At 66.5% G+C, this 55924-nt stretch carries 58 protein-coding genes and 2 pseudogenes (1 of these 60 cut by a window edge); 27 read left to right on the top strand and 33 right to left on the bottom strand.

The genetic code is table 11. The features are described 5' to 3' along the window. The 11 genes and pseudogenes from RI03_RS13045 to RI03_RS12995 all read right to left on the bottom strand — a co-directional run. Positions 1–1021: the 5' portion of a M16 family metallopeptidase gene (locus tag RI03_RS13045; RefSeq protein ID WP_010217875.1), read on the bottom strand. 1805 nt of this gene lie to the left of the window's left edge; only the first 1021 of its 2826 coding nucleotides appear in the window; the start codon lies at positions 1019–1021; its stop codon lies off the left edge, out of view. 233 nt (positions 1022–1254) lie between these two features. Further along, positions 1255–1443: a hypothetical protein gene (locus RI03_RS13040; RefSeq protein ID WP_010217874.1), complete on the bottom strand. Its 189-nt coding sequence runs from the start codon at positions 1441–1443 to the stop codon at positions 1255–1257. A gap of 9 nt (positions 1444–1452) precedes the next feature. Continuing rightward, positions 1453–2604, bottom strand: a complete 1152-nt coding sequence (tgt, locus tag RI03_RS13035) for a tRNA guanosine(34) transglycosylase Tgt (RefSeq protein ID WP_010217873.1) — start codon at positions 2602–2604, stop codon at positions 1453–1455. Between the two features lie 202 nt (positions 2605–2806). Then, entirely contained in the window at positions 2807–3487 is a 681-nt protein-coding gene (locus RI03_RS13030; RefSeq protein ID WP_010217872.1) for a DUF1013 domain-containing protein, read from the bottom strand. 114 nt (positions 3488–3601) lie between these two features. After that, positions 3602–3919, bottom strand: coding sequence for a type II toxin-antitoxin system RelE/ParE family toxin (locus tag RI03_RS22710; RefSeq protein WP_010217871.1), 318 nt, complete (start codon positions 3917–3919; stop codon positions 3602–3604). 1 nt (position 3920) lies between these two features. Continuing rightward, positions 3921–4169, bottom strand: coding sequence for a type II toxin-antitoxin system ParD family antitoxin (locus tag RI03_RS13020; protein ID WP_010217870.1), 249 nt, complete (start codon positions 4167–4169; stop codon positions 3921–3923). A gap of 60 nt (positions 4170–4229) precedes the next feature. Next, entirely contained in the window at positions 4230–5267 is a 1038-nt protein-coding gene (locus RI03_RS13015) for a glycosyltransferase family 4 protein (RefSeq protein ID WP_010217869.1), read from the bottom strand. 5 nt (positions 5268–5272) lie between these two features. After that, positions 5273–6175, bottom strand: a complete 903-nt coding sequence (locus tag RI03_RS13010; protein WP_010217868.1) for a UDP-2,3-diacylglucosamine diphosphatase — start codon at positions 6173–6175, stop codon at positions 5273–5275. A gap of 248 nt (positions 6176–6423) precedes the next feature. Beyond that, a pseudogene (locus tag RI03_RS13005) lies at positions 6424–8111 on the bottom strand (AMP-binding protein). Between the two features lie 66 nt (positions 8112–8177). Continuing rightward, positions 8178–8375: a hypothetical protein gene (locus RI03_RS13000; protein ID WP_010217867.1), complete on the bottom strand. Its 198-nt coding sequence runs from the start codon at positions 8373–8375 to the stop codon at positions 8178–8180. Positions 8376–8405: 30 nt separating this feature from the next. Next, a complete protein-coding gene (locus tag RI03_RS12995) occupies positions 8406–10115 on the bottom strand; it encodes a GGDEF domain-containing protein (RefSeq protein WP_010217866.1) in 1710 nt (569 codons plus the stop codon). A 262-nt stretch (positions 10116–10377) separates the two neighbouring features. Here RI03_RS12995 and RI03_RS12990 point away from each other — a divergent pair, with 262 nt between their 5' ends. After that, positions 10378–10731 (top strand): UrcA family protein, encoded by a 354-nt coding sequence (locus tag RI03_RS12990; protein ID WP_338009635.1) that lies wholly within the window; start codon positions 10378–10380, stop codon positions 10729–10731. A gap of 78 nt (positions 10732–10809) precedes the next feature. Here the strand turns inward: RI03_RS12990 and clpA are convergent, their stop codons facing one another. Together clpA and RI03_RS12980 are read right to left on the bottom strand one after the other, a co-directional pair. After that, positions 10810–13125: an ATP-dependent Clp protease ATP-binding subunit ClpA gene (gene clpA / locus RI03_RS12985; RefSeq protein WP_010164690.1), complete on the bottom strand. Its 2316-nt coding sequence runs from the start codon at positions 13123–13125 to the stop codon at positions 10810–10812. A gap of 126 nt (positions 13126–13251) precedes the next feature. Next, positions 13252–13449 carry a DUF1192 domain-containing protein gene (locus RI03_RS12980; RefSeq protein WP_010217864.1) on the bottom strand — a complete coding sequence of 66 codons (198 nt, stop codon included), beginning with the start codon at positions 13447–13449 and terminating at the stop codon, positions 13252–13254. Between the two features lie 96 nt (positions 13450–13545). Between RI03_RS12980 and RI03_RS12975 the strand changes: the two genes are divergently transcribed. Both RI03_RS12975 and RI03_RS12970 read left to right on the top strand, forming a co-directional pair. Continuing rightward, complete coding sequence (locus RI03_RS12975; protein ID WP_026046709.1) at positions 13546–14547, top strand: NAD(P)H-quinone oxidoreductase; 1002 nt, start codon at positions 13546–13548, stop codon at positions 14545–14547. Positions 14548–14702: 155 nt separating this feature from the next. Beyond that, entirely contained in the window at positions 14703–14972 is a 270-nt protein-coding gene (locus RI03_RS12970) for a hypothetical protein (protein WP_010164687.1), read from the top strand. A 440-nt stretch (positions 14973–15412) separates the two neighbouring features. Here RI03_RS12970 and RI03_RS12965 read toward each other — a convergent pair whose 3' ends face one another. After that, the gene (locus RI03_RS12965) at positions 15413–16732 is read right to left on the bottom strand and encodes a phospholipid carrier-dependent glycosyltransferase (protein WP_010217862.1); all 1320 of its coding nucleotides are present in this window, start codon (positions 16730–16732) and stop codon (positions 15413–15415) included. Between the two features lie 68 nt (positions 16733–16800). On the opposite strand from RI03_RS12965, the gene metZ reads away from it, so the two are divergent. Genes metZ through RI03_RS12940 form a run of 5 tightly spaced genes read left to right on the top strand, consistent with a single transcriptional unit; the run spans position 16801 to position 20022 of the window. Next, the gene (metZ, locus tag RI03_RS12960) at positions 16801–18006 is read left to right on the top strand and encodes an O-succinylhomoserine sulfhydrylase (RefSeq protein ID WP_010217861.1); all 1206 of its coding nucleotides are present in this window, start codon (positions 16801–16803) and stop codon (positions 18004–18006) included. A 13-nt stretch (positions 18007–18019) separates the two neighbouring features. Further along, complete coding sequence (gene apaG / locus RI03_RS12955; protein ID WP_010164683.1) at positions 18020–18418, top strand: Co2+/Mg2+ efflux protein ApaG; 399 nt, start codon at positions 18020–18022, stop codon at positions 18416–18418. Between the two features lie 10 nt (positions 18419–18428). Next, the gene (locus tag RI03_RS12950; protein ID WP_010164682.1) at positions 18429–19235 is read left to right on the top strand and encodes a LysR family transcriptional regulator; all 807 of its coding nucleotides are present in this window, start codon (positions 18429–18431) and stop codon (positions 19233–19235) included. After that, entirely contained in the window at positions 19232–19762 is a 531-nt protein-coding gene (locus RI03_RS12945) for a GNAT family N-acetyltransferase (RefSeq protein WP_010217860.1), read from the top strand. Before RI03_RS12950 ends, RI03_RS12945 begins: the two co-directional genes overlap by 4 nt. Next, positions 19759–20022: a hypothetical protein gene (locus tag RI03_RS12940; protein ID WP_010217859.1), complete on the top strand. Its 264-nt coding sequence runs from the start codon at positions 19759–19761 to the stop codon at positions 20020–20022. Before RI03_RS12945 ends, RI03_RS12940 begins: the two co-directional genes overlap by 4 nt. A 3-nt stretch (positions 20023–20025) precedes the next feature. Here the strand turns inward: RI03_RS12940 and RI03_RS12935 are convergent, their stop codons facing one another. Next, the gene (locus tag RI03_RS12935) at positions 20026–21237 is read right to left on the bottom strand and encodes a hypothetical protein (protein WP_010217858.1); all 1212 of its coding nucleotides are present in this window, start codon (positions 21235–21237) and stop codon (positions 20026–20028) included. A gap of 28 nt (positions 21238–21265) precedes the next feature. Then, positions 21266–23247 (bottom strand): annotated as a pseudogene (gene parE / locus RI03_RS12930) (DNA topoisomerase IV subunit B). Positions 23248–23409: 162 nt separating this feature from the next. Here parE and RI03_RS12925 point away from each other — a divergent pair. Beyond that, on the top strand, positions 23410–24243 hold the full coding sequence (locus tag RI03_RS12925) for an outer membrane protein (RefSeq protein WP_010217857.1): 834 nt from the start codon (positions 23410–23412) through the stop codon (positions 24241–24243). A gap of 175 nt (positions 24244–24418) precedes the next feature. On the opposite strand, the gene RI03_RS12920 is transcribed toward RI03_RS12925, so the two are convergent. Then, positions 24419–25162 (bottom strand): GcrA family cell cycle regulator, encoded by a 744-nt coding sequence (locus RI03_RS12920; protein WP_010217856.1) that lies wholly within the window; start codon positions 25160–25162, stop codon positions 24419–24421. Between the two features lie 83 nt (positions 25163–25245). Between RI03_RS12920 and RI03_RS12915 the strand changes: the two genes are divergently transcribed. From RI03_RS12915 to queE, 7 genes are all read left to right on the top strand, one after another. Beyond that, positions 25246–26100 (top strand): ABC transporter permease, encoded by an 855-nt coding sequence (locus RI03_RS12915; protein WP_037478966.1) that lies wholly within the window; start codon positions 25246–25248, stop codon positions 26098–26100. A 288-nt stretch (positions 26101–26388) separates the two neighbouring features. After that, positions 26389–27588 (top strand): aspartate aminotransferase family protein, encoded by a 1200-nt coding sequence (locus RI03_RS12910; RefSeq protein WP_010217855.1) that lies wholly within the window; start codon positions 26389–26391, stop codon positions 27586–27588. Between the two features lie 159 nt (positions 27589–27747). Next, positions 27748–28665: an ornithine carbamoyltransferase gene (gene argF, locus RI03_RS12905; protein ID WP_010217854.1), complete on the top strand. Its 918-nt coding sequence runs from the start codon at positions 27748–27750 to the stop codon at positions 28663–28665. Between the two features lie 260 nt (positions 28666–28925). Beyond that, entirely contained in the window at positions 28926–29876 is a 951-nt protein-coding gene (gene hslO / locus RI03_RS12900) for an Hsp33 family molecular chaperone HslO (protein ID WP_010217853.1), read from the top strand. An 84-nt stretch (positions 29877–29960) separates the two neighbouring features. After that, complete coding sequence (locus RI03_RS12895; protein WP_010217852.1) at positions 29961–30383, top strand: DUF3617 domain-containing protein; 423 nt, start codon at positions 29961–29963, stop codon at positions 30381–30383. Positions 30384–30558: 175 nt separating this feature from the next. Then, positions 30559–31257, top strand: coding sequence for a 7-cyano-7-deazaguanine synthase QueC (queC, locus tag RI03_RS12890; RefSeq protein WP_010217851.1), 699 nt, complete (start codon positions 30559–30561; stop codon positions 31255–31257). Positions 31258–31261: 4 nt separating this feature from the next. Further along, positions 31262–31894: a 7-carboxy-7-deazaguanine synthase gene (gene queE, locus RI03_RS12885; RefSeq protein WP_010217850.1), complete on the top strand. Its 633-nt coding sequence runs from the start codon at positions 31262–31264 to the stop codon at positions 31892–31894. Positions 31895–31967: 73 nt separating this feature from the next. Here the strand turns inward: queE and RI03_RS12880 are convergent, their stop codons facing one another. The 3 genes from RI03_RS12880 to lipB form a co-directional block, all read right to left on the bottom strand. Beyond that, on the bottom strand, positions 31968–32642 hold the full coding sequence (locus RI03_RS12880) for a hypothetical protein (RefSeq protein WP_010164663.1): 675 nt from the start codon (positions 32640–32642) through the stop codon (positions 31968–31970). 214 nt (positions 32643–32856) lie between these two features. After that, positions 32857–33123, bottom strand: a complete 267-nt coding sequence (locus tag RI03_RS12875) for a hypothetical protein (protein WP_010164661.1) — start codon at positions 33121–33123, stop codon at positions 32857–32859. Positions 33124–33211: 88 nt separating this feature from the next. Continuing rightward, positions 33212–33898, bottom strand: coding sequence for a lipoyl(octanoyl) transferase LipB (gene lipB, locus RI03_RS12870; protein WP_010217849.1), 687 nt, complete (start codon positions 33896–33898; stop codon positions 33212–33214). A gap of 157 nt (positions 33899–34055) precedes the next feature. Here lipB and RI03_RS12865 point away from each other — a divergent pair, with 157 nt between their 5' ends. Further along, complete coding sequence (locus RI03_RS12865) at positions 34056–34889, top strand: hypothetical protein (RefSeq protein ID WP_010217848.1); 834 nt, start codon at positions 34056–34058, stop codon at positions 34887–34889. After that, on the top strand, positions 34886–35635 hold the full coding sequence (locus tag RI03_RS12860; RefSeq protein ID WP_010164656.1) for a hypothetical protein: 750 nt from the start codon (positions 34886–34888) through the stop codon (positions 35633–35635). Before RI03_RS12865 ends, RI03_RS12860 begins: the two co-directional genes overlap by 4 nt. On the opposite strand, the gene RI03_RS12855 is transcribed toward RI03_RS12860, so the two are convergent. From RI03_RS12855 to RI03_RS12845, 3 genes are all read right to left on the bottom strand, one after another. Then, positions 35608–36198 (bottom strand): GNAT family N-acetyltransferase, encoded by a 591-nt coding sequence (locus tag RI03_RS12855; RefSeq protein WP_010217847.1) that lies wholly within the window; start codon positions 36196–36198, stop codon positions 35608–35610. The two genes, RI03_RS12860 and RI03_RS12855, sit on opposite strands and share 28 nt — an antisense overlap. Before the next feature lie 13 nt (positions 36199–36211). Next, complete coding sequence (gene hemF / locus RI03_RS12850; RefSeq protein ID WP_010217846.1) at positions 36212–37057, bottom strand: oxygen-dependent coproporphyrinogen oxidase; 846 nt, start codon at positions 37055–37057, stop codon at positions 36212–36214. 237 nt (positions 37058–37294) lie between these two features. After that, a complete protein-coding gene (locus RI03_RS12845) occupies positions 37295–37750 on the bottom strand; it encodes a tRNA (cytidine(34)-2'-O)-methyltransferase (RefSeq protein ID WP_010217845.1) in 456 nt (151 codons plus the stop codon). 186 nt (positions 37751–37936) lie between these two features. On the opposite strand from RI03_RS12845, the gene petA reads away from it, so the two are divergent. From petA to RI03_RS12820, 5 genes are all read left to right on the top strand, one after another. Next, positions 37937–38512 carry a ubiquinol-cytochrome c reductase iron-sulfur subunit gene (gene petA, locus RI03_RS12840; RefSeq protein ID WP_026046706.1) on the top strand — a complete coding sequence of 192 codons (576 nt, stop codon included), beginning with the start codon at positions 37937–37939 and terminating at the stop codon, positions 38510–38512. 10 nt (positions 38513–38522) lie between these two features. After that, the gene (locus RI03_RS12835; RefSeq protein WP_010217844.1) at positions 38523–39827 is read left to right on the top strand and encodes a cytochrome b; all 1305 of its coding nucleotides are present in this window, start codon (positions 38523–38525) and stop codon (positions 39825–39827) included. 14 nt (positions 39828–39841) lie between these two features. Continuing rightward, on the top strand, positions 39842–40660 hold the full coding sequence (locus RI03_RS12830) for a cytochrome c1 (protein ID WP_010164649.1): 819 nt from the start codon (positions 39842–39844) through the stop codon (positions 40658–40660). Positions 40661–40814: 154 nt separating this feature from the next. Continuing rightward, a complete protein-coding gene (locus RI03_RS12825) occupies positions 40815–41345 on the top strand; it encodes an adenine phosphoribosyltransferase (protein WP_010217843.1) in 531 nt (176 codons plus the stop codon). An 84-nt stretch (positions 41346–41429) separates the two neighbouring features. Continuing rightward, positions 41430–41900 carry a hypothetical protein gene (locus RI03_RS12820; protein WP_010217842.1) on the top strand — a complete coding sequence of 157 codons (471 nt, stop codon included), beginning with the start codon at positions 41430–41432 and terminating at the stop codon, positions 41898–41900. Between the two features lie 84 nt (positions 41901–41984). Here the strand turns inward: RI03_RS12820 and RI03_RS12815 are convergent, their stop codons facing one another. From RI03_RS12815 to ychF, 5 genes are all read right to left on the bottom strand, one after another. Then, positions 41985–42437 (bottom strand): MaoC family dehydratase, encoded by a 453-nt coding sequence (locus RI03_RS12815; RefSeq protein ID WP_010217841.1) that lies wholly within the window; start codon positions 42435–42437, stop codon positions 41985–41987. 96 nt (positions 42438–42533) lie between these two features. Then, positions 42534–43793, bottom strand: coding sequence for an alkaline phosphatase family protein (locus RI03_RS12810; protein WP_010217840.1), 1260 nt, complete (start codon positions 43791–43793; stop codon positions 42534–42536). Between the two features lie 42 nt (positions 43794–43835). Then, positions 43836–45083 (bottom strand): hypothetical protein, encoded by a 1248-nt coding sequence (locus RI03_RS12805; protein WP_443208555.1) that lies wholly within the window; start codon positions 45081–45083, stop codon positions 43836–43838. A gap of 455 nt (positions 45084–45538) precedes the next feature. Further along, positions 45539–45856 carry a hypothetical protein gene (locus RI03_RS12800; protein WP_238542358.1) on the bottom strand — a complete coding sequence of 106 codons (318 nt, stop codon included), beginning with the start codon at positions 45854–45856 and terminating at the stop codon, positions 45539–45541. A 38-nt stretch (positions 45857–45894) separates the two neighbouring features. Further along, positions 45895–46995 carry a redox-regulated ATPase YchF gene (ychF, locus tag RI03_RS12795; protein ID WP_010217837.1) on the bottom strand — a complete coding sequence of 367 codons (1101 nt, stop codon included), beginning with the start codon at positions 46993–46995 and terminating at the stop codon, positions 45895–45897. A 186-nt stretch (positions 46996–47181) separates the two neighbouring features. On the opposite strand from ychF, the gene RI03_RS12790 reads away from it, so the two are divergent. Continuing rightward, positions 47182–47850 (top strand): hypothetical protein, encoded by a 669-nt coding sequence (locus tag RI03_RS12790; RefSeq protein WP_010217836.1) that lies wholly within the window; start codon positions 47182–47184, stop codon positions 47848–47850. Between the two features lie 165 nt (positions 47851–48015). Here RI03_RS12790 and RI03_RS12785 read toward each other — a convergent pair whose 3' ends face one another. Beyond that, positions 48016–48630: a TIGR02466 family protein gene (locus tag RI03_RS12785; RefSeq protein ID WP_010217835.1), complete on the bottom strand. Its 615-nt coding sequence runs from the start codon at positions 48628–48630 to the stop codon at positions 48016–48018. 65 nt (positions 48631–48695) lie between these two features. Between RI03_RS12785 and RI03_RS12780 the strand changes: the two genes are divergently transcribed. Next, positions 48696–49898, top strand: coding sequence for a JmjC domain-containing protein (locus RI03_RS12780; protein ID WP_010217834.1), 1203 nt, complete (start codon positions 48696–48698; stop codon positions 49896–49898). 159 nt (positions 49899–50057) lie between these two features. Here RI03_RS12780 and pth read toward each other — a convergent pair whose 3' ends face one another. From pth to RI03_RS12760, 4 genes are all read right to left on the bottom strand, one after another. Beyond that, positions 50058–50627: an aminoacyl-tRNA hydrolase gene (pth, locus tag RI03_RS12775; protein WP_010217833.1), complete on the bottom strand. Its 570-nt coding sequence runs from the start codon at positions 50625–50627 to the stop codon at positions 50058–50060. Positions 50628–50847: 220 nt separating this feature from the next. After that, positions 50848–51543, bottom strand: a complete 696-nt coding sequence (locus RI03_RS12770) for a 50S ribosomal protein L25/general stress protein Ctc (RefSeq protein WP_010217832.1) — start codon at positions 51541–51543, stop codon at positions 50848–50850. Positions 51544–51676: 133 nt separating this feature from the next. Further along, positions 51677–52531 carry a TraB/GumN family protein gene (locus RI03_RS12765; RefSeq protein ID WP_010217831.1) on the bottom strand — a complete coding sequence of 285 codons (855 nt, stop codon included), beginning with the start codon at positions 52529–52531 and terminating at the stop codon, positions 51677–51679. After that, complete coding sequence (locus tag RI03_RS12760) at positions 52531–53466, bottom strand: TraB/GumN family protein (protein WP_010217830.1); 936 nt, start codon at positions 53464–53466, stop codon at positions 52531–52533. Before RI03_RS12760 ends, RI03_RS12765 begins: the two co-directional genes overlap by 1 nt. A 120-nt stretch (positions 53467–53586) precedes the next feature. Here RI03_RS12760 and RI03_RS12755 point away from each other — a divergent pair, with 120 nt between their 5' ends. Both RI03_RS12755 and glyS read left to right on the top strand, forming a co-directional pair. Beyond that, positions 53587–54483, top strand: a complete 897-nt coding sequence (locus RI03_RS12755) for a glycine--tRNA ligase subunit alpha (protein WP_010217829.1) — start codon at positions 53587–53589, stop codon at positions 54481–54483. A 262-nt stretch (positions 54484–54745) separates the two neighbouring features. After that, positions 54746–55924 (top strand): glycine--tRNA ligase subunit beta (gene glyS / locus RI03_RS12750; protein ID WP_010217828.1); only part of this gene is annotated, 1179 nt, incomplete at its 3' end.

Below are 55924 nucleotides of genomic sequence, written 5' to 3'. Positions count from 1 at the left end.
TCACGGCGAGATTGCCCGGGCCTTGCTTGACGTCGAGATAGGTCTCGGCCGACTGCGCGAGCTGATCGCGATAGACGAGGCTCTCATACAGCCGCGAGCTTTCGCCCTGCGACAGGATCGTGTTGAGCACCGCGAGCGGGGCGCTGTCGGGGTCGCGGTCGGCCGGGATGGGGTAGCTGATCAGCACCGCGGGGAGCGGGGTGTTCGCCTCATAGACCGTGCGGCTGACGGCTTGCGTGCGCGGCGGCTCGGTCGTGATGAGGCGCGGGATCGCGCGGGTCGGGCGTTTGATCTTGGCGAAATACTGGTCGACCCACTGGTTGAGCTGCGCCGGGTCGAAATTGCCCGACACCACCAGTACTGCATTGTCGGGGCGGTAGAAGGTCGCGTGGAACGCGCGAACGTCATCGATCTGCGCGCTGTCGAGATTGTCGATGCTGCCGATCGTCCCGCGCGCATAGGGGTGGCGGGTGTAGCTGATCGCGGGGAAATACAGCGAGAACAGCTTCCCGTACGGCCGCGCGTTGGTGTTCTGGCGGAGCTCCTCCTTCACCACGTCGCGTTCGGAAGCGAAGCTCTTGGGTTCGACCACCAGGCTCGCCATGCGGTCGGCTTCGGCGAACAGCAGGCGCTGCAGGTGGTTGGCGGGGATCGTCTCGTGATATTCGGTGTAATCGTCGTTGGTCGAGGCGTTGTTGTTGCCGCCGACGTCCTCGGTCAGCCGGTCCATCTGTTCCGACACGAGGTTGCGCGTCGCCTTGAACATGAGATGTTCGAACATGTGCGCGAAACCCGAGCGGCCGGCGGGGTCGTCCTTCGAGCCGACGTCATACCACATCTGGACCGACACGTTGGGGGTGCTGGTGTCGCGGATCGCATAGACGCGCAGGCCATTGGCGAGCGTGCGCTCGGTGAAGGCGATCGGCTTGACCGCGGGGGCAGGGGCGGTTGATTGCGCCTGCGCGAGCGTTGCGGGGAGCAGGGCGGCGCCCAGCAGGAGGGCGGCACGGGACAGACGCATGGGGGAAACTCCGGCGGGCAGATCAATGCGCTACTGTGTTGCCGGGGGGTGTGGTGTGTCAATCGTACGGGCGTGCGTCGCTTCTCCCTCTCCCGCTTCCCCGGCGAAGGCCGGGGCCCAGTAGCGGAGGTTTTTGTAACCGGGCACAGCGCCCGATACCTCAGGTCTCCCTACTGGGCCCCGGCCTTCGCCGGGGACGCGGTGTGTCGGAAAGCGATCGTTACGCCATCGTGTCAGGGCTTGCTGCGATCCCGGTTGGTATACATCAGCACCGCCGCCAGCGCGGCCGAGCCCACGCCCACGCCGATCGCGATCGGCACCAGCGGCCAGCTGTCCTTGACTGCGCCCTTGGCCGCTTCGGCGGCATCGCGGACTCGCTTGTGGTCGCGAGCTGCCGCTTCGATTTCGTTGATTTCAGCCATGATTCCCTCTCACTCCGACGTCGGTCCCTGCGAAGACCGGTATGCCTCCCGAAACGCGTCGGCAAAGCCATTGAGCCGTCCGTCCGTTATCGCCGCGCGAAGGTCCGCCATCAACCCCTGATAGAACCACAGATTATGTTCGGTCATCAGCATCGCACCGAGGATCTCCTGCGACCGCACGAGATGATGGATGTACGCGCGCGACCATGTGCCGCAGACCGGACAGCCACAGGCCGGATCGAGCGGACCCTGGTCCTCGGCGAACTTCGCGTTGCGCAGGTTGATCGGGCCCTGACGCGTGAACGCCTGGCCGGTGCGGCCCGAGCGGGTCGGCATGACGCAATCGAACATGTCGATCCCGCGCTCGACCGCGCCGACGATGTCGTCGGGCTTGCCGACGCCCATTAGGTAGCGCGGCTTGTCGACCGGGAGCTGATCAGGGGCAAAGTCAAGGCAGCCGAACATCGCTTCCTGTCCTTCGCCGACCGCGAGCCCGCCGACCGCATAGCCATCGAACCCAATGTCGATCAGCGCGCCCGCGCTGTCGGCGCGGAGCGTCTGGTCGAGCGCGCCCTGCTGGATACCGAAGATCGCCGCGCCCTCGGCATGTACGCCGCCGCCGTCGAACGCATCGCGCGACCGCTTCGCCCAGCGCATCGAGCGCGCCATCGCGGCGGCCTGGACTTCGGGGGTGGAGGTGGTGGGGACGAGTTCGTCGAACGCCATGACGATGTCCGAGCCGAGCAGCCGCTGGATCTCGATCGAGCGTTCGGGGCTGAGGGTGTGGCGCGTGCCGTCGAGGTGCGACTTGAAGGTCACGCCATTCTCGTCGCGCTTGGTCAGGTCGCTGAGGCTCATCACCTGATAGCCGCCGCTGTCGGTGAGGATCGGGCGGTCCCAGCCCATGAAATCGTGCAAGCCCCCGAGCCGCGCGACGCGTTCCGCGCCGGGGCGGAGCATGAGGTGATAGGTATTGCCGAGGATGATGTCGGCGCCCGCCGCGCGAACGTCGGCGGGCTTGACCGCCTTGACGGTGGCGGCGGTGCCGACCGGCATGAAGGCTGGCGTGCGGATCGTGCCGCGGCGCATCGCGATCTTGCCGGTGCGCGCCTTGCCGTCGGTTGCGGCGATGGTGAAGGCGAAACGGGGGGAAGTGGTCATTCGAGTTCCTGCCGGGTGGCGGCGGTGGCGGGCCAAAATCCCCCGCGCCGCGCCTTCCCCATTCCGTCATTCCCGCGAATGCGGGAATCCATACTGGCTACCGTCTGTCGTCACGGGTGAGGCCAGCCAGTATGGATCCCCGCCTACGCGGGGATGACGGCCTATTGTGTGGCGGGCCCGCCCAACAGCCGTTGTCCGGTCCTTACCGCTTGAACAGCGTCTCGGCGGTCGGCTCGGCGCGGGTCGGGACTTCGCCGTGCTCGGCGGCTTCCGCATCGCGCGCGAGCTGGTCGCGGTTGGCGCGCAGCTCGGAGATGAGCGCCTCGCGATCCCCCTCCAGACGCGTGTCGACCGGCGCCTCGATCCCGGCGGCCTTGGCGGCCTTGCCGACTGCCGCGTCGAGCTCGCGCTGCGTCGTCAGGCCGAGCGTCACCGGATCCTTCGGGGTGATGTTGGCGATGTTCCAGTGGCTGCGGTCGCGGATTGCCGCGATCGTCGTGCGGGTCGTGCCGATCAGGGTGCTGATCGCGCCGTCGGTGATTTCCGGGTGGTTGCGGATGATCCACGAAATGCCGTCGGGCTTGTCCGACCGCTTCGACACCGGCGTGTAGCGCGGACCCTTGGTGCGGCGGACCTGCTCGGGGCCCTTGAGGATCTGCAGGCGATAGTCGGCGTTCGCCTGGCCCTTGTCGATCTCGACCTGGGTCAGCTCGTGCGCGCGGATCGGGTCGCGGCCGGTCAGCTTGGTGGCGGCGGTATCGTCCGCGATCGCCTGGATCTCGAGGATGTGGAGACCGCAGAAGTCCGCGATCTGCTCGAAACTGAGCGCGGTATTGTCGACGAGCCACGATGCGGTGGCATGGGGCATGAGCGGCTGGGCCATGCGGCGAACTCCTTCAGAAACGGAAAGGGCCGCCCCTTTCGGAGCGGCCACTTGTGCTGACGTTGCATGTACGCCGGTTGCGCGGGAGTGGCAAGCGCGGTTGCGGGCCTGGGCTCAATGCATCGGAGGGGTTTCAACGAAGTATCGCTCGACGTCGCGTTCAGCCTTGAGGACGGTCACGACATACAGCGTTGTTGGGTCATACCGGAAGAAGATGATATATCCGCGATGGGCAACGCTGCGGACGTCCCTGTGTAATTCGGGGCGTGCGCTTCCCAGAAGGCCAGGTAGCGCCGCAAGTTTGCGGCATCGTTCCCGGATCGTCTGGGCGAACCGGCGCGCCACCGCGCGATCACCGCTTTCCTGTGCAATATAGACGGCAATGTCTCGGATCGCGGTCCGTGCGCCCGCCAGGTAAACCAGGCGCCGCACGTCAGGCGCGCCGTCTTGCTTCCCAGTCGTCGAGCGCTTCGTCTACTGCATCGCGAACGTCATCGGACGAATAGGATCCGCCGCGCTCGATCGCATTCTCGATCGTCTCGCGCAGCGCCTTCATCTTCTGTTCGCGTTCTTCGACCAGCCGCAGGCCTTCGCGCATCACCGCGTCGGCCGAGGCATAGCGGCCTTCCGCGACGATCGATTCGATGAAGGATTCCCAGCGTGGGCCGATCGATACGTTCACGTGTCTTCCTTCCCGTCGGTGTCGGCGCTGCAGCATTTTTACGCTATTGGCGGAACCGCCTCAAGCCGCGATCGCCTCCGGGTGGTTGACCGGCACCAGCGCGTTCAGGAATTGCCGCGCGCTTGCCGCCCAGGTGAAGCTCTGCCCGTAGGCGGCGCAATCGGCCCGGCTCAGGGTCAGCGCCCTGGCGATCGCGACGTCGAGATCGTCGTCCATCGCGCCGACCGTGGGCTTGAGCACGTCGATCGGCCCGGTCACCGGATAGGCGGCGATCGGCACGCCGCACGCCATCGCCTCGATCATCACGAGGCCGAAGGTGTCGGTCTTGCTCGGAAAGACGAACACGTCGGCGGCCGCATAAGCGGCGGCGAGGTCGTGCCCGAAGCGCGGTCCCAGGAAATGCGCGTCCGGGTATTTCGCGGCAAGCGTCGCACGCGCGGGGCCGTCGCCGACGATCACCTTCACGCCTGGATGCGCGGCGGTGAGGAACGCCTCAATGTTCTTCTCGACCGCGACGCGACCGACATACAGCTGGACCGGACCCTTGCCGCCCTCCGCCAGCGCGCGGATCGCGGGATCGGGCACGACGTCGCTGCCGAAGGTCGACAGATCGACCCCGCGACCCCAGTGCCGCACGCGCGTCAGGTCATGCGCCTTGAGCGTCGCGGCGATCGACGGGGTGGAGGCGAGGATCGACTGCGCGGGCCAGTGGAACCAGCGGATGTAGCGCCACACCCATTCGGGGTTCACCCCCGTGCGCGCAGAGACATAGTCCGGGAATTGCGTGTGATAGGCGGTGGTGAACGGAAACCCGCGCGACAGGCACCAGCGCCGCGCCGCAAGGCATACTGGCCCCTCGGTCGCGAGATGGATCGCATTCGGCGCGAAATCGGCGAGCATCTTGCCGACCGCGGCGGTGCGCGCGAAGGCGAGGCGGATCTCGGGGTAGGTCGGGCAGGGCATCGAATAGAACAGGTCGGGCGAGACGATCAGGACGTCATGCCCCTGCTTGACGAGTTCGGCGCGGACCGCCTGCAGCGTGCGCACCACGCCATTGACCTGCGGGCTCCACGCATCGGTGACGATCGCGATGCGCACCGGCGTCAGGCTGCCAGCTGCGCGATCTTCGCGCTTGGGCGGGCCGTTTCCCGTGCAGCAATCTCGTCCGCCCAATGCAGCAGCTCCATACGACCGTCGAAATGTTCGACCAGGGCGGTGCAGCCTTCCACCCAGTCGCCATCGTTATAATAAGCGATTCCGTTGATATCGCGAAATTCGGCGGTGTGAATATGGCCGCAGACGACTCCATCGACCCCGCGCGACCCCGCAGCCTGCGCGATCACCTCCTCGTAATTCGAAATGAACTCGACTGCGTTTTTCACTTTCGCCTTCGCATGCTTGGAGAGTGACCAATAGGGCATGTTGAAATAGCGTCGATACGCATTGACCCATCGATTGAGCGCCATCAGCATATTGTACGCTACGTCGCCGACGTGCGCCAGCCAGCGGTGCGCGAGCGTGATCGCGTCGAATTCGTCGCCGTGCAGGACGAGCAGGCGGCGTCCGTCCGCGGTCTGGTGGATCGCATTGCGGCGGATCGCGACACCGCCGAAGTCGAGTCCGGTGAACTGGCGCATCACTTCGTCATGGTTGCCAGGGATATAGATCACCTCGGTCCCGCGCTTGGCGCGCTTGAGCAGCCGCCACACCACGTCGTTGTGCGCGGCGGGCCAGTAGAACTTCTTTTTCAGCCGCCAGCCGTCGATGATGTCGCCGACGAGATACATCCGCTCGCTGTCGACGTGGTCGAGGAAGTCGATCAGCATCTCGGCATTGCAGCCGCGCGTGCCGAGATGAATGTCCGAAATCCAGATCGTGCGATACTTGCGGCGGGCGTCGATCGGCCGCTCGGGAATGACCGGGTGCGAATTGGCGAAATCGGCGAAGTCGGCGATCGTGCCCTGGCCGGCCAGACCCTCGAGCGCGATTTTCGTTACTGCGTCCATCGTCTGGCATCCCGGAAAGCCTCTGGATGACCTCGGTCTATGACAAGCTATTGTTACAATCGGAGGGATGGGGGTTCATGCAACTGTCACATGGGTGGGGTGGGTTGCTCCTTTAAAGCCCCTCCCCTTCAGGGGAGGGGTTGGGGTGGGGCAGTGCCTCGCAGAGAGCTGGGTTCTGCTGAACTGCCCCACCCCAAACCCCTCCCTGAAGGGGAGGGGCTTAAGAAGAAGCCTTTCGCGCACACACTTTACGCTTCTTCCGCCATCACTTCGGCGATCAGGTCCTTGCGGCTGAGCTTGCCAATCATCGTCTTGGGCATGGTGAGCCGCACCACAACGGTGTCGACGCGCTCGTGTCGGCCGATCTGCGGGTTGAGCCAGTCGCGCAAAGCCTCGCCCGAGACGTCGGCATCTTCGTTGAGCGTGACATAGGCGCGCGGGTGCTCGCCACGGTACGGATCGGGCAGGCCGACGACGAGCGCTTCCTTGATCGCGGGGTGATGATAGAGAACCGCCTCAATCTGGCTCGGGAAGACCTTGAACCCCGAGACCGAGATCATGTCCTTGAGCCGGTCGACGATCTTGACGAAGCCGTCCGCGTCGATCGTGCCGACATCGCCGGTGCGCAGCCATTTGCCGTCGGCGTTGATGAGGAAGACCTCGTCATCGGCATCGGGGCGGTTCCAATAGCCCTTCATGATCTGCGGGCCGCGCGCGACGATCTCGCCGGGCTCGCCCTCGGCGACGTCCTGCGTCGGGTCGGCCTTGTCGACGAGGCGGAGGCAGGTCGCGGGAAGCGGCTGGCCGATCGTCCCGGTCTTGCCCTCCGCCTCATAGGGGTTGGCGGAGAGCACGCCCGAACTCTCCGACAGGCCGTATCCCTCGACCACGGTCGCGCCGGTGATCTTCTCGAACTTCGCCTTCAGTTCGGGCGCAAGCGGTGCGCCGCCCGAGATGCAGATGCGGAGCGACGCGAAATCGGTCGCGCCGATCCTGCGATGGTCGAGCAGCGCCTGATACATCGTGGGGACGCCGGGGAGCGCGGTCGCCTTGGTCCGCGTGATCGCGGCGAGCACCGCGCCTGCCTCGAACCGCGGGAGCATCACGATACAGCCGCCGTTGAGCACGGTCGGTTGAGCACGCAGGTGTTGGCGAAGACATGGAACATCGGCAGCACGCCGAGAATGCGGTCGGGGGCCTCCGGGTTGGGATCGATCGCCATCACCTGCCGCGCGTTGGCGGAGAGGTTGTGGTGGGTCAGCATCGCGCCCTTGGGGGTGCCGGTGGTGCCACCGGTATATTGGATCAGCGCGACGTCGCTCTCGGGGGCGATCGTCGGGCGGGGGTAGCTGCCGTCGTTGGCGATCAGCTTCGAGAAGGCGAGGATGCGCGGATCGTCCGGCCGCCTGGTCACTTCGCCGCCCTTGAACATGCGGTACAGCAGCGACTTGGCGGTCGGCAACGCGCCCGCGATCGACCCGACGACGAGCCGCTCGAGCGTGCTCGTCTCGAGCACTTCGAGCGCGGTCGGAAGCAACTGGCTTGCGGACAACGTGAACAACAGCCTGGTGCCCGAATCCGCGACCTGATGCGCGAGTTCGGCGGCGGTGTAGAGCGGCGAGAAATTGACGACCGTCGCGCCGAGTTTCAGGATCCCGTAATAGGCCGCGACATAATGCGGCACGTTGGGGAGGAACAAACCGATCCGGTCGCCCGGGCCATAGCCGAGCGCCGCGAGCCCCGCCGCGACGCGGTTCGCGCCATCGTGCGTTTCGGTGAAGCTGTAATGCCGGCCGAGGAAATCGATCAACGGTGCATCGCCCGCGCGCGCGACCGCGGCATCGAAGAAATCCGCCATCGAGGAGGGCGGGAACGCGCTGTCCCACGGGGCAGGATGACGATAGGATTCGTGCCAGATGGCTTCGGGCGTGTTCATTGACACAGGTGTAAGCAAGCCGACGACCGGTCGCAAGGCATTGCGCGTGCGCGCCGCAGGTGCGGCTTACCCGATCGGGCGTGCGGTCCAGGTATAGAGCACCGAGATGCCGACGAGTCCCAGGTCGACCGCCGCCTTGACCTGATGCGGCATCCGGTCCGTGGCGTCATGCGTCAGGATCTGGACATCCGCGGTCGGATGGCGCGCGACGGCGAGCAGCGCGACGCAGGCGCACAGCCCGATGATGATCCGACGATTGCGCAAAGCCCATCTCCTTACGCTTGCGTTATATCCTTAACGGCTGCGCACGGCAAGCGTGGGGGCGGGGCGCCCATGCGCACTGTCGGGGAGGTCACGGCTGCGTGCCCGGTCGCGTCCGGCGGACTTGGCCTCGAACAGCGCCCGGTCCGCACAGGCGTAGAGCGCCTTCCAGTCGGTTTCGCGTTCGAGCGGGCCACTGCACATGCCGATGCTCGCCGTGACGGTCACGTCATACGGCATCCGCCCGGCGCGAAGACCGGTGAGGATATCGTCGGGGTCGACCACCGATTCAGCCGGCACGACGATTGCGAATTCCTCCCCGCCGATCCGCGCGACCAGCGCTTCCGGCGGGACCGCCTGGCGCAATGTCCGCGCGAAGACCCGCAGGACCTCGTCGCCACCGTCATGGCCGATCGTCTCGTTGACCTGTTTGAAATGGTCTAGATCCGCGATCATCAGGATCTGTTCGCCGCTCCGCCCGATCGCGTTGTGGAGGAAGGCGCGGCGGTTGAGCAGCCCGGTCAGCGGGTCGGTATCCGCGAGCAGCCGTGCCGCGATCTCGCGTTCGCGCGCCTCGTCGCGCTCGTTGCTCAGCAGGCGCATGCGATAGGCGATCGCGATGCTCGACAGCAGCGCTTCGATCGTCATCGTCATGATCGTCGAATTGTCGAGCCAGAAGTTCCAGCCGATCATCCCGAGCGAACTCGCGATCCGGAACGACGCCATCACGATCGGCGACGCCCAGGCCAGCGCGAACACCCACAGGTAATTGCTGCGCAACACCCAGGCGCGCCACAGCAACGGCACGACCATCGCCATCTGCAGCGCGAAGGCGAGCGAATAGAAACGGTCGAACAGCCACACGTTCAACGGCGCGAACAGGCAGAAGCCGAGCGATGCCGCCGCGGTGATCGCGCAGGTGAGCGTCACGAGCCGCCCGATCGTCCCCGCGAACACGCGCGCTTCGAAAAAGGTGCGCGCGAACTGGAAGGCGGCGATCGTCGACAGGCCGAGCAGCAGGTAATTCGCGCGGATCCGGTCGTTATTGGCGATCAGCGGATAGAGCCACGCGATCCAGCCGGACGAGGTGACCGTGTAGGCCAGCAATCCGGTCACCATCGCGCAATAGGCGAGCTGGAAGGGGTGCCGCAGCGCCACCCACAAGGCGAAATTATAGCATAGCAGCGCGATGCACAGCCCGGCGAAGGCGGCATACATTCCGCCCATCAGCAGGTTGGAGTCGATGCTCTGCGTTGGCGTCGCCAGCGTCGGATCGCGGACGATCCCGCGAAGGTTGGCGGCGTGGTCGACATGCCACAGCAGGCGGACGAGCGGGGCGGGGCGTTGCGGCAGCGCAATCTCGAGAATCGCGCCGAGCTGGACGTGCCGGGATGCCGCCTGCTGGTCGATCACGGTCGGGACGATCCGTCCGTCGGCATAAAGCGCATACAGCGTGACGACGCCTTGCCACAGGCTGGCGCTGCGCACCGCCACCGGAGCGGATCGACGCAGCGGGGCCGACCGGATCCAATAGCTTCCCGGTCCCAGCCGGCGCTGGTCCGCCGGGCAAACGAAGCCCCGCGACGCGGCAAACACCTGGCGTGGCGAAAGCCCCGGCCGATCGCGCAGCGCGCAGGTCGTCAGCGCACTACCGGTTAAGCCAGCCTGCGCCGCAGCCGGCGTCGGCACCATGCCGAGCACCGCGAGAATCGCTACAACATAGGACAGAAGCGCCAGACGCATCGTCTTTTCCTAGGCCGATGACGGCAAACGGGAAGTAAAGAACGGACTTTCCCCATGTTTTCAACAGGGAAAAATTTAGCGGTGGTTCTGGACAGTTCGGGCGGGTGCGACACAGGCCTGTAATCGATCCGCGCTATAGGCTCGCGCGTCGGAAGAGTCCGCAGCACCCATGCGGCAAGCCGGCTCAAAGCAAAATGCCGAAAAGGCATGACCAGCAGCAGCGTGTCCCTAATCAATTCATACAGTCTTCAGGAGGCTATTCATGTCGCGTGCAATCCTAGCTTCGTGCCTTATGGTTCTTGGCACTCTATCCTTGCAATATCCTGCGGCGGCGACGGCGCAGGACATGACCGTCCGTACGGTCAAGGTCAGCGCCGCTGATCTCGACCTTGCCTCCCCGCTCGGCAAGCGGACGTTCGACCAGCGCGTCACCCGGGCGATCGGGATCGCCTGCGGGGGGTATGGTGAGTCCGATTTCGCAATCCGGGCAACGCAGGCGGCGTGCCGGGCCAAGGCGCGCCGCGACGTCGCGCCGCAGGTCCTAGCCGCGCTCGATGCCCCGCAGCGGCGCGGCGCTACCGTGCTCGCCTCGGCACAGATCACCCCGGCGCGCTGACCCCGTTCACCAAAAATGCGGGCCCGGCAGTGCCGGACCCGCATTTCTGGTTTCTTCGCATGCCCCGGGGGGCAGCGATTACTTCGCGGTCGTGTCGACCTTGCCCGCGGCCTTGCGGCGCGGCTTCTTCGGCGGGGCCGAGGTGATTTCGAACGACAACGCGTTGTCCTTCATCTTCACCGTCACCTCGCCGCCGTGGACCAGCTTGCCGAACAGCAGTTCCTCGGCGAGCGGCTGCTTGATCTTTTCCTGGATCAAACGGCCCATCGGGCGCGCACCGTACAGCTTGTCATAGCCCTTGGTGGTGAGCCACGTCTTCGCCTCGTCGTCGAGGTTGATGTGGACGTTCCGGTCCGCCAGCTGCAGTTCGAGCTGGAGGATGAACTTGTCCACCACCCGTGCCACGACCTCGGTCGGCAGGTAGCCGAACGGCACGATCGCATCGAGACGGTTGCGGAACTCCGGCGTGAACATCTTCTGGACCGCCTGCTCGTCCTCGCCCTCGCGGGTGAGGTTGCCGAAGCCCAGAGTCTCGCGCGCCATGTCGCTCGCACCCGCATTGGTCGTCATGATCAGGATGACGTTGCGGAAGTCGACCGTCTTGCCGTGCTGGTCGGTCAGGCGCCCGTTGTCCATCACCTGCAGCAGGATGTTGAACAGATCGGGGTGCGCCTTTTCGATCTCGTCGAGCAGCAGCACGCTATGCGGCTGCTGGTCGATCGCATCGGTGAGCAGACCGCCCTGGTCGAACCCGACATAGCCCGGAGGCGCACCGATCAGCCGCGAGACCGAGTGGCGTTCCATATATTCGGACATGTCGAACCGCTGGAGCGGAATCCCCATGATCGTCGCGAGCTGCTTGGCGACTTCGGTCTTGCCGACGCCCGTGGGGCCGGTGAACAGATAGTTGCCGATCGGCTTCTCGGGATCGCGCAGACCGGCACGCGACAGCTTAATCGCGGAGGCGAGCTTCTCGATCGCGGCATTCTGGCCGAACACCACGCGCTTGAGATCGGTCTCGAGCGATTCGAGTGCCTTGGTGTCGTCGGTCGAGACCGATTTCGGCGGGATGCGCGCCATCGTTGCGATGACCTGCTCGATCTCGCGGCTGGTGATCGTCTTCTTGCGCTTGGCGAGCGGCACCAGCATCTGCATCGCGCCGACTTCGTCGATCACGTCGATCGCCTTGTCCGGCAGCTTGCGGTCGTTGATGTAACGCGCCGACAGTTCCACCGCCGACTTGATCGCGTCGGGGGTGTATTTGACGTTGTGATGGTCCTCGAACGCGGTCCGCAGACCCGCCAGAATCTTGATCGTATCCTCGATCGTCGGCTCGTTGACGTCGATCTTCTGGAAGCGCCGCAGCAATGCACGGTCCTTCTCGAAGTGGTTGCGGAACTCCTTGTACGTCGTCGAGCCGATGCAGCGGATCGTGCCGCCAGACAGCGCGGGCTTGAGCAGGTTGGACGCATCCATTGCGCCGCCGCTCGTTGCGCCCGCACCAATCACGGTGTGGATCTCGTCGATGAACAGGATCGCGTCGGGCATCTTCTCGAGCTCGGTGACGACCGCCTTGAGTCGCTCCTCGAAATCGCCGCGATACCGCGTGCCCGCGAGCAACGCGCCCATGTCGAGCGAGTAGATCACGGCTGGCAACAGCACTTCCGGCACGTCGCCCTCGACGATCTTGCGCGCGAGACCCTCGGCGATCGCGGTCTTGCCGACGCCGGGGTCACCCACATAGAGCGGGTTGTTCTTGGAACGGCGGCACAGGATCTGGACGGTGCGATCGACCTCTGGGCCGCGACCGATCAGCGGATCGACCTTGCCCTTCTTGGCCTTCTCGTTGAGGTCGACGCAGAACTGCTTGAGCGCGCTTTCCTTGCCTTTTTCGCCCGGCTTCTGCGGCTTTTCTTCTTCGGCACCCTTGGGGGTGGAGGCTTCGGGCGCGGAACCGCCCTTGCCGACGCCGTGGCTGATGAAGCTCACCGCATCCAGACGGCTCATGTCCTGTTGCTGCAGGAAGTAGACCGCATAGCTCTCGCGCTCGCTGAACAAGGCGACGAGCACGTTCGCGCCGGTCACTTCGTCGCGGCCCGAGGACTGGACGTGGAGGATCGCGCGCTGGACGACGCGCTGGAAGCCCGAGGTGGGCGAGGGATCGGTCGCGGCGTCGACCTTCAACGCCTCGAGCTCGGTGTCGAGATAATGTTTCACGGTCGCGGTCAGCTCGGCGGTGTCGACACCGCACGACTGCATCACCTTCGACGCATGTTCGTCATCAATAAGCGCGAGCAACAGGTGCTCGAGCGTAGCATATTCGTGCCGGCGCGAAGACGCAGCCTCGAGGGCCTTGTGCAACGTGGTTTCCAGCGCGGAGGCGAAGGATGGCATCTGTACTTTACTCCATGCGGGCCACGAAAGACGCACTGCCCGTGAGCGCTATGTTGGTAGGCAGGACGCTTGCAACAACCTCTTGAAAACGACTCAGCCGGTACCTGTGTTCCGGGATACGTATCTTTACGACTTAAAGAGCATATCTGCGGTTGCGCGATGGTTAACCGCCGCCTCCCGTTTTCCCCTGGTCCGGACGATTTCGCGCTCGAGCGCGGCAACGCGGTGATCGAGTTCCTCGACCGACAGCGGATCGAGGTCCTGCGCGATGACCGCAGCGAGCGGATCGCCCGCCGTGCTTGGGGGAATCTCGTCGTTGTCCATGCCGAGGATCGTTGACCCCTGCGCAGGGGATGTCAATAAGGCGCGCCGACGAAACGGGACTGGCCGAGAGCGTTGGCAGGACAGGGCCTGATAGTGATGCAAGACTTGCCAGCGACGATGCGCGCGATCGATCCGGATACCGCGGGTGGGCCGGAGGTGCTGACGATCGTCGAACGACCGGTGCCGGAGGTCCGCGCCGACGAAGTGCTGATCCGCGTCGTCGCGGCGGGGGTCAACCGGCCCGACGTGCTCCAGCGCAAGGGCGGCTATCCGCCGCCGCCGGGGGCACCGTCGATCCTCGGGCTCGAGGTTTCGGGAACGGTTGTCGCGCAGGGCGATGACGTCTCGGGGTCGATGATCGGCCAGCCGGTCTGCGCGCTGGTCGCGGGCGGCGGCTACGCCGAATATGTCGCGGTGGCGGCGGGGCAGGTGCTCCCGGTGCCGCACGCGCTGTCGATGGTCGAGGCGGCGGCGCTGCCCGAAACGCTGTTCACCGTGTGGACCAATCTGTTCGAGCGCGGCTATGCGACCGAGGGCGACAGCGTCCTCGTCCACGGCGGGACCAGCGGGATCGGGACGATGGCGATCGCACTCGGCGCAATCTTCGGGCTGAGCGTGATCGTGACCGCAGGGTCGGACGACAAATGCGCGGCGGCCACGGCGCTCGGCGCGGCGCATGCGATCAACTACAAGACCGAGGACTTCGTCGCGCGGGTGAAGGAGATCACCGGTGGCGCGGGCTGTGCGGTGGTGCTCGACATGGTCGGCGGCGATTATGTCGCGCGCAACCTGCAATGTCTTGCGGACGATGGCCGGCACGTGTCGATCGCGGTGCAGGGCGGCGCGATGGCGACGATCCCGATCTTCGAGATCATGCGCCGCCGCCTGACGCTGACCGGATCGACGCTGCGCGCGCGCGATGCGTCGTTCAAGGCGCTGGTCGCGGACGAACTGCACCGCACGGTGTGGCCGCATGTCGAGGCGGGGCGGCTGAAGCCGATCCTCGACCGGACTTTCCCGCTGGCCGAAGCCGCCGCCGCGCATCGCCGGATGGAGGCGGGCGACCATGTCGGCAAGATCGTGCTGACGCTCGACTGACCCACGCAGTCGTTGCGGTATTATTAAACTTTTAGGTCTTTTCCGTCGGTTATTAAAAAGATACGAAATTGCGCGGCGACTTTCCGGAACAAAGCCGGGGGCTGCGTATTACTGATCTTCGGCCTTCAGGCCGTTCGAAATAGGGTGATTCACAAATGAAGAAGATGTTCGTTCTCGCCGCTGCTGCCGGCCTCGTCTCGCTTGCCGCCTGCAACTCGACCCCGCGCGAGCAGGCTGCCGACAATATCGAGTCCAACACCGAAGCCGTTGCGGACAACCTCGAGGACGCAGCGGACAACGCTTCGACCGTCGCAGGCAAGGACATGCTCGAGAACAAGGCGGACTCGGTGCGCGCAGTGGGCCAGAACCAGGCAACCGACATGCGCACCAACGACCCCGACACGAACCTGTCGAACGGCATGTAAGAAACAGATCGGACCGTTCCCAAGCACGGTTCGAACTGGAAGGGCGCCCGGGGAAACCCGGGCGCCCTTTTCTATTTTGGGGGCGGGTTTCTCCTCCTCCCACCGTTCGTCCTGAGTAGCGACCGAGTAGGCGAAGCCGTAGCGAGGACGCGTATCGCAGGACAGGTTGCCGCGCGTGCCGGTCCTTCGATACGCGCCCTCGATACGCCCCGGCAGAGGGGCTACTCGGTCGCTACTCAGGACGAACGGGGGGTATTCCGGCGACCGGGCAGGCGAAGCCGTATCGAGGGCGCGTATCGCAGGACAGGTTACCGCGCGTGACGGTCCTTCGATCCGCGCCCTCGATACGCCCCGGAAGAGGGGCTACTCGGTCGCTACTCAGGACGAACGGGTGGGGGTGACGTGGGCGTAGATAGTGCTGCCGAAGCCGACGACCCGGCTCACACCCAGGTCGACGACCACGTCCAGTAGCGGAACGCCCCCGGCCCGGGCAGCGGCGCTGCCGACAGCACCGGATAGAACACCGCGAACAGCACGATCACTACCGCCAGGTACGCGGTATCCCTCCGCCGCGCCGCCGGAAAATGATCGAACGCCACCGCCAGCGCGACGCACAGCGCAATGCTCGGCAGATAGTAATAATAGAAGAAGCCGATCTTCTTGGGGATCAGCACCCACATCGCATAGCTGCCGATCCACAGCCCCGCCGCCGCGAGCAGGCGCGGGGACCGTTCGCGCACCCCCGCATGAAGACACGCCGCCACCGCCACCAGCCCGCCCCACAGCACCGCGAGATTGCCGATCAGCATAACCCCGCGCTGCGCACCGTCGGCGCGTTCGTACAGATACCAGATCGGGCGAACCATGATCGGCCAGCTCCACCACCCCGACTGATAGGGGTGCGTCGGGAGCGGCATCGTCTGGCGTTCGTACATCCGCTGTTGGAACGGGAGCAGCGTGGCGAGTGTCATCGGATCGTGCGTGTAGAAGAAGGCGGGCGCGAAGGTCGCGCAATAGGCCGCGACGCTCACCGCCCCCAGCACGAGCAGCGCGGGCACCACCGCCATTCCCGGCCAGTGGCGATGCCCGCCCGCGTTGAGTGCGGCGAACACGGAACGCCCGGTCCGTCGCGAATCGTCCAGCCGCAGCAGTACGAAGCCGAGTGCCGCGCAGGCGATCAGCGGTGCCGCGGCCCATTTCGCCGCAACCGCGAGGCCGAGCAGAATGGCCCCGAGGACCCAGCGCACCCACGCCGCGCGACCGTCCGGCGCGCGCATCGCCCATAGCAGCGCCGCCAGCCCGACCATCACGAACGCCCCCATGAACCCGTCGAGCATCCCGATCCGCGCCTGGACGAACACCGTGCCGTTGAGCAACGCGAACAGCGCCCCCAGCACCGCCGGCCGCACGCGCCCGAGTATCAGCCACAGGATCGCGAACACCGACAGCACGGTCGCGGTGCCCGCCAGAGTCGAGAAGAACCGCCACCCGAGACTCGTATCGCCGAACAGCAGGATCCCGCCCGCGATGATTTCCTTGGCGAGCAGCGGATGCTCGATGTTGGTCGGCCCCGCGAGCGACAGCAGCATGCGCGCGGCGGGGACGTAATGCGTCTCGTCGAACATCAGCTTGGTCGGGATCGTCAGGCGATAGCTGAACAGCGCCTGCGACAGCAGCGCGAGGGCGGCGGCGGCGCGGTACGGATGGGGGCGGGCGTCGCTCACGGTCGTCTCTATCCCGCCGAAAGGATCCGCTTTCAAGCGGCGTTGCCAGGCTGACGGGATCACGGGCATTGACGCGCCCCGCCGCCACCCGGCAAAGCAGGCGCATGAAACGCCGTACCGGACAAGACCAGAGCATCACCCGCCACTGGCGCCCCGCGACCCAGGCGGTCCGCGGGGGCACCGCGCGCAGCGAGTGGGGGGAAACCTCCGAGGCGCTGTTCCTCACCTCGGGCTATGCCTATGATTGCGCGGCCGATGCCGCGGCGCGGTTTGCGGGCGAGCAGACCGGCATGACCTATTCGCGGTTGCAGAACCCGACGGTCGAGATGCTCGAGAATCGCATCGCGTTGCTCGAGGGTGCCGAAGCGTGCCGCACGATGGCGACCGGCATGGCGGCGATGACCGCGGTGCTGCTGTGCCAGCTCCAGGCGGGCGACCATGTCGTCGCGGGGCGCGCGGCGTTCGGCTCGTGCCGCTGGCTGGTCGATACGCTGCTCCCCAAGTTCGGGATCGAGACGACGACGATCGACGCGCGCGACCCGCAGCAGTTCGAGGATGCGTGCCGCCCCAACACCAAGGTGTTCTTCTTCGAGACCCCCGCCAACCCGACGATGGACATCGTCGACCTGAAGGCGGTGTGCGACATCGCGCGCGCGCGCGGGATCGTGTCGGTGGTCGACAATGCCTTCGCCACGCCCGCGCTCCAGCGCCCGATGGAATTCGGCGCGGACGTCACCGCCTATAGCGCGACCAAGATGATGGACGGGCAGGGGCGCGTGCTCGCGGGCGCGGTGTGCGGGACCGAGTCGTTCATCAACGACACGCTGCTCCCCTTCACCCGCAACACCGGGCCGACGCTCAGCGCGTTCAATGCGTGGGTCGTGCTGAAGGGGCTGGAGACGTTGGATCTCCGCATCCGCTGCCAGTCGGAGAATGCGCTGAAGGTCGGGACGTTTATCGAGGGGCGGGTGCCGCGGATGCTCCATCCGTTCCTGCCGAGCCACCCGCAACACGAACTCGCGATGCGCCAGATGGACGCGTGCGGCCCGATCTTCGCGTTCGAGGTCGCGGGGCGGACCCAGGCGCATGCGCTGCTCGATGCGCTCGAACTCGTCGACATCTCGAACAACATCGGCGATTCGCGATCGCTGATGACGCATCCCGCCTCGACCACGCATTCGAGCGTCGCCGAGGACAAGCGGCTCGAAATGGGCGTGACCGAAGGGTTGCTGCGGATCAACGTCGGGCTCGAGGATGCGGACGACGTGATCGCGGATATCGACCAAGCGCTGACGGCGGCGGGGCTGTGACCGGGGTGGCATCATGAAGGCGCTTTTCCCCCACGTCGCCGAAACGCTCGGCGTCACCGTGCGCGTGTCGGTCAGCTTCCTGCCCGAACAGTCCGAGCCCGAGCGGGGTCGCTGGTTCTGGGCGTATCACATCCGGATCGAGAACGATTCGCCGGGTGCGGTGCAATTGCTGACGCGGCACTGGATCATCACCGACGGGCGCGGCGCGCGGCATTCGGTCGAGGGCGAGGGCGTGATCGGCGAGCAGCCGATGATCGAGCCGGGCGAGAGCTTCGATTACGTGTCGGGCTGTCCGCTCTCGACGCCGAATGGATCGATGGTCGGGAGCTACCACATGCTCGGCGAGGACGGGGCGGGGTTCGACGTCGATATCCCGCGCTTCACGCTGCTCGCGCCGGCGGTGGGGGCGTGAGCGTCTCGCCATGAAGCGCACGCACCTCCCGCTCAACGGCCTCCGGGTGCTCGATGCCGCCGCGCGGCACCTGAGCTTCACCCGCGCCGCCGACGAACTGGCGGTGACGCCGGCAGCGGTCGGGCAGCAGATCCGCGCGCTCGAGGATACGCTCGGCGTCGTGCTGTTCCGCCGCACGACCAAGGGGCTCGAGCTGACTCCCGAGGGCGAGGGCGGGCTCGCCGCGCTGCGCCACGGGTTCCTCCAGTTCGAGGAAGCGGTCCGCGCGATGCAGGCGGGACAGACGAGCAAGTCGCTGACGATCGCGGCACCCCGCGACCTGACCGAAAAATGGCTGATGCCGCGCCTCGCCGACATTGCGCGCGACGATCCCGAACTGCGGTTCGTGCTGATCTCCGCCGATGCGTCCAACGCGAGCGCGGCGATCGACTTTACCGAGGCCAATCTCGATCTCGCGATCCGCTGGGGCGACGGCCCGGGCGAGCATGAGGGCGAGGCGATCCAGTCCGCCGGGATGGTCACGGTCGAGCGCCCCGGTGGCGGCGCGGAGACGCGGATCGCCTGGCCGGGCTGCGTCGACGACGAGTCCGCGTCGCAGGTCCGCGTCGGCGATGCGGGGCTCGCGATCGATGCAGCCGCGCAGGGGCTCGGCCGCGCGACCGTCCCCGAACTGCTCGCGGCGGCGGATCTTGCGTCCGGGCGGATCGTCGCGGTGGGCGAGGCCAAGGCGTATCGGCTCGGCTACTGGCTGGTCGCGCCGCTCCCGCAATGGCGGCAGAAGAAGGTCAAGACGCTCGTCGCCGCACTGACGGGATGAGGGATATCCCGGTCCTCGAGACCGCGCGGCTGCGGTTGCGCGTACGGACCGCCGACGACGCGGAGGCCCTGTTCCCCACGCTGTCCGATCCGCTGGCGATGACCTATTGGTCGCACGCACCGTTCGAGACGGTCGCGGCGGTACGCGCGCGGTTTGCCGAACCGTTCGTCATCTGGCGCGCCTGGGCGCTCACGCACCACGGAAGCGATACCGCGATCGGGTTCGTCGCGGTGGGGGACAAGCGCGAGGGCAAGGTCTCCGAGATCGGCTATATGGTCGACCGCGCGCACGGTGGCGCGGGTCTCGCGCGCGAGGCGGTAGCGCGTGTGATCGACCAGTTGTTCGTCGCCGAGGGGCAGCGCCGCGTCTTCGCCGACACCGATCCCGACAATGTCCGGTCGAACGCCTTGCTCCAATCGCTCGGCTTCACGCTCGAGGGGCGCTTGCGGGCGGAGTGGGAGACGCATATCGGCGTGCGCGACACCTTCCTGTGGGGGCTGCTCGCAACCGAATGGAAGACCCGATGACCGCCCGTCCCAATCTCAACGATCCCGCCGAACGCGCCGCCTATCAGCGCGAACTGCGGATGGTGGCGCGGCCGGTGCGGTGGCTGGGCGTCGGCATCGCGATCCTCGCGGCGGTGCTCGCGCTCGTTCGCGCGCGCTATGCGCCGCAGATCCCGATGGTCCTGCCGCTGTTCCTGCTCGGGGTCGCGGCGCTGCACATGATCGCGGCGGTCGTCATCCGGGTGAAATACCACCAGGCGCGGATGAAGCCGCCGGAGTGACGGTCAGGCGGGATCGGGATCAAGCAGCGCGCGCACCAGCCGCGGGTTCGGATCGCGCTGCGGGCGGCGGGTTCCGGTGACGGAGCGCCAGTTCGACGTGAAGGTGAAGCGTTCCCGCGCCCGGGTGGGCTCGGCCTGGCGGGCATAGCGCCGCTGCCCGACCGCGCTGACGATGACCGCGGCCCAATTGCCCTCGGTCTCCACCCGCTCGCCATGCCGGTCGACGCGGGCATCGCGAACGCGGCCATCGGGATCGACGGTGAACACCACGTCGATCCACCGCCGGTCGAAATTGGACATGGCGACCGGGATTTGCAGCGACGGCTGGAGGCTCTGGCTGTCGCCCTGCGCGTCGGGTCGCGGGGCCGCGTTGCCGGTCGCGCCGATCGAAACCGAGGGCGCGTACAGCAGCACCGCGGGTTCGCCCGCCGGAATCATCGGATGCGCCGCGATCAGCCGGTCGAGATCGCCACCGCGTGCCTTGAGGAGTGCAAGTTGCGTCTGCTGGGTCCGCGCCTGTGCCACGAAGGGCGCAAGCTTGGGGTCGTGCATCCTGAGGACGTCGCGGATCGCGGTTGAGGCGATGCTGGCATAGGATTCGTAATGGACTTCGGCGAGCCGGATGTTGAGCGCGGCGATCCGCAGGAGCGCGAGCGCCTCGATCTCGCGCAGCCCCAGCTTGTGCGCGCGTCGCGCGACGGCGCGATATTGCACCTGGCTTTCCTCGAGCCTGCCATCGGCCGCATACGTGTCGCCCAGTTCGACCCGTTCGAGGGAGACGCGCGGATCGGTGTCGGACGTCCCCGCCTTCATCGCGCTGATCGTGTCGAGCGCACTCGACCATTCGCTGTCGACCAGCCCGAGATGTGCCGCCATCTGGCTGTTGGCGTGGTGCAGATTGGCGACCGCGACCGGGTAGCTCTGCGCGAACCGGGCGTTGCGGTGGCGCGCCGCCAGCAGCGCGGTTCGCGCGTCCTGATAGTCCCCCGCCTCGAACTGCGCCTGCGCCAGATCGAGCGTGATCGCGATGTCCCGGTCGGGCCGGCATCCTTGCGCAAGACAGGCCGCGAGCAGCCGTTTGTAATCCGGGATGCGGTTGCCGACGACGACGATATCGCGGTCGGTGGGGGGAGCGGGTTGCTGCGGCACCGCTTGCGCTGCGGCGGGTGCCGCGATGACGCCCAACACCGATACCCACCACGAAGCCGTCGTCATCGCTGGTCTCCCGATTCCGGGATTGAGACTAGGCGTCGATCGCGTCTTCGTCCATCCGGGCCGCATTTTCCTGAATGAATGCATAACGATGCGCCGGATTGGTCCCCATCAGCCGGTCAACCAGATCCTTTACCCCCGCGCGCGCCTCATATTCCTGCGGCAGCGTGATCCGCAGCATCGAGCGCGTCTTGGGGTCCATCGTGGTTTCGCGCAGCTGCATCGGGTTCATCTCGCCGAGGCCCTTGAACCGCCCGATCTCGACCTTCTTGCCCTTGAACTCGGTCGCCTCGAGCTGCGCGCGGTGCGCGTCGTCCATCGCGTAGAGGCTCTTGGTCCCGGCGGTCAGGCGATAGAGCGGCGGCTGCGCGAGGAAGACGTTCCCGGCGCGGACGATCTCGGGCATTTCCTGGAAGAAGAACGTCATCAGCAGCGTCGCGATATGCGCGCCGTCGACATCCGCGTCGGTCATGATGACGACGCGCTGATAGCGCAAATGATCCGGGTTGCAGTCCTTGCGCGTCCCGCACCCGAGCGCGAGGATCAGGTCGGCGATTTCCTGGTTGGCGTGGATCTTGGCCGAGGTCGCCGAGGCGACGTTGAGGATCTTGCCGCGGATCGGGAGGATCGCCTGCGTCTTGCGGTCGCGCGCCTGCTTGGCCGAGCCGCCTGCCGAATCACCCTCGACGATGAAGATCTCTGTCCCCTCGGGACCGTTGGACGAGCAATCGGTCAGCTTGCCCGGCAGCCGCAGCTTGCGCGCGGAAGTCGCGGTCTTGCGCTTGACCTCGCGCTCGGCTTTCCGGGCGAGGCGTTCGTCCATCCGCTCGACGACATAGGTCAGCAGCGCCTTGCCGCGGTCCATATTGTCGCTGAGGAAATGGTCGAAATGGTCGCGCACCGCGCGCTCGACCAAGGTCGCCGCCTCGGGGGAGGTGAGGCGGTCCTTGGTCTGGCTCTGGAATTGCGGGTCGCGGATGAAGACGCTGAGCATCAGCTCGCTGCCGGTCATCACGTCCTCAGCCGAGATGTCCTTGGCCTTCTTGTTGCCGACCAGTTCGCCGAACGCGCGGATGCCCTTGACCAGCGCCGCGCGCAGGCCCTGCTCGTGCGTGCCGCCGTCCGGAGTGGGGATGGTGTTGCAATACCAACTGTACGACCCGTCGCTCCACAGCGGCCAGGCGACCGCGCACTCGACGCGCCCCGCGGTGCCGGGGAAATCCTGCCGCGCGACGAACAGTTCGGTCGTCGCGCATTCGCGGCTGCCGAGTTGTTCGCGCAGATGATCGGCAAGACCGCCGGGAAACTGGAACACGGCTTCGGCGGGCGTGTCGTCGCTGATCAGCTCGGGCGCGCATTTCCAGCGGATCTCGACGCCCGCGAACAGATACGCCTTCGAGCGCGCAAGGCGGTGGAGCCGCGCGGGCTTGAACCCCATATCAGGGCCGAAGATCTCGGTATCGGGCGTGAAGGCGACGGTCGTGCCGCGCCGGTTGGGGGCGGCGCCGACATGTTCGAGCGGCCCGAGCGTCTCGCCGCGCGAAAACTTCTGGCGATACAGTTCGCGGGCGCGGGCGACCTCCACGACGGTGTCGGACGACAACGCGTTGACGACGCTGACCCCGACGCCGTGGAGCCCGCCGCTGGTCGCATAGGCCTTGCCGTCGAACTTGCCGCCCGAATGGAGCGTCGACAGGATCACCTCGAGCGCGGACTTGCCCGGGAACTTGGGATGCGGGTCGACGGGATGCCGCGGCCATTGTCCGAAACCGTCAGCCGGTTGCCCGGCGCGAGCTCGATCTCGATCCGCGTCGCATGCCCGGCGACCGCCTCGTCCATCGCATTGTCGAGCACTTCGGCGGCAAGATGGTGATAGGCGCGCTCGTCGGTGCCGCCGATATACATGCCCGGCCGCCGCCGCACCGGTTCGAGCCCCTCGAGCACCTCGATCGACGCTGCATCGTAATCGGTGGGGACGTGCTTTGGGCTGGCTGCGAACAGGTCTTCGGACATGGCGTGGCTATACGGCGCGGATGGCAGACCTGCCAAGCGGCATCGCAGAATGGCGACCTGTTGCGGGAAAACAACGCTTCCGACATTTTCGCGTCACATCTGCGGCAATTCGCGTCCGCATACGTTCCTCTTTGGCTTTTCAAGCACAACCGGGAGTTTTCTATGCGTACCAAATACTTGCTGACGGCGGCTGCGGCCCTGTCGACCCTTGCCGCGCCGGCTTTCGCGCAGGAAATCGACGACAAGCCCTTTGACGGTCTCTACGTCGGCGGGACGGTCGGTTTCGATGCGCAGCGCAACGACGTCAACACCTCGATCCTGTTCGACCGCAACCTCGATGGCCAGTTCGGCGACCAGGTGACGACGGCGGCGGGTGGCAACGCCTTCTCCCCCGGTTTCTGCAACGGCGCGGCGCGCTCGAACGCGAACCTCAACTGCCGTAACGACAAGGACAACATCAGCTATTCGGGCCGCGTCGGTTTCGACAAGCAGTTCGGCCACATCGTCGTCGGCGCACTCGGTGAGTTCGGCAAGAGCGAAGTCCGCGACAGCGTCTCGGCGTTCAGCACCACGCCTGCCTTCTACACGATGACGCGCAAGGTGAACTACAACGCGAACGTCCGTGGCCGCGCCGGCTATGCGCTCGACAAGACCTTGTTCTACGGCACCGCGGGCGGCGCCTATGCCAAGATCAACTCGAGCTTCCAGACGAGCAACACCGCCAACGCGTTCACCGCGCGCGGCGACAACGACGCATGGGGCCTGGTGGCTGGCGGCGGGATCGAGCAGAAGCTCGGCAAGCACTTCTCGGTCGGTCTGGAATATCTGTACAACCGCTACAAGGACGATGGCTTCCGCGTCCGCGCGACGCAGGGCACCGCGCCGGTGACCAACCCGTTCGTCCTCGCGCCCAACACCAGCGGCACCGATTTCCGCCGCAGCGACGACAAGTTCACCTGGCACAGCGTCCGCGCGACCGCGCAGTTCCGCTTCTGAGCATAGCGCTCCGTCACCCCGGCCTCGTGCCGGGGCCACCGGACTCCGCTGGCTGCGGTGGCAGGATGTGCGGCACGGTGGATGCCGGGCCAAGCCCGGCATGACGGCGGGAACACAAAAAAGGGGCTGCGCACCAACCGGTGCGCGGCCCCTTTTCTATCGGTAGCGCCGAAGCTCAGCGCGCGCGCGGCCCGCCGAACGGCAGCGGTGGTGCGGGGCGACGGTCGCGGCGCGGAAGCTGCGCCTGATAGGCGTGGCCGCAATGCCCGACGCAATAGGGGAACCCGGGGTTCACCTTCTCGCCGCAGAAGTGGAAGTCCGGCTCGCCCGGATGGCCGATCGGCCACTTGCAGATCTTGTCGTTGAGATCGAGCAGCGTCGTCTTGCCCGCCATGTCGGCGGACGGCTTGGCGGGGACGAGGCGGCGCGGCGGGGCCGGGGTGATCGGGGCCTGCTGCTCGCCGGGTGCCTGACGCAGGAAGCCGCCGGGGCCGACCGACCGCAGGATCGGCGGCGCGGGGCGAACCGGCGCTGCGGGGGCCTCGGCCTCCTCGTCGTCGGTGTCTTCCTCGATCGCGTCTTCCACCACCGGGCGCGGGGCGGGCGGCGGCGGGGGCGGTGCAGCGGCGACCGGCGGCGCGACTCGCTCGACCGGCGCGCGCGGGGCGGGGGCGGGCTTGGATTCGGCAGGCGCGGGCGGCGCGGCGGCGGTGGCGGGCGCTGCTGCTGCCGCGGCGGCCTTCGCCGAGCCGTCGTTGGGCTTCACCGGCGACGGGCGCGACTGGAGGCCAAGGCGATGCGCCTTGCCGATCACCGCGTTACGGCTGACGCCACCGAGTTCCTCGGCGATCTGGCTCGCGGTCTGCCCTGCTTCCCACATCTTGCGCAACGTATCGATGCGTTCGTCGGTCCAGCTCATCTGCTCTCGTTTCCAATCGTCCCGGGCCGCCAAATTCCTGTTCCGGGTTGCAGGCGGCGGCGGCAGTCTTTAGCGACCATGCCATGAGCAGCCAGCCCCCAATCGGCGAAATTCGTACAACGGCGATGAACGCCCCCGGCGTCCCGGTCATCCGGAGCGTCAATTGGGGCGGTCTGCGAACGCTCTATATCAAGGAGGTTCGCCGCTTCTTCAAGGTGCAGTTGCAAACCGTGTGGGCGCCAGCCATCACGACGCTGCTGTTTCTGGTCGTCTTTACCATCGCGACCGGCGCGAAACGCCCGGTGCTGGTCGGCGGGGTCGAAATCCCGTTTGCCGATTTCATCGCGCCCGGGCTGATCATCAGCCAGGGGATGATGGGGCCGGCGTTTGCAAACGCCAGCTTCTCGCTGATGGTCGGCAAGATCCAGGGGACGATCGTCGATTATCTCCAGCCGCCCTTGTCGACGATGGAATTGCTGACCGCTTTGGTCGGCGGCGCGATGACGCGTGCGTTCATCGTCGGGTTCGTGGTGTGGCTGGCGATGGCGATCTATCCGGACGTGCACGTCACGCCGCGGCATCCGCTGGCGATCCTGTGGTTCGGGTTCCTCGGGGCGGCGTTCCTCGCGTTCCTCGGCGTGCTGACGTCGATCTGGGCGGACAAGTTCGATCATGCCGCCGCGGTGACCAACTTCGTGATCACGCCGTTGGCGTTGCTGTCGGGGACGTTCTACTCAGTCGACAAGCTCGCGCCGGCGTTCCGCGCGTTCAGCCATGCCAATCCATTTTTCTACATCATCTCGGGGTTCCGCTATGGGTTCCTCGGGACGGCGGATTCGCCGGTGCTGTTGGGGTCGGTGATCATTCTGGCGATCGACATCGTGCTCGGGCTGCTGTGCTACCTGCTGTTGCGGAGCGGGTGGCGGTTGAAGAACTGACGTTTTTCGGCGGTTTAAGAAGGGTTTGATCGCACAAAGGCACAAAGACACGAAGAGGGGAGGGCGCCGGCGGCGGCGCGCGTGCCTGTCGGATTTCGCCTGCGGCAGCTTCATATCGGCCTTCTTTACTCTTCGTGTCTTTGTGGCTTTGTGCGATCATTCCTTCCGGCATCAACCCGAACGAAAAGCGGCCAACACATGGTGTTGCGCTCGCCCCCCAATCCCCGTAAAAACCGTAATCGGGCGACCGCACAGGGCGCCCTTTTTGCTTTTTGAAGGAGACGCGTCGTGTCGACCCCAGCCCTGATGCCCGTATACCCGCGTTGCGGCGTGCGTCCGGTGCGCGGCGAAGGCGTCTATCTCTACGGCGAGGACGGCGCGCAATATCTCGACTTCGCCGCCGGGATCGCGGTCAACGCGCTCGGCCACGGGCACCCCAAGCTGATCAAGGCGATCGCCGATCAGGCCGCGACGCTGATGCACGTCTCCAACCTCTACGGGTCCCCACAGGGCGAACATCTCGCGCAGCGGATCGTCGAAAGCTCGTTCGCGGACACCGTGTTCTTCACCAACTCCGGCACCGAGGCGGTCGAATGCGCGATCAAGGCCGCGCGGCGCTATCATTTCGTCACCGGCAACCCGCAGCGGACCACGCTGATCACGTTCAACAACGCGTTCCACGGGCGCACGATGGGCGCGATCTCGGCGACCAACCAGCCCAAGATGCGCGACGGGTTCGAGCCGTTGCTACCGGGCTTCGCCTACGCGCCGTTCAACGATCTCGAAGCGGCGCTCGCGCTGATCGATGACACGACGGCAGGGTTCATGGTCGAGACGATCCAGGGCGAGGGCGGTGTCTCGGCGGCGACGACGGAGTTCCTGCAAGGGCTGCGCAAGGCGTGCGACGAGCACGGCCTGTTGCTGGTGCTCGACGAAGTCCAGTGCGGCTATGGCCGGACCGGCAAGATGTGGGCGTATGAGCATTACGGCATCACCCCAGACATCCTCTCCTCGGCCAAGGGCATCGGCGGCGGCTTCCCGCTCGGCGCGTGCCTCGCGACCGAGGAAGCGGCCAAGGGCATGGTGTTCGGCACGCATGGCTCGACCTATGGCGGCAACCCGCTCGCGATGGCGGCGGGCGAGGCGATCCTCGACGTGATGCTCGAGCCGGGTTTCCTCGAGCATGTCACCGCGATGGGCGAGCGGTTGCGCACGTCGGTCGAGCAGATGATTCCCAATCACGACCAGATCTTCGAGGGCGTCCGCGGCAAGGGGCTGATGTTCGGAATCAAGCTGAAGGACGCAGCGGTCGCGCGCGATTTCGTCGCGCATCTGCGCGATCATCACCAGCTGCTGACGGTCGCGGCGGGCGAGAACGTCGTCCGCGTGCTCCCGCCGCTGGTGATCGAGGAAGCGCACATCACCGAGTTCGTCCAGAAGCTGAGCGATGGCGCACGGGCGTATACCGCGATGGCGGTGGCGGCGTGAGCGGATTTCCTCAAATCCTCCCCCGCGCAGCGGGGGAGGGGGACCGTGAGCATTCAGCGAACGGTGGAGGGGTTGCGACGGCGGTTGTTGCGCCCAGCCCTAACCCCCTCCGTCTCGCTGCGCTCGCCACCTCCCCCGGTGCCCGGGGGAGACTGTAACGTGCGCAATTTCCTCAGCCTGTCCGATGCCGGCCCCGACGGCGTCGCCGCGATGCTCGCCGATGCGCTCGACCGCAAGGCCGCGCGCGCGGGCTGGCCCAAGGGCAAGGCGGATGCGGATGCGCCGCTCGCCGGCCATACGCTTGCGATGGTGTTCGAGAAGAACTCGACCCGCACCCGCGTCAGCTTCGACATGGCGATCCGCCAGTTGGGCGGCAGCAGCATCATTCTCGATTCAGGCACCACCCAGCTCGGGCGCGGCGAGACGGTGGCGGATACCGCGCGCGTCCTGTCGGGCTATTGCGATGCGATCATGCTGCGCACCGACGATCACGCGAAACTGGAGGAGATGGCGCGCTACGCCACCATCCCGGTGATCAACGGCCTGACCGACGCATCGCACCCGTGCCAGATCATGGCCGACCTGCTGACGCTGATGGAAGCGGGCAAGCCGCTCCCCGGCCTCAAGGTCGCGTGGCTGGGCGATGGCAACAACGTGCTCGCGTCGATCATGGAAGCCGCCGGTCTGATGCAGTTCGACGTGGTCGCGGCGTGTCCGCAGGGGTTCATGCCTGCCGACGGCGACGTCGCGCTCGGCAAGGGGCGTGCGCGCGTCGTCGGGACCGCGCGCGAGGCGGTCGAGGGCGCGGACGTGATCGTCACCGACACGTGGATCTCGATGGGGCAGGATCACGCCGAGACCAAGCTCAAGGCGATGTGGCCCTATCAGGTCGACGCCGCGCTGATGGCGACTGCGAAGCCCGACGCCAAGTTCCTCCACTGCCTCCCCGCGCACCGCGGGGAAGAGGTTACGGCCGACGTGATCGATGGGCCGCAGTCGCTGATCTGGCCCGAGGCGGAGAACCGGCTGCATGCGCAGAAGTCGGTGTTGCGGTGGTGCTTCGGGCAGATCGGTTGATTGGGGGCTGGGGGTTCCTATCTCCTTGGTTCTGTCGTCTCGAGGGTGTCGTCTCGCTCGACGCCTCTCCTTTTCCCGTTCGTCCTGAGTAGCGACCGAGTAGGCGAAGCCGTATCGAGGGCGCGTATCGAAGGACAGGTTGGCGCGCGCATCCTGTGCTTCGATACGCGCCCTCGATACGCCCCGAAGAGGGGCTACTCGGTCGCTACTCAGCACGAACGGAAGGGGTGGACGGGATTCCAAAGTTCAGAGGTAGAAGCATGACCCCCGTTCCAACCACCCCAACCAAGCCCACCACCCCCGCCGACACCGACCGCGCGATCGGCTTCACCATCCCCGCGCGCCACGCGCGCGGTCGGATCGTGCGGCTCGCGCCCGTGCTCGACACGATCCTCGCCGCGCATGCCTATCCCGCGCCGATCGAGGCGTTGCTGACCGAGGCGCTGACGCTTGCTGCGTTGATCGGCTCGACGCTCAAGGAAGCGGGTGGCCAGCTCACCATGCAGGCGCAGACCGAGGGCGGGATCGTCAAGCTGCTGGTGTGCGATTATCGCGGCGGCGAACTGCGCGGCTATGTCGATTTCGACGCGGACCGGCTTGCCGAGGCGCCCGAGGATCCGACGCTGTTCGCGTTGTTCGCCAAGGGGTATCTCGCGATCACCTTCGACCAGGCGGACACCGGTGAACGCTATCAGGGGATCGTCCCGCTCGACGGCGATTCACTGAGCAAGGCCGCGGAGCATTACTTCCTTCAGTCCGAACAGATCCCGACGCTGATCCGCGTCGGCACCGGCGCGCTCGGGCAAGACGGGCGCGTTGCGGGCGGGCTGTTGCTGCAGCATCTCCCCGAGGGCGAGGACGGGCGCGACCGGATCCATACCCGGCTCGACCATCCCGAGTGGGAGCATGTCGCGATCCTCGGCGGCACGATGAAGCGCGAGGAGCTCGCTGACTCCAAGCTGTCGCTGGAGACGCTCGTGTGGCGGCTGTTCAACGAGGAAACCGAGGTCCGCGTCCAGGGCGAGACGCGGTTCGTCCGTGGTTGCCGTTGCTCGCCGGATTACATCGCTTCGGTGCTTGCGAAATTCCCGCCCGAGGAACAGCGCGACATGGCGGACGAGGACGGGATGATCGTGGTCGACTGCGCGTTTTGCGCGCGCAAGTTCCCGGTGCCCGCGGCGCTCGAGATTGTTACGCCTCCGTCATTGTAAGTAGGCGCGCGCGCCCCAGATAAGCAGCCGAGGCGGGAGCATGGCGCAAGGGGCGCCTGTCCGCTGCGGCGGGGTTGCACGACGATGATCACGAAACGGGGATGGGGGCGCGCTGCGCTTGGCGCAGTCGGCCTGACGCTGGGCGGCGGGCTGGCGGTCGCAGCGCTGCCCGCGCTCACCGCGCTGGCCCGGGTCGAACATGGGCAGTGGGAGCTGAAGGCGATCGGCTCGAACGATGCCACGCGCACCCTCTGCATTACCGACCCGCGCGTCCTGATCCATTACGGTCACGACGTCGGGCAATGCCAGCATAGCGTGATCACCAACGACACCAACACGACGACGCTGCATTACGCATGCCGGGGCAGCCACGGCCAGACCACCGTCAAGGTCGCGACGCCGCGGTCGTTCAACCTCGAGACGCAGGGCATCATCAACGGCGCGCCGTTCGAGGATGAATATGAGGCCCGTCTGGTCGGCAGTTGCACGCCCGCAAAACCCCGTTGATCGTATCGTTAAACGTTCGTTTACACTTGGGGGGTAGGAGGGGAGCTGCATTCCGTGACGGAAGGCTTTCCTCCTGATCTGCCCTTCGATGGGCAACCCCCTGGGTCGCTTACGGGCGGCCCATTTTTTCGTCTGCTTGCGTAACGCAGAGGCGGAGCCTACCTAACGGCGCATCATGACAGATCAAACGACCAAGCAGGTCGCCCCGGCAGCCGTGGTGCTCGTCTCGGGCGGCCTCGATTCGATGGTTTCCGCCGCGCGTGCCAAGGCCGACGGCCACCGCCTGTTCGCGCTTTCGGTGGATTACAACCAGCGCCACCGGCTCGAGCTCGAGTCCGCCGCGCGGATCGCTGCGCATCTGGGGGCGGAGCGGCATATCGTCCTGCCGCTCGACCTTTCGGCGTTTGGCGGCTCCGCGCTGACCGCGGACATCGCGGTGCCCAAGGACGGGGTCGAGCCCGGCATCCCGGTCACCTATGTGCCTGCGCGCAACACGATCTTTCTCAGTCTGGCGCTCGGCTGGGCCGAGGCGGCGGGCGCGCGGGACCTGTTCATCGGCGTCAACGCGCTCGATTATTCGGGCTATCCCGATTGCCGCCCCGAATTCATCGCCGCGTTCGAAGGTCTTGCCGAACTCGCCACCAAGGCCGGGGTCGAGGGCGAGCCGTTCAGGATCCACGCCCCGCTCCAGCACATGACCAAGGCGGATATCGTCCGCGAATGCGCCGCGCTCGGTCTCGACGCCGGGATGAGCTGGTCGTGCTACGATCCGACCCCCGAGGGGCTGCATTGCGGGACGTGTGACAGCTGTCGCCTGCGCAAGAAGGGGTTCGAGGACGCCGGCCTGCCCGACCCGACCCGCTACGCGGTCTGAGGCGATGAGCTACGCGGTCAAGGAGATGTTCCTGACGCTCCAGGGCGAGGGCGTCCAGGCGGGGCGGCGCGCGGTGTTCGTGCGCTTTGCCGGGTGTAATCTTTGGTCGGGACGCGAGCAGGACCGCGCGAGCGCGATCTGCCAGTTCTGCGATACCGATTTCGTCGGCACCGATGGCGCGGGCGGTGGACGCTTTGCGGATGCGACGATGCTTTCGACGGCGGCGGCGGCTTTCTGGGGGGCGGGGGAAAGCGATCGCTTCGTCGTGCTCACGGGCGGCGAGCCGATGCTCCAGATCGACGACGCGCTGGTCGACGCGCTTCACGCCGCCGGGTTCGAGATCGCGATGGAGAGCAACGGGACGCTGCCCGCGCATCCCGGGATCGACTGGGTCTGCATCAGCCCCAAGGCGGGGAGCGTGGTGGTGCAACGGGCGGGGGATGAGCTCAAGCTCGTCTGGCCACAGCCGGGGAGCGACGTCGCCGAACTCGAGACCTGGGATTTCGGGCATCACCTGATCCAGCCGCTCGACAGCGCGGCGGCGGCGGCAAATCTTCAGGCGGCGATCGACCTGGTAATGGCGCGGCCGAAATGGCGGCTGACGTTGCAGGCGCATAAGACGCTGGGATTGCGCTGAGCCAATCGCCGGACAAAAAGGGGGAGCGCAACCGCCGTTGCGCTCCCCCTTTTGATCATGGGTCAGGAATGCCTCAGCGCGGCGTCAACGTATAGGCGCCGCAGCGGCGCTGGTTCCATTCGCCGTTCTTGCCCCAGCACATCGCGTCGAACCGCGGCACCGACACGCGCGTCTCGATCCGCGGACGGCGTGCGAAGCGCTGTTCGCCCCATGGCGTCAGCGAGTTGCGCAGCGTCCCCATGTCGTTGATCGCGACCTTGTACAGCTCGCCGCGCTTGGCATAGGCCGCGTTGGTGCCGATCTGTGCGGCCGTCTGGCAAAAGCCATATTGCGCTCCGACGGTCGTGAACGACGAATAGGTCCGCGTGCCGAACCGGTCGAGCGCTGCCTGGCCGGCCTTGGGTGTCTTGTTGGTGCGGTTGAAATATTTGACCAGCGTGTCGAACGCGGTCTTCAGCTCGTCCTTGTGATTGTTGATCATCACATTGTAATTCTCGACGTTGAGCAGCGTCGGCTCGAACTGGCACTGCAGCGCCGCGACGTTGAGCGCCGAGCGCAGGTTCCACACCAGATTGGCGCGGACTTCGGCCGGGGTCGCGCCGGGCAGCGCGAGCTGGCCGGGTTCATCGCCCTCGATCGGCGGGGCCGTCATGTCGTGCGACTGGAAAAAGAACTGCGCCGAAGCGGGGGTTGCCAGCGCGACGCCGCAAGTGGCGGTCAGCGCGGCCAGAATACGCAACACGGTCATTCAATCCCTCTCAAATCACGATTCAGCGCCTACGGCTTTTCGCGTAGCATCCCAACTCTTTTAACCAATCGGCCCGTCGCAAACCAACCGGAAATCGGCGGGACGATTCAAAAGATCGCTTTTCCCGCAAAACGGAAGCGAAGGGCCCCGGAATCGAAAGGGCCGCCCGGTTTCCCGGACGGCCCTGGATCTTCTCTTTCCCGAAAGGGAAGGATTACATCGCGTTCGTGGTCGTGGTCGTGGTGTTCGACATCATCGTGGTGTCGTTCGCCATCATGCCACCGTCGTTGGCCATCGCGCCGTCGGTCGACGTCATCGTGTCGTTCGCGGTCGTGGTCGACATCGTGTCGGTCGAGTTCATGTCGGTGACCATCGTGTTGTCGGTGGTCGTCGTCTCGGTCTTCGGAGTGCAAGCCGAGATCGCGATTGCTGCAACAGCGATCATCGAACCAGCAGCGACCTTGGAAATGAATGCACGCATTGGAAAGCTCCCTAGATATATGTTTGGTTGGCCTCGAGACCTTTAATACCCAAACCGTGGTGGACATTAGTCGGATATGGTCCGGCCCTCAAGCCCAGTTTTTCCGCCCCAAAGAATGAGTTTCCAGGAACGTTGAAAAGCGCAACGCCAGGGCGGCGTCGAAGGTTGCAAAGTCGGTTGGCGCGCCAAGCGCCGCGGCGCTCGTCACCGCGAAATCCGCGAGGCCGCACGGGACGATCCCGCCAAAGTGCGCGAGGTCGGGCGCGAGGTTGACGGAGAAGCCGTGGAGCGTGACCCAGCGCCGCACGCGCACGCCAATCGCGCCGATCTTGGCTTCCGCCGTCCCCCCGGGGGACAGCGTATCGGGCACGCTGGTCCAGATCCCGATCCGCCCCGGCGCGCGGAACGCGGCGATCCCGAGATCCCCGAGCGTATCGATCACCCACCCCTCGAGCGCGTGGACGAACTGCCGGACGTCGCGCCCGCGCCGCGTGAGGTCGAGCACGACATAGCCGATCCGTTGCCCGGGCCCATGATAGGTATAGCGCCCGCCGCGCCCGGTCTGGACCACCGGGAATTGCGGATCGCGCAGCTCGGCCGGATCGGCGCTGGTGCCGCCGGTATAGACGGGGGGGTGTTCGAGCAGCCAGACGAGCTCGCGCGCGGTCCCCTCGGCAACCGCGGTCGCGCGCGCTTCCATTTCGGCGAGCGCGGTCGCGTACGGAACGGGGGAGGCGGCGATGCGCCACTCGATATCGTCGGGCAGATGATCCACGCCACGCCGATTGCGCCACTGCGCGGTTCCACGCAAGAGTGCGGTTTGGTCAAGGCGTTGGCAAGCGGACGAGCCATGCGCTAACAGCGCCGGAAGGTCGTGCCCCGGGGGCGATGTGCAGGGCCGCTGGTGCAACGGACGGGGAGAGTGCGACGTGATGGTGACGATGAGCACGGTCTGGGACCGCACGACCGAGTTCGTCGGCGGGAATATTGCGGCACTGACCCCGATCGTCCTGGTCGGGATGTTCGTGCCGGTCGCGTTGATCGGCAATCTGATGCCGCTGATGGGGGCGTCCGGGGTCGTCGGCAATACGGTGGTCGGCGCGCTGATCGTGCTGCTCTCGCTCGCGAGCAACTGGGGCGCGATCGCGGTGACCGCACTCGTGCTCGAACCCGCGGCCGGGCGTAGCGTGGCGATCCGCACCGCCAACCGGCGCTTCCTCCCGGTCATCGGGGTCAACCTGCTCGTGCTGGTCATCCTGTTCCTGCTGTTCGCGCCCGCGTTCATCGGGTTTTCGCTCAGCGGCATCCCGATGAACCAGGCGGGCGGCGCGCAGCCGTCGCTCGACCAGATCAATGGTCCGGCGGTGCTGTTCGCCTCGCTTTACTCGCTGGTATTGCTCCCGGTGCTGTTGTGGGTGGTCGCGCGGCTGGCGGTAATCACCCCCGCGGTCGTCGCGGAACGGCGCGGGTTCGGCGCGTTCGGGCGTGCGTTTGCGCTGACGCGGGGCCTCGCGCTCAGGATCATGGGGGTGATCCTGCTGTATCTGATCGTGTCACAGGTCGCCGGGCTGGCGACACGGATGGTGGCGGGAAGCGTGTTCGGACTGCTGCTGTCGAGCGACGGGCCGGTCTCGCTCGCCGCGATCCTCACGTCGACCGTCGTGGCCGTGCTGTCGACGATCTTTTCGGTGCTGGCGGTGGCGTTCCTAGCCAAGCTTTATCTTGCCACGCGCGATGCGCGCGCGGCCCATGTCGAGGTCGCATGAAACAGACGATGATCAGGCTCGATGTCCCTGCGGTGCTGCGCGATGCGTGGGGCATGGCGAAGCGCGACCGCGACGCGCTGGCGGGTGTGGCCGGGCTGTTGCTGCTGGTGCCGCAGATCGCGCTGGCGATGTTCGTCGCCAAGCCGCCCGCGCTGCCGGCGAACGCGGACCAGACCGCGGCGTGGCTCGCGGCGGTGCAGGCCTGGTCGCAGCTCTACAGCCTGCCGGTCATTGCGCTCACCATCGTGCTGCTGTTCGGTTCGGCGAGCATCCTGCTGCTGTATCTCGATCGCGCGCGCCCGACGGTGCAGGCGGCGCTGCTCCATGCGCTGGCGCTGCTGCCGCGTGTCGTGCTGCTGTCGCTGCTGATGTCGTTCCCGATCAGCATCGGGACGCTCATGCTGTTCCTGCCCGGGATCTATCTGCAGGGGCGGCTGCTGCTCGCGCTGCCTTTGCTGATCGCGACGCCGTCGATCGGCGTGGTCACCGCGTTCACGCGCAGCTTCAAGCTCACGCGCGGGCACGGTCTGATCCTGATGGGGCTGGCGTGCATCACGGTGCTGCTCGGGGATATCCTCGCGCTGCCGTTCCGCAGCATCGGTGCCGCGCTGGCGGGCGCACCGCTCGCCAATCCGGTGGTCGCGGCGATCCTGCAGGTCGGCGCGGCGGCGGGGGTGACGATCGGGATGGTCACCACGCTGCTGATCCAGGTCGCGCTCTACCGGCGGCTCAACAGCGGCACGTGAGGCGCCGCCTCGGGCGGGAGATGCCCGGTCAGCCGGGGATCGGCGAAGGTCTCGACCGTGCGGCGGACGGCGACGAACCCCTGCTTGCGATAGAAAGCGAGCGCGGACGGGTGATCGAGCGAGCAGGTGTGGAGCCACACCCGCTTGATCCCCTTCGCCCAGCCGCGCGCGAGCGCCTCCGCCATCATCCAGCGCCCGAGTTCGCGGCCGGCCAGTTCGGGAATCAGCGCGAAATAGGAGATTTCGCACGCGCCCGACGTCCGGAAATCGAGCTCGACCAGCCCGACCTCGATTCCGTTCGAATCGACCGCCGCGAACACGCCGATCGCGGGATCGTGGATGATCCGCAGCAACGCCGCATCGTCGATCACCAGTCGCGAGAACCACAGCCACGGCGCACCGACGCGGCGGAACAGCGCGCGATATTTATTCGCGTCCGGCTGATGCCATTGCACCAGCCGGAGCGGCGCGGCGGGGATCGGGCGCAGCGGCGGGCGCTGCGTCATCTCCAGCGTGGTGACGACGGTGGCGACGTCGGTGTCGCGGACCGGGATCAGCCCCATCGTGCCCTGCGCCTCAGGACCAGGTCGCAAGCGGCGGCAGGCTCATCAGGATCGCGTCGATGTTCCCGCCGGTCTTGAGCCCGAACAGCGTGCCGCGATCATAGACGAGGTTGAACTCGGCATAGCGCCCGCGCCACTCCAGCATCTGCGCGGTGTCGGCCGGGGTGAAGGGCAGGTCCATCCGCCGCCGCACGATCCGCGGGTACACGTCGAGGAACGCGCGGCCGATATCCTGGATGAACCCGAAGTTCGCCTCGAAATTGCCCTCGAGATGGTCGCAGAAGATTCCCCCGACGCCGCGGTGCACCTTGCGATGCGGGATGTAGAAATAGTCGTCCGCCCATTTGGCGTAGCGCTCGTAATACTCCTCGCCGTGCGGGGCGCAGGCGGCCTTGAGCACCGCGTGGAATTCGTCGGTATCCTCGGCATAGGGCAACGGCGGGTTGAGATCCGCGCCGCCGCCGAACCAGCGCTTGGTCGTGACGAGGAAACGCGTGTTCATGTGGACCGCGGGGACATGCGGGTTCGCCATGTGCGCGACCAGGCTGATCCCGGTCGCGAAGAACTGCGGGTTCTCGGCGGCGCCGTGGATCGACTTGGCGAAGTCTCCTTCGAACGTGCCGCCGACGGTCGAGACGTTGACGCCGACCTTTTCGAACACCTTGCCCTTCATCACCCCGCGCACGCCACCACCGCCGGGCGAACCGTCGGGATCGGTGCGGTCCCACTCGGTGTAATCGAAGTCCGCGTCCGATCCGGCCTCGCGTTCGATGCTGACGAATTCGGCGCAGATCTGGTCGCGCAGGTCCTCGAACCAGTGGCGGGCGCGGGCTTGTTCGGGGTCGAGGGCGATGTCCACGGGTGGCTTGTCCTGTTGTGGTGGGAAGGGAGGTGTACTCGTCACGGCGTCGGCGGCGGGCCATTGGTAGAAGTGCTTAGGGGGCGGCTCGTTCGATCATTCCATTTTCTTCCGGCGTCATCCCCGCGAAGGCGGGGATCCATACTGGCTGCCCAGGCCTGCTAAGACCAAATTTTGCGCTAATGGATTCCCGCCTCGGCGGGAATGACGGAGCGGGGGAGGGCGGACTCCGAAACGTCACGCTGTCTCCGGCCACCCGCCGGTCTGTCGCAGTGCCTCGGCGATGCCGATCCCCGCGGCGACCGCGATGTTGAGCGAGCGCATCCCCGGCGCGAGCGGGATCCGCACCGCGACGTCCGCCAGCGCATGGACCATATCGGGCACCCCGCTCCCCTCCGACCCGAGCAGGAGCGTGTCGGACGACTCGAAGGTCGCCGCATCGAGCCGCGTCCCCCCGCGCGTGGTCAGGAGGACGAGCCGCCCCGGCACGGTCGGCAGGAACGCGTCCCAATCGGCATGGCGAGTCACCTGGACGACGTCGGCATAATCCATCCCCGAACGCGCGAGCGCCTTGTCGTTCCAGGTGAAGCCTGTCGGTTCAATCACATCGACCGGAACGCCGAGGCACGCGCCGAGACGGAGAATTGCGCCGACGTTTCCGGCGATATCGGGCTGGTAGAGGGCAATACGCATGGACGTCCCGCTACCACGCTTAAATTGCAGTTGGCAAAAGCGGGTCGTGCCGTCTAACTAGTCGCGTCTGCGGCGATGCGCCGAAGACCGTGGCGGGCAGGCGTAAAACGCCGGGTCCACCCAAAATGAACGAACGCCTGTCGCCGCGAAGCAGATGGGCGAAGGCAGAGGTACAAGGGCTAGTCAATGGCAACAGTCGATTCCGCCGTGCCACTTGGGGAAGATCCCGTTCCCTTTCATGAGGATGTGCCGCGCCGTCGCGACTTCCTCAATATCGCCGCGGTCGCGACCGCGGGCATTGGCGGCGCGATTGCGATCGTCCCGCTGATCAACCAGATGAACCCTTCCGCCGACGTGCTCGCGCTGTCGACGACCGAGGTCGACCTGTCGAAGATCGAGGCGGGATCGGGCATCGTCACCTCCTTCCGCAAGCAGCCGTTGTTCGTCCGCAACCTCACCCCGGCGGAAATCGCCGCGGCCGACAAGGTCGCCTTGTCGGAACTGCGCGATCCGCAGACGCTCGAGCAGCGGACCAAGGGCAAGAAGAACTGGCTGATCACGCTGGGCGTCTGCACGCATCTCGGGTGCATCCCGCAGGGGATCGTCTCGAGCGAGAACCGCGGCCAGTATGGCGGCTATTTCTGCCCGTGCCACGGTTCGCAATACGATACCGCGGCGCGCATCCGCAAAGGCCCGGCGCCGAAGAACCTTGCGGTCCCGGACTATAAGTTCACGTCGGCGACGACGGTCACGGTGGGTTGAGGATAGAACGATGAGTTTTCCCTGGGCCAAGCATTACGCACCGCAAAGCGGGTTCACCAAGTGGCTCGATGAGCGCCTGCCGCTCCCGCGCCTCGTCTATGGCGCGGTCGGCGCGGGCTATCCCGTGCCGCGCAACCTCAATTACTTCTGGAACTTCGGGGTGCTCGCGGGGGCCGCGCTCGGCATCCAGATCATCACGGGCATCGTCCTCGCGATGCATTATGCCGCCAACGGTGGCGTGGCGTTCGATTCGGTCGAGCATATCATGCGCGACGTCAACGGCGGCTGGTTCCTGCGCTATGCGCACGCGAACGGCGCGTCGATGTTCTTCATCGTCGTCTATATCCACATCTTCCGCGGACTGTTCTACGGGTCGTACAAGGCCCCGCGAGAAATGATCTGGCTGCTCGGCGTCACGATTTTCCTGCTGATGATGGCGACCGCGTTCATGGGCTATGTGCTCCCCTGGGGGCAGATGAGCTTCTGGGGCGCGCAGGTCATCACCGGCTTCTTTTCGGCGATTCCCGTGGTCGGCGAGACGATCCGGATCTGGCTGCTGGGCGGATATGCGCCGGATGATGCGGCGCTCAACCGCTTCTTCTCGCTGCATTATCTCCTGCCGTTCGTGATCGCGGGCGTCATCATCCTGCACATCTGGGCGCTCCACATCCCGGGGTCGAACAACCCGACCGGGGTGGACGTCAAGGGCGAGCAGGATACCGTTCCGTTCCATCCCTATTACACCGCGAAGGACGGGTTCGGCCTCGGCGTGTTCCTGCTGATCTTCGCCGGCCTGATCTTCTTCGCGCCCAATTATCTGGGGCATCCGGACAATTACGTTCCGGCCAACCCGCTGCAGACGCCCGCGCATATCGTGCCGGAGTGGTATTTCTGGCCGTTCTACGCGATCCTGCGCGCGTTCACGGTCGATTTCATCCTGCCGGCCAAGCTGTGGGGGGTGCTCGCGATGTTCGGGTCGATCCTGCTGCTGTTCTTCCTGCCGTGGCTCGACAGCTCGCCGGTGCGCTCGTCCAACTATCGCCCGGTGTACCGCACCTTCTTCTGGGTGCTCGTCGCCGACGTGCTGATCCTCGGCTATTGCGGGGGGTCGCCGGCTGAGCCGCTCTATGTCGTCCTCAGCCAGATCTGCGCAGCGTATTATTTCGCGCACTTCCTGATCATCCTGCCGATCATCGCGCGGACCGAGCGTCCGCTGCCGCTGCCGGGCTCGATCACCGAGGCGGTGCTGGCGGGCAAGGGGGGCACCAGCCCGATGCACAGCGCGGTGAGCGGTAGCCCGCTTCCGGCCGAATAAGGGGCACTTCGAGCATGATCCGCTTTATTTCCTGGGCCGTCGGCGCTGCCTTCGTCTTTGTCCTCGCGCTGGCGCTGTTCAGCTCGGTGTCGGGGCTCATCACCGACCCCGTCGCCCCCACCGCGGCGGAGGAATTCCACAAGCATCCGAAGGAACTCGAACTCGCGTCGAACGGCTTCTTCGGCACCTACGACCAGCGTCAGCTCCAGCGGGGCTTGCAGGTCTACAAGGAAGTCTGCGCGAACTGCCACTCGCTCAAGCATGTCGCGTTCCGCGACCTGACCGAGCTCGGCTATTCGGCGGGCCAGGTAAAGAAGTTCGCGGCGGACTGGGCGGTCAAGGCGCAGGTGTTCGACCCCAAGACGGGCGACAAGACCGAGCGGCCCAACACGCCTGCGGATCCGTTCCCGACGGTCTATTATCCCGGCCTCGGCAACCCGCCAGACCTGTCGCTGATCACCAAGGCGCGGCATGAAGGTACGCCCTATGTCTATTCGCTGCTGACCGGCTATGCCGCGCAGCCCGCCGACTTGCTCAAGAAGTTCCCCGACGCCAAGACCCCCGACGGCCTGTATTACAACCCGTATTTCGCGAACCTCAACATCGCAATGCCGCCCCCGCTGACGCAGGACGGTCAGGTGACCTATCTCGACGGGACCAAGTCGACGGTCGACCAGAATGCCAAGGACGTCGCGGCGTTCCTGACCTGGGCGGCGGAACCGAACCTGCCCGCGCGGCATGGCGCGGGGATCGCGGTGATCCTGTTCCTCCTGGTCTTCTGCGCGCTAGCCTACGGTGCGTACCAGAATATCTGGCGCGACATTAAGCACTGAGGCCGGACGCGCCAAGACACGGGGCGAAAGCCTCCGAAATGGCGGCGGGTGGTCCGGGCAAAGGCTCGGACCGCCCGTTTTTGCGTGAAAGCCGGTCCGCTTCCGGTTACGAGGCGGCCCCGGCCTTCGCCGGACTGACGAGGGGCTTCCGACCGTGAACGATGACCTGAAGGCGCTGATCCGTACCATTCCGGATTTCCCCAAGCCCGGGATCATGTTCCGCGACATCACCACGCTGCTGCTCGACGCAAAGGGCTTCGCGACGAGCATCGAACGCATGGCTGCGGCGACGCACGGCCCGGTCGACCTCATCGCCGGGATCGAGGCGCGCGGGTTCCTGTTCGCAGCCGCGCTTGCGGCGCCGCTCGGGGCGGGCGTGCTGTTGATCCGCAAGGACGGCAAGCTGCCCGGCGTCACCATCGCGGAGGATTATGCGCTCGAATATGGCACCGACCGGATCGCGATCCACGCGGATGCGATGGCACCTGGCCAGCGCGTGTTGCTGGTCGACGACCTGATCGCCACCGGCGGCACCGCGCGCGCCGCGGTCCGCCTGTTGCGCAAGGCAGGCGCGGTGGTCGAACAGGCACAGTTCCTGGTCGACCTGCCCGATCTTGGCGGTGCGGCGGCGCTCCGCGCGGACGGGATCGCGGTCGATTCGCTGGTTGCGTTCGAGGGGCATTGAGGCGCGACACGGAACGCGCGGCGTTTCCGGCGGTTGATGCGGGTGAAGCTCGACCACTGCCGGGCCCGTGCCCGGAGTCGCGTCATGTCGTTCGTTTCAAAGCTTTCCCCCCGTTTTGCGAAGGTTGCGCTGGCGACCGCCGCGCTGACCGCCGCGATGGGGCTGACCGGCTGCAACGAGGGGTACGGCTATGGCGGCGTTGGCCTCGGTTATAACAGCGCTGCGTGGGACCCCTATTACGGCGGTTACACCGGCGATCCGTATTGGGGCTGGAACAACGATTATTACTATCCCGGCACCGGCTATTATGTGTTCGACCGGTCGAACCGTCGGTATCGTTGGAATGACCAGCAGCGGGGCTATTGGCAGGGCCGATCGCAGGGCTGGCGCGGTGCACACCGTGAGATCCGTCCGATGTGGCGCGATTACGGGGTGCAGGGACGCCCGGGCGGCGGCGGTCGGGGCAGCTTCGGTGGCCGCGGCGGGTATGGCGGTCGCGGCGGCTTTGGAGCTCATGGAGGCGGCCGTCCGGGTGGTGCCCGAGGCCACCGGTGATCAACGCGACGGCATGATCTTCGATGCCCCCCGGCCTTGCGCCGGGGGCGTCCGAAGCGCGTCCCGGCGCGATGCCGGAGAACTTTATGCGGCGGGCGGTCGCGTCCGGATCAGCCCGGTCGACACGAACGTCATCACCACCACGTCATCCTGGTTGAGCACCGTCATCTTGCTGCGATAACTCCCCATTTCGGGGCGGCTACGCGAAGCGCGCTTGTCGAGGATCTCGGTTTCGCACCGCAGCGTGTCGCCTGGATAGACGGGTTTGAGCCAGCGCAGTTCATCGATCCCCGGGGAGCCAAGCCCGGCCTGCTGGTTTGCCTCCAGGTTCGCGACGACCATCGCCATCGTCATCGCGCAGGTATGCCAGCCGCTCGCCGACAGCTGGCCGAAATGCGTCGCGGCGGCGGCCTCGTCGGAAAGATGGAAGGGCTGCGGATCATAGGCTGTCGCAAACCCGATGACCTCGTCACGCTGGACTTCATATCGACCGAACGCCTGTCTGGTGCCGACCTCGAGATCTTCGAAATATTGCATTACGGGACTTTTGTACGCCGACACGCCGAGTGCAAGCGGCGAATGAGGCGCGGAGCGCCGTAGTTGACAGCAGTGCCGCCGGCCGCGCGCATCGCGTTATTTTCTGAGAGCCTCCCGGAACGGTGCGTCGTCGCTGTCCAGCCGCGGATCTGCCGGCAAACCGATCAGGTCGCGCAACAGCGGCGCGACGTCGACATTGTCGAACCCCGCAAGCGCCCCGAGCGGCTTGATCGCCGGCCCGTTGGCGATGAACAGTGCCGCCATCTCGGGAGCCGCTGGGTCGAAACCGTGCGTGCCGCCGGAGGTCGGGTGGTCGATCGGCGCTTCCTTGGTCAAGGCAAGCCAGCCGGTCTCGGCAAGGCAGACGAAGGCCGGGACGCGCGCGTTCTGGCCGTAATGGAAGCGCGCCGGGATCTCGCGCTTGCGCCAGCATTGCAGGTGATCGTGCGCGCCGAGCAGCGCACGGGCGACCTCCGCCTCATGCCCGGGCATGGGATCGAGCCCGACATAGGGGCCATCGGTGATCGCATGAAAGCTCGCGGGCGGGAGCATCCGGTCGATCCGGACGACGCGGTCCGCGCTGATCGCCGCCATCCCGTGATCCGCGACGATCACCAGATTGGCGGGCTGGCCGAGGTCGGCGAGCCCCGCGCGCAACCGGCCGATCGCGGTGTCGATGTCCTTGACCGTCGCGGTGACATGCGCGTCGGCGGGGCCGTATTTGTGGCCAGCGCTGTCGACCGCATCGAAATACAGCGTCAGGAACCGTGGCCGTGTCGCCGCCGGGCGACGGAGCCAGTCGATCACCGCATCGACGCGCTGGCGATCGTCGACCGCGTGCGCATATTGCTGCCAGTCGTCGGGCCGCACGCCCTTCCAGTCGACGTTGGAGCCCGGCCAGAACATCGTCGCGCTGCGGATCCCGGCCTTTTCGGCGGTCACCCACAAAGGCTCGGCCTCGGTCCACCAGAACGGGTCGTCGGTCTGCATCGTGAAGACCTCGCCCGGGCGGCGGGCGTCCTCCATGCGGTTGCCGACGATCCCGCTGCGGTCGGGGCGCAGGCCGGTGACGAGCGTATAATGGTTGGGGAAGGTGATCGACGGGAAGCTCGGCCGCATCGCCGCGCTGATGCCGCCCGTAGCGAGCGCGTCGAGGTTCGGGGTGACCCCACGGTCGCGATAGTCCGGGCGGAAGCCGTCGATCGAGATCAGGATCGTGACCGGCGCGCGCTTCTCCGCCGCCACGACCGGGTTGGCTCGGGCCTGGTCGGGGCGGGGGGCATTGATCGGGGCGGTGACGCAGGCTTGCAGGGCAGCGCAAAGCGCGGCGGCGACGATACGGGTGGTCCAACGCATCGCCCGCCCTTGCGCCAAAACCGCGTCACTTCAATGACAAAGTCACCGCGCCAGCGACACTTTCGCGAACAGGCTCAGGCTGACCGGGAACGTGCCGTAAGCCCGGTCGAGCGACTTGGGCTTGGCATAGACCCCGACCGCGCCGCCCAGCGCCGCATCGAACGGCCCGACCAGCGGCAGGCGATAGGCATAGCCGCCTTCCAGCTTGTTGACCCGGAATTTGCGGTCATGGAACGGATCGCGCGGGTCTGGGAACAGCTCGTCGTTGGCGACGCTCTCACCGCGCGCGAACAGCGTGTTGTGCCGGTCGAGATCCCAATTCGCCTCCGCCAGCCATGCGCTGAGCACGCGGCCGGGCAATTTGTGCTTGGCGGAATAGGCGAGCAGCGTCGCGATCCTCCCGCTGGCATATTGCACGCTCGCGGTGGTGCGCGCCTCGTCGCGGAAGGCCTCGAGCTGTTCCGGGCTCTTGAGCCGACCGTGGCTCGCCTGGAGCGCCCAGGCGGGCGAGGGGGTCCAGGTCGCGCGGACGCTCCACGAATCGAGGCTCGGGCGCTCGATCCCCCAGCGATACTGGTTTGGCTCGCGGCCGCGGAATGCGGAGGCCTCCAGCTGCCAGCGCGGGGCGGCATAGCCCGCGGTGAGGACGCCATAGGTGATGTGCGTGCTGTCGAACCAGTGATGCGTGATCGGCGCCATCGGTTGATAGGTCGCGGACGCGCGGTGCATGAACGCCGAGGGGCCAAGCGCTGGCTCGGCGACCGGGCCGCCGTAGAGGAACGCCGCACCCTTGCCGGCGTCGACGTCGATCCGCGCGGACAGCTCCATGAACAGGTCGTGCGGATGCTGGCGATCGACCAACTGGCTGACCCCGTCGGCGGTTTCGCCGGTCGCGAACAGGTTGGGATAGCCCTTCGCGCCCATTGCCGGCTCGAGGCTCAGCATCGTTCGCAATTGCAGCCGCGCGCCCGTGCCAAGGTCGCTGGTCGCCGACAGCATCGCCATCGACTGGACGAACAGGTCGGCGTCGCCGCGCGGACCGCCCTGGTCGGTATAGGTCGCCCAGGCATAGCCGTGGAGCATCAGCGCCCACTCGCCCGCCATGACATGCTCGCCGAGCATCTGCCCGGCGTTGCCCGGGTTGCGCGAGGTGCCCGAACCTTCGCCGTACGCGCCGTTCATCGGGAGCATCGCCATGCCGGGCATGGCGGACATTGCGTCGCTGGCATGGCCGGCCCCCGTTTCCTTCCCCGTCGCAGGCCGGGGCCCAGTCGTCGTGTCCACGGGCATCGTATGCCCCGCATGAGGATCAACGCTGCGCGACTGGGCCCCGGCCTCCGCCGGGGAAGAGCGATAAGGGGCGGCGTCCGTCACTCCCGGCATGGCTTGCATTGCCGTGGGCTTCGGGGTTGTTTCCCCTTCTTCCTTCCCCGGCGCAGGCCGGGGCCCAGTGGTGGTGTACTTGGGCGTCGGGTGCCCGGCATGAGGAACGACGCTGCGCAACGGCGCCGCAGCCTTCGCGGGGGACGTGCGAGTGGTCGTGGTGCGACGGGCTGACTGTATGCCAGCGGGTTTCGCGTTTGCCTTCGGCATCGGCATATCCATGCCAGGCATGGAAGATTGCGCGCGTGCCGCAAACGGCAGCAGCGCGGCCACGGTACAGGCCGTGACCAGAAAGGGTCGGTTCATTGGAAGTCCTTCGCGTGTCAGTAACGGCGTCGCGGCGCAGGACGCGCCGCGCGAAGTCAGGCCGACAGTCGCGGAGGGGGCAGGATCGGGGGCGCGCGCAAGCCGGGCGCGAACGCGCTGGCAACGATCGCGGGGCGCATCGGGGCATAGGCGAAGGGCGTCGCGACGGGGCGGGGCGCGATCGTCGCGGGGGGAATGCAGCCGATGCAGACATGCGGCGCCAACCCGCGTTCGTCGGATCCGGGCATCTGGTGTGTTGCTGCACCGTGATGCGCCATCGGCATCATCGCGGGGGCATCATGGCACGGCCCGTTCGCCATCGCGGGAAAGGCGAAGGCGGCGAGCAACAGCGCAAGGATCATCCGGGCGAGCACGGAGGCGGGTCTACACCGTCCAGACCCGCCCGGCACCATCAGACGTTGAAGCGGAAATTGAGCACGTCGCCGTCGTGGACGACATATTCCTTGCCTTCTTGCCGCAACTTGCCCGCGTCGCGCGCGCCGGTCTCGCCACCCAGCGCGACATAGTCGTCATAAGCGATCGTCTCGGCGCGGATGAAGCCGCGCTCGAAATCGGTGTGGATCTCGCCCGCCGCCTGCGGGGCCTTGGCCCCGGCATGGACCGTCCAGGCGCGCGCTTCCTTCGGACCGACCGTGAAGAAGGTCAGCAGCGAAAGCAGCTTGTACCCGGCGCGAATGACGCGGGCGAGGCCGGTTTCCGCGAGCCCCAGTTCCGACAGGAACTCGCCGCGTTCCTCGGCGTCCATCGTCGCGATCTCGGCCTCGATCGCGGCGGAGACGACGACCGCCTGCGCGCCCTCGGCCTTCGCTTTTTCGAACACGCGCGCGGACTGGCTGTTGCCCTCGGCGGCGCTCGCTTCCTCGACGTTGCAGACGTAGAGCACCGGCTTGGCGGTGAGCAGCTGCGCCTGCGCGAAGACGCGCGCCTCGTCCTCGTCCTTCGGCACGGTTAGCCGCGCGGGTTTGCCTTCGCGGAGCAATTCAAGTGCCTGGCCGAGCACGGCCGCGCCGATCTTGGCTTCCTTGTCGCCTTGCGTCGCTTTCTTCGCGAGATTGGGGACGCGCTTCTCGAGGCTCTCCAGATCGGACAGCATCAGCTCGGTCTCGACCGTCTCAGCATCGGCGATCGGGTCGACCTTGCCCTCGACATGGGTGACGTCGTCATCCTCGAAGCAACGCAGCACGTGAACGATCGCGTCGACTTCGCGGATATTGCCGAGGAACTGGTTGCCGAGCCCTTCGCCCTTCGACGCGCCGCGCACCAGCCCGGCGATGTCGACGAACCCGAGCTGCGTCTCGATGATCTTGGCCGAACCCGCGACCCCCGCCAGCTTGGCGAGGCGTTCGTCGGGGACGCCGACGTTGCCGACGTTGGGTTCGATCGTGCAGAACGGGTAATTGGCAGCCTGCGCCGCCGCCGTCTGCGTCAGCGCATTGAACAGGGTGGACTTGCCGACATTGGGCAGCCCGACGATCCCACAGCGAAATCCCATGATGGTCCTTGAAGCGCAGTTTGAAGAGGAAGCCTGCGCGATAGGGCCTTGCGGGCGGAAATGCCAGCATGTCGCACGCAAGTGCCCGCGTGGCGGAACCAACCCTCCGGTCATGCGATTGATTTGCATCAGCGAGTTCATGTCCTCCGGACGCGGACGGCGTGGAATTTCGACAGGGATGGCGTGATGCGGGGACCATCGTTCTGGTATGTCGGGCTTGGGTTTGTTCTGACGTCGACCGCAGCGGGTGCGGCACCGGCTCCCCGTTTCAAGGCGGTCGTTCTGCCGATGCAGGCGGAACCCTCCGTGGAGGGGATCGGCTCTCCAATGGAAGCGGCCACCATGCCAGTCCGGCCGGGCGCGATGCGCACCGTCCTGACGGACCCGGCGCGTGAAACCGCGCTGGGGCATCAGCCCCGGCAAGTGCCCTACGATCTGCGCGTCGCGAAGCGCGATGACGGCAGTCTCGGAACGTCGCTCAAAAGGCGGCTTCGCCCGCGTGGGTCCGGCATGCGCGACGCATACCTCGACGGCGACAGCGGCCTGCGCGTGTCGGTCGGCAGCAGCTACCATATGAGCTACCGCGCCACGTCGCGGATGGCCGGGTCGAGAATGGCCGCCAGGCGTGGGTCGAGCGCGGTCAATCTGCGCGACGGCTACGAAGGCTACGCCCCGGTCGCGCTCGCCGGATACGACCGGTTCGTCAGCGATCGGATGAAGATCGGGGTCGAGGGCGGGATGATGGTCGGTCGCTCGACCGCCATGTATGCGGACGAGACCATGCCGGGCGCGGGCAGTGCGGAGCGGACCGCGCGCAATCCGGTTGCGGATGTGGTGATGACTTACGCGTTCTGACGCGGCCACCCATCCCCTCATCCGTCATCCCGGCAAAGGGGGGCGTCCATACTGGCTGGCTGCGCTTGCCTTACGAACCGCTAGTATCGCTGAATTCCGGCGTTCGCGGGAAGGACGGGGGAGGGGAAAGCGCGCAAGTGACGCTAAGGCTGCTCCGCAAAGCCATCACCACCGATAATTGAAGCTGATGCTGATCCGCTCGGCCTTTGCCGTCCCCGGCGCGACTTCGTGCCGCAGCCAGCTCTCCCACAGGAAGACGCTCCCCGCCTCGGGCTCGACATAGACGAACGTCCGCTGGTCCTCGCGCGCATCGGGCAGGCGCGGCGGGGCGGCCATCATCATCGGCAACCGCGGATCTTCGAGCTTGAGCGCGCCCGCGCCCTCGGGCACCGCGATATAGACCGTGCCCGAGATCACGCTGTGCGGGTGGACGTGCCCCGAATGCGTGCCGCCCGGCTTCATCACATTGACCCACAGGCTGTCGAGCTTGAGCTTCCCGCCCTGCAGATCGAACGCGCACGCCTCTGCGAATTTGGCGACATGCTTGTTGAGCAATTTGACGAGATCGCCGAACGCGGGGTCGCGCATCGGCAGGTCGTCGAGCGAGGCGTAAGAGGTGTAGCCGCGATAGCCGTGCGCCTTGGCCCAGGTCCGCCCCGCACGATCGTCCTCCGCGAGCATCCGGCACGACCGGTCGAGCTCGGCGACCAGCGCCGCGTCCTTCAGTTTTCCGTCGTAGAACGGCGTGGCGAACAGGCTGCGGACCGGGGAGGTTTTCATGGCTGTCGCCTATCCTCCAGCGCGCCGCAATTGCCAAGGGATGCGGTGCAACCTAGGCTTCGCGCGTGGATTTTTCTCGCGTCGCCTTGTCCGATCTCGTCGCCCCGCTCGACGTCGAGACCTTCCGCTCGCACTATTGGGACCGGCAGCCGGTCCATTTGCCGAGTCCTGCGGGGGGCAGGGGCAGCCTGCTCACCTGGGAGCGGTTTTCCGAACTGCTCGGCACCGGCGGGCATTGGACCGCGGCCAACCTCAAGCTGATCCTCAACAGTCGGCCGATCCTGCCGGACTTCTATCTCGACGGCGATCCCGCCGCGCCGATCGACACGCGCCGCGCGGACCCGGCGCGGGTCGGAGTCTTCCTCGGCATGGGCGCAAGCCTCGTCGCGGACGACGTCGAGCGGATCGCGCCCGAGTTGCGGCGCTGGACGACGCTGCTCGGGACGGAGTTCGCGGCGCTGACCAACGCCAACGTCTATTGCTCGTTCAAGGGCGTGCAGGCGTTCGCAACGCATTACGACCTGCATGACGTGTTCGCGCTCCAGTGCGAAGGGGAGAAGGTCTGGCGGATTTACCGCAACCGTGCCGAAAATCCGGTCAGCGCACCGCATGGCGGGGAGGAGGTCCAGCGCCAGATCGACGCGGCGCGGGGGGACCTGATGGCCGAAGTCCGGATGCGGCCGGGCGATGTGCTGTATCTGCCGCGCGGTTGCTATCACGATGCGCTGGCGCAGGAAGGCGCGTCGCTGCACGTCAGTTTCGCGGTGGCGCCGCTCGGCGCGATGGCGCTGCTGCGCGCACTGGAAGAAGCGGCGCTGCGCGAGCCCGCGTTCCGCGCATATCTGGCGGATGCGCGGAGCGACGACGGCCAGCCGCTCGAAGCGCAGTTTCAGGCGTTGGCACGCAGGCTCGGCGAACTTGCCGGCAGCCCGTTGATTCGCGATGCGGTGATCGACGCGCAACGCGCGCGAACGCGATCGGACTATGCCTTCACGCTGCCCAAGCGGCTTGCGCTCGACAGCTATGCGCGCACCCAGCGTCCGGCGCAGGTCGAATGGCACGACGTGGGTATGGTCCTGCGCACTCAAAGCGGGGCGCATCCGCTCGGAACGTTCGGGACGGTGGCGGACTATGCGCTGACGCGCCCGGCCTTCTCGGCGCAGGAATTGCGCGCGAGGTTCGCGCATGTTCCGGCGGAGGAGCATGCGGCGCTGCTCGCGCTGCTGGTGCGCGAGCGGTTGTTCGAGCGGTACACGCCGCAGGTTTAATCGAGGGCCGTCCGCAACCCTTTACTTCCCCGGCGAAGGCCGGGGCCCAGCAGCGCAGGTCGACGGATCGGAGCGCTGCCCTCGCCATGAACCGCTCGCTACTGGGCCCCGGCCTTCGCCGGGGAGGCGAGAGACGGGAGTAGCTCCGCCGATCCGCTTCTACCGCGCAAGTCGCAACGCCACGTCGCTCATGAACCGCTGGTCATCCCCCGCCGCCAGCCACGAGGCCTCCGCCGCGATCGCGCCGAGCACGTCACTCAGCGGGTCCATCTCGGCCTTGGCGTAATTGCCCAGCACATAGGGCGACACCTTGTCCTTGTGCCCGGGATGCCCGATCCCGATCCGCACGCGGCGGAAGTCCTCGCCGATATGCTGCGCGGTCGAGCGGATACCGTTATGCCCGGCGGCACCACCGCCGGTCTTCACCTTGACGCGAAACGGGTCGAGATCGAGCTCGTCGTAGAAGACGGTGACGTCGGCGGGGCTGAGCTTGTAGAAGCGCATCGCCTCGCCGATGCTGCGGCCGCTTTCGTTCATGAAGGTGGCGGGCTTGAGCAGCAGGATCTTCTCGCTGCCGATCCGCCCGTCCTGGGTCCAGCCCTGGAACGCCTTCTTGACGCTGCCGAAGCCGTGCATCTCGGCGATCGTATCGACCGCCATGAACCCGACATTGTGCCGGTTGAGCGCATATTGCGCACCGGGATTTCCGAGACCGGCCCAGAGTTGCATGTCGTGTTCTGCCTGCCCGCTGTATTTCTCATCCCGTTCGTTTCGAGCGATGTCGAGAAACCCTGCGCTGTGCCAGGTTTCTCGACTTCGTTCGAAACGAACGGGCAGGAAGAAGCTCAATAGTGAATTCACGAAAAAGGGACAGCCTGCCGGACGCACGCGCCGCAGACTGTCCCCTTTTTCCAGGCCTCTCCCCGCACGCGGGAAGGGGCAGACAGGCTTATTCGGCCTTGTCGTCCGCGGACGTGTCGTCCGCGGCAGCCGCGTCTTCAGCGGCCTCTGCTTCGGACTCAGCCGACTGCGCTTCGGCAACCGCTGCGTCGAGTTCCTCGTCCGCCGCGGTTGGAACCGTCGGCGGCACGATCGTCGCGATCGCGAAGTCGCGATCCGAGATCGACGGCTCGACGCCCTTGGGCAGCTTCACGTCCGAAATGTGGATCGATGCGCCGACTTCGAGGCCTGCGAGCGAGATGCTGATCTCGCCAGGGATCTCGGCTGCGTCGCAGACGACTTCGATCTCGTGACGCGTGACGTTGAGCACGCCGCCATCCTTCTTGATGCCAGGGGCGTCGTCTTCATCGACGAACACGACAGGAACCGCGACGGTGACGGTCGAATGCGCGCCGATCCGCAGGAAGTCGACATGGACCGGACGCTCGGTGACGACGTCGAAGGTGACGTCCTTGGGCAGGGTGCGAACCTGCTGGCCACCGGCGTCGAGCATGACGACCGAATTCATGAAGTGACCCGTGTTGAGCAGACGCATCAGCGCCTTTTCCTCGACGTGGATCGACAGGGGTTCCTGCTTATTGCCGTAGATTACGGCGGGGACGCGGCCTTCACGACGAAGCAAACGGGAGGCTCCCTTGCCAACCTGTTCGCGCGTCTCGGCTGCGAGCGTCATCTGTTCGCTCATTGCAATGCTCCGAAATACTTGATGTGGTATGTTCCGGCCAAGCCTCCAGGGATGACCCTGACCGAAGCGCGATCGCATAGGGGAAGGCGCGGGAAAAGGCAAGATGGCGGGTGGGCGGTGCCGCGTCGTGCCGTTACTCCACGCGCGCCACCCGCACGCCGCGCGCGCGCAGCAGGTCGATCACCGACCCCGGCCCCACCAGATGCCCCGCGCCGACCGCCACCAGCACGCGCCCGGGCCGCGCCATCCGCCGCAGGATCGCGCTTGCCCAGCGTCTGTTGCGCTGGGCGATCAGCGGTTGCGCCAGCGTCGGGTCGCCCCGGACCGATTCGAGCGTTTCGGCAAGCGCAGCGGAATCGCCCTTCACCCACGCCGCCAGCAGCGTCTGATATCCTCGCGCAGGATCAAGCGCGTCGCGCGCCGCTTCGCGCAGCAGCGCCTTCTGCGCCGCTGCGGGCAGGCGGTCGAACAGGCGCAACTGCCCCTCGCGCGTTTCGAGCGCGCCGATCGTCCTGCCCGCAAACCGTGCGGTGAGGACGGGCTCGATCCCGCGATCCGCCGAGGCGTCGCTGCTATGCCCGCCCGCCGCGCCGATCACGAGCGCCGCGCCCCAGGTCTTATACCCCTGCAGGTCCGTTTCCGTCAGCCCCGCCGCGGCGATGCTGCGCGCGAGCACTTGCCGGTCCTCCGGTGTGACTCGCGCAGCCAGCGGCGCCAGGCCCGGCCGGCGCGCGATTGCCTCGAACTGCGCATGGGCGTCCGCGGTCGCGGGCGGCACCTCGAGGATCAGCGTATCCGCCGCGGCGATCGCGCGGGCGACCTCGGGCGTTTCCCAGCGAACGCCGGGTGGCAACGCATGGATCGTCCCGAGCAGCCAGATCGTCGTGTCGCCATCCGAGACCCGCCACAGCGCCGGCCGTGCATCGACGGGTGGCGCGCGGTCGCATCCCGCGAGCAGCGCAAGCGCCAGAGCAAGCAGCCACCGCATCAATAGCGGATGCGCACGGCCTTGAGCCGGTATTTCGCCAGTTGCGTCTGCACGCTGTCCCTGCCCGCGAGATGCCCCGCGCCGACCGCGATGAACACCGTCCCCGGCTTCTTCATCCGTTGGGCGATCCACGTCGCCCAACGCTTGTTCCGCTCGACCAGCAGGACGCGGTACAGGTTGGGCTGGCTGGTCAGGTCCTCGTTCATCAGCGCGCTCAGCCCCTCGGCGTCGCCCGCCTTCCAGCGATCGAGCATCGCGTTGATCATGCCGTCGAACTTGTCGATGTCCTGCACGCTCGACACGAGGAACGCGACCTGATCGGCTTGCGAGAGATTGTGGAAATAGCCGAGCTGTTGCTGGAGCGTTTCGAGGCCCGCGACCGGCTTGCGCTGGGCGGTTGCGGCGGCAGTAAGTTCCGCCTCGGCGCCATCGGCGGCGCTGAACCCGGCCTTTTGCAGCGCAAGCTGCGACAGCGTCACCGCGACGAACCACGGCTCGAACTTTTCGAGCGCGGCGGGCGGAATGCCGAGCCTGGTCATCGCCGCGGCATAAGCGGCACGGTCCCCCGCGGGGAGCTTCTGCGTCAGTGGCACGCCCGACGTATCGGTCGCGAGCGGGAGCATCACGCGTTGCGCGGTGGCCGGATCGGGCAGCGGGATCTCGAGCATCAGCTGACCGCTCGAATCGAACGCTTTCCTCACCGCCGAATCGAACCATCCCAAATGGGGCTTGAGCGCGTGGACCGTCCCGAACAAATAGACGGTGGTGTCCTTGTCCTTCACGACCCACAAGGCGGGGTCGGCGGGGATCGTCGCCGCGTGCGGGGTGGCGGGCATCGCGACGGGCGGGGTAATGGGAGCGGTGGCGGTCTGCGCCACGGCGGGACCAGCGAGCAACAGCGCGGTCAGCGCGAAAAGGGGGCGGGTGATGGTCATGACGTTGATCCCGATGCGTGTCCGGCGGTGGCCGCCGTGCTATCGTCTAAACGCGCAGCGGTTAACAGCCTCCGATGAGGCGTTGACCCCCTTGCGGCACTGCGCCAAAGCCACCGCATCATGACCGATCGCCCGATGAGCTTCCAGCGGATGATCCTGACGCTCCATGACTATTGGAGCGACAGGGGATGCCTGATCCTGCAACCCTATGACATGGAAATGGGGGCGGGGACCTTCCACACCGCCACGACGCTGCGCGCGCTCGGCCCCAAGCCGTGGAACGCAGCCTTCGTCCAGCCCTGCCGCCGCCCGACCGACGGTCGCTATGGCGAGAACCCCAACCGGCTCCAGCATTATTACCAGTATCAGGTGATCCTGAAGCCGAGCCCGGCGGATCTGCAGGAGCTGTACCTCGGTTCGCTCGCCGCGATCGGGATCGATTTCACCCGCCACGACATTCGCTTCGTCGAGGACGACTGGGAGTCGCCGACCTTGGGAGCCTGGGGCCTTGGCTGGGAAGTCTGGTGCGACGGGATGGAAGTCACCCAGTTCACCTATTTCCAGCAGATGGGCGGGTTCGACATGAAGCCGGTCGCGGGCGAGCTGACCTACGGGCTCGAGCGGCTCGCGATGTACATCCAGGACAAGGACAGCGTCTACGACCTCGCGTTCAACGACGCGGGCGTGACCTACGGCGAGGTGTTCCACGAGAATGAGGTCGAGATGTCGACCTGGAATTTCGAAGTAGCCGACACCGACAGCCTGTTCGATTCGTTCCGCAAGCATGTCGCCGAATGCGAGAACAGCCTCGCTGCGGGGTTGCCGATTCCGGCCTATGAGCAGGCGATCAAGGCTAGCCACGTGTTCAACCTGTTGCAGGCGCGCGGCGTCATCTCGGTCGCCGAGCGGCAGGCGTATATGGGCCGGGTGCGCGATCTCGCGAAGGGCAGCTGCCAGGCGTGGATCGAGAAGCATTCGCCCGCGTGGCAGGCCGCCTATCCGGGGTGGACCGCGTGATCCGCGCCGCAGGCATTTCCTCTTTTAGTGGCTTTGTGGCTTTGTGTGAGAAGAAGGGTTTTCTCGCACAAAGCCACAAAGGCACGAAGATGCTGCGCTTCGTGTCCGCCGGTCGGTCTGCTCCCGGTTATGCGATGGAGCTGCGCTCGGCTTTTGGCGCTGACGACCGTCGACTTCTCCGCCTTCTTCCCTTCGTGTCTTTGTGCCTTTGTGCGAGCCAATCCTTCTCCACGACTGCGCTTAACCTCCCAACGGTGCCCGCATGACCGATTTCCTCCTCGAACTCCGCTCGGAAGAAATCCCCGCGCGGATGCAGGACCGCGCGTGCGAGGATCTCGCCAAGCTGTTCGCCGCCGAACTGGCGAAAGCCGGCCTTGCCGCGACCGAGCTGGTCACCTACGCGACGCCCCGCCGCCTCACGCTGATCGCGCGCGGCCTGCCGCTGGAGACGGCGGCGGTGTCCGAGGAAACCAAGGGCCCCAAGGCCAGCGCGCCGCCACAGGCGCACGAAGGCTTCCTCCGCAAGACCGGCCTCACGCGCGAGCAACTCGTCGAGCGCGACGGCGTGCTGTTTGCGGTGATCGAGCGTGCGGGTCGCGCCACCACCGGCGTGCTCGCCGAGGCGATCCCCGCGATCATCCGCGCCTTCCCTTGGCCCAAGGCGATGCGCTGGGGCGGGGCCTCGACCACGATGGAATCGCTGCGCTGGGTCCGCCCGCTGCAGGGGATCGTCGCGCTGCTCGGCGAGGAGATCGTGCCCGTCGAGATCGCCGGCATCACCAGCGGTGCCGCCACCGTCGGGCATCGCTTCCATCATCCGGGCATCATCACGATCGGCTCGGCGGACGATTATGTCGAGAAATTGCGCGCCTGCCACGTGATCGTCGACCAGGCCGAACGCCGCCAGATCATCGCGCTCGGCGCGACGATGGCCGCGCGCAAGGCCGGGCTCGAACTGGTCCAGGACGAGGGGCTGCTGACCGAGAATGCCGGGCTGACCGAATGGCCGGTGCCGTTGCTCGGGCGTTTCGATGCTGCGTTCCTCAGCGTGCCGCCCGAGGTGATCCAGCTGACAGCGCGCGTGAACCAGAAGTATTTCGTGTGCCGCGATGCCGGTGGCGCGCTTGCGGATGCGTTCGTCTGCACCGCCAATATCGATGCGGTCGATGGCGGCGAGAAGATCGTCGAGGGCAACCGCAAGGTGCTCGCCGCACGGCTGTCGGATGCGAAGTTCTTTTACGAGACCGATCTGAAGGTGCCGCTGGAGGCGCAGGCGGAGAAGCTCGACCGGATCGTGTTCCACGAGAAGCTCGGCACGGTCGCGGACAAGGTCGCGCGCGTAGCGAAGCTCGCGCGGTGGTTGGTGGAGGAGGGGATCGTCTCTTCTAAGCCCCTCCCCCTCGGGGGAGGGGTTGGGGGTGGGGCCGTGCCTGCTTCCGAC

Source organism: Sphingomonas sp. PAMC 26621, assembly GCF_000251145.1.
Lineage (GTDB): Bacteria > Pseudomonadota > Alphaproteobacteria > Sphingomonadales > Sphingomonadaceae > Sphingomonas.
The sequence above is the reverse complement of the archived record's forward strand: the minus strand, read 5'-3'. Positions and strand labels throughout refer to the sequence as shown.

What these genes read in the sequence shown, in the direction of transcription:
- RI03_RS13040 (WP_010217874.1), bottom strand. Translation starts at nt 1,443, where the DNA reads ATGGCTGAAATCAACGAAATCGAAGCGGCAGCTCGCGACCACAAGCGA.
- tgt (WP_010217873.1), bottom strand. Translation starts at nt 2,604, where the DNA reads ATGACCACTTCCCCCCGTTTCGCCTTCACCATCGCCGCAACCGACGGC.
- RI03_RS13030 (WP_010217872.1), bottom strand. Translation starts at nt 3,487, where the DNA reads ATGGCCCAGCCGCTCATGCCCCATGCCACCGCATCGTGGCTCGTCGAC.
- RI03_RS13010 (WP_010217868.1), bottom strand. Translation starts at nt 6,175, where the DNA reads ATGGACGCAGTAACGAAAATCGCGCTCGAGGGTCTGGCCGGCCAGGGC.
- RI03_RS12995 (WP_010217866.1), bottom strand. Translation starts at nt 10,115, where the DNA reads ATGCGTCTGGCGCTTCTGTCCTATGTTGTAGCGATTCTCGCGGTGCTC.
- RI03_RS12990 (WP_338009635.1), top strand. Translation starts at nt 10,378, where the DNA reads ATGTCGCGTGCAATCCTAGCTTCGTGCCTTATGGTTCTTGGCACTCTA.
- clpA (WP_010164690.1), bottom strand. Translation starts at nt 13,125, where the DNA reads ATGCCATCCTTCGCCTCCGCGCTGGAAACCACGTTGCACAAGGCCCTC.
- RI03_RS12980 (WP_010217864.1), bottom strand. Translation starts at nt 13,449, where the DNA reads ATGGACAACGACGAGATTCCCCCAAGCACGGCGGGCGATCCGCTCGCT.
- RI03_RS12975 (WP_026046709.1), top strand. Translation starts at nt 13,546, where the DNA reads ATGCAAGACTTGCCAGCGACGATGCGCGCGATCGATCCGGATACCGCG.
- RI03_RS12970 (WP_010164687.1), top strand. Translation starts at nt 14,703, where the DNA reads ATGAAGAAGATGTTCGTTCTCGCCGCTGCTGCCGGCCTCGTCTCGCTT.
- metZ (WP_010217861.1), top strand. Translation starts at nt 16,801, where the DNA reads ATGAAACGCCGTACCGGACAAGACCAGAGCATCACCCGCCACTGGCGC.
- apaG (WP_010164683.1), top strand. Translation starts at nt 18,020, where the DNA reads ATGAAGGCGCTTTTCCCCCACGTCGCCGAAACGCTCGGCGTCACCGTG.
- RI03_RS12950 (WP_010164682.1), top strand. Translation starts at nt 18,429, where the DNA reads ATGAAGCGCACGCACCTCCCGCTCAACGGCCTCCGGGTGCTCGATGCC.
- RI03_RS12945 (WP_010217860.1), top strand. Translation starts at nt 19,232, where the DNA reads ATGAGGGATATCCCGGTCCTCGAGACCGCGCGGCTGCGGTTGCGCGTA.
- RI03_RS12940 (WP_010217859.1), top strand. Translation starts at nt 19,759, where the DNA reads ATGACCGCCCGTCCCAATCTCAACGATCCCGCCGAACGCGCCGCCTAT.
- RI03_RS12935 (WP_010217858.1), bottom strand. Translation starts at nt 21,237, where the DNA reads ATGACGACGGCTTCGTGGTGGGTATCGGTGTTGGGCGTCATCGCGGCA.
- RI03_RS12925 (WP_010217857.1), top strand. Translation starts at nt 23,410, where the DNA reads ATGCGTACCAAATACTTGCTGACGGCGGCTGCGGCCCTGTCGACCCTT.
- RI03_RS12920 (WP_010217856.1), bottom strand. Translation starts at nt 25,162, where the DNA reads ATGAGCTGGACCGACGAACGCATCGATACGTTGCGCAAGATGTGGGAA.
- RI03_RS12915 (WP_037478966.1), top strand. Translation starts at nt 25,246, where the DNA reads ATGAGCAGCCAGCCCCCAATCGGCGAAATTCGTACAACGGCGATGAAC.
- hslO (WP_010217853.1), top strand. Translation starts at nt 28,926, where the DNA reads ATGACCCCCGTTCCAACCACCCCAACCAAGCCCACCACCCCCGCCGAC.
- RI03_RS12895 (WP_010217852.1), top strand. Translation starts at nt 29,961, where the DNA reads ATGATCACGAAACGGGGATGGGGGCGCGCTGCGCTTGGCGCAGTCGGC.
- queC (WP_010217851.1), top strand. Translation starts at nt 30,559, where the DNA reads ATGACAGATCAAACGACCAAGCAGGTCGCCCCGGCAGCCGTGGTGCTC.
- queE (WP_010217850.1), top strand. Translation starts at nt 31,262, where the DNA reads ATGAGCTACGCGGTCAAGGAGATGTTCCTGACGCTCCAGGGCGAGGGC.
- RI03_RS12880 (WP_010164663.1), bottom strand. Translation starts at nt 32,642, where the DNA reads ATGACCGTGTTGCGTATTCTGGCCGCGCTGACCGCCACTTGCGGCGTC.
- RI03_RS12875 (WP_010164661.1), bottom strand. Translation starts at nt 33,123, where the DNA reads ATGCGTGCATTCATTTCCAAGGTCGCTGCTGGTTCGATGATCGCTGTT.
- RI03_RS12865 (WP_010217848.1), top strand. Translation starts at nt 34,056, where the DNA reads ATGGTGACGATGAGCACGGTCTGGGACCGCACGACCGAGTTCGTCGGC.
- RI03_RS12860 (WP_010164656.1), top strand. Translation starts at nt 34,886, where the DNA reads ATGAAACAGACGATGATCAGGCTCGATGTCCCTGCGGTGCTGCGCGAT.
- RI03_RS12855 (WP_010217847.1), bottom strand. Translation starts at nt 36,198, where the DNA reads ATGGGGCTGATCCCGGTCCGCGACACCGACGTCGCCACCGTCGTCACC.
- RI03_RS12845 (WP_010217845.1), bottom strand. Translation starts at nt 37,750, where the DNA reads ATGCGTATTGCCCTCTACCAGCCCGATATCGCCGGAAACGTCGGCGCA.
- petA (WP_026046706.1), top strand. Translation starts at nt 37,937, where the DNA reads ATGGCAACAGTCGATTCCGCCGTGCCACTTGGGGAAGATCCCGTTCCC.
- RI03_RS12835 (WP_010217844.1), top strand. Translation starts at nt 38,523, where the DNA reads ATGAGTTTTCCCTGGGCCAAGCATTACGCACCGCAAAGCGGGTTCACC.
- RI03_RS12830 (WP_010164649.1), top strand. Translation starts at nt 39,842, where the DNA reads ATGATCCGCTTTATTTCCTGGGCCGTCGGCGCTGCCTTCGTCTTTGTC.
- RI03_RS12820 (WP_010217842.1), top strand. Translation starts at nt 41,430, where the DNA reads ATGTCGTTCGTTTCAAAGCTTTCCCCCCGTTTTGCGAAGGTTGCGCTG.
- RI03_RS12815 (WP_010217841.1), bottom strand. Translation starts at nt 42,437, where the DNA reads ATGCAATATTTCGAAGATCTCGAGGTCGGCACCAGACAGGCGTTCGGT.
- RI03_RS12810 (WP_010217840.1), bottom strand. Translation starts at nt 43,793, where the DNA reads ATGCGTTGGACCACCCGTATCGTCGCCGCCGCGCTTTGCGCTGCCCTG.
- RI03_RS12805 (WP_443208555.1), bottom strand. Translation starts at nt 45,083, where the DNA reads ATGCCCGTGGACACGACGACTGGGCCCCGGCCTGCGACGGGGAAGGAA.
- ychF (WP_010217837.1), bottom strand. Translation starts at nt 46,995, where the DNA reads ATGGGATTTCGCTGTGGGATCGTCGGGCTGCCCAATGTCGGCAAGTCC.
- RI03_RS12790 (WP_010217836.1), top strand. Translation starts at nt 47,182, where the DNA reads ATGCGGGGACCATCGTTCTGGTATGTCGGGCTTGGGTTTGTTCTGACG.
- RI03_RS12785 (WP_010217835.1), bottom strand. Translation starts at nt 48,630, where the DNA reads ATGAAAACCTCCCCGGTCCGCAGCCTGTTCGCCACGCCGTTCTACGAC.
- pth (WP_010217833.1), bottom strand. Translation starts at nt 50,627, where the DNA reads ATGCAACTCTGGGCCGGTCTCGGAAATCCCGGTGCGCAATATGCGCTC.
- RI03_RS12770 (WP_010217832.1), bottom strand. Translation starts at nt 51,543, where the DNA reads ATGAGCGAACAGATGACGCTCGCAGCCGAGACGCGCGAACAGGTTGGC.
- RI03_RS12765 (WP_010217831.1), bottom strand. Translation starts at nt 52,531, where the DNA reads ATGCGGTGGCTGCTTGCTCTGGCGCTTGCGCTGCTCGCGGGATGCGAC.
- RI03_RS12760 (WP_010217830.1), bottom strand. Translation starts at nt 53,466, where the DNA reads ATGACCATCACCCGCCCCCTTTTCGCGCTGACCGCGCTGTTGCTCGCT.
- RI03_RS12755 (WP_010217829.1), top strand. Translation starts at nt 53,587, where the DNA reads ATGACCGATCGCCCGATGAGCTTCCAGCGGATGATCCTGACGCTCCAT.